We start from the raw sequence: 56,677 nt of genomic DNA on the forward strand, positions 1-56,677 counted from the left end.
ACCACCACGCGGTACCCGCCCGCTCAAGCGGGCACGTGCACCGAAGCGACCCGGGAAGCGACGAGCCGCTCCCGCTCGGCGCGAGCCGCCCGCCTGCGCAGCCGCAGGATCTGACTGACCCCGACCGCCTGCAGGACGTACACCGCAGAGAAGGCCACCCGGTAGTTGTCCCCGGTGGCGTCGAGCAGCACGCCCACCGCCAGCAGCGTCGTCATCGAGGCCACGAACCCGCCCATGTTGACGATCCCGGAGCCGGTCCCCTGCCGCTCCGGCGGATTCGCCGGGCGCGCGAAGTCGAACCCGATCATCGACGCGGGCCCGCACGCCCCCAGCACCACGCACATCACCACGAGCAGCCACATGGGCGCCTGCCCCGGCCAGACGATCGGCGCCGCCCACAGCAGCGCCGTCGCCCCGACCGTCCCGAGCGCCAACGGCAGCCGCGCCGTGTGGTGCCGCGCCACGATCTGCCCGTAGACGAGCCCCACCACCATGTTGGCCAGCACCACGAGCGTCAGCAGTTCGCCCGCGGTCCCGCGCGAGAGCCCCTGCGCCTCGACGAGGAACGGCAGCCCCCACAGCAGCAGGAACACCATCGCCGGGAACTGCGTCGTGAAGTGCACCCACAGCCCGAGCCGCGTCCCCGGCTCCCGCCAGGCCGCCGCGATCTGCCCGCGCACATACGCGGCGCCCTTGTGCGTGACCGGCATCGGCGCCGGCTCGAACCCCTCGGGGTGGTCCTTGAGGAAGAGCAGCATCAGCACCAGGACCAGGACACCCGCGAGCGAGCTGCCCGCGAACGCGGCCTCCCAGCCGACGCCGTGCAGCAGGCGCGCGATGACCAGCGTGGAGATCAGGTTGCCCGCCATGCCGGCGAGCCCGGCGAGCTGCGCGACCATCGGCCCGCGCCGCGCGGGGAACCAGCGGGTGCCGAGCCGCAGCACGCTGATGAAGGTCATGGCGTCGCCGCAGCCGAGCAGCGCGCGCGAGGCGAGCGCCATCCCGTACGACGACGAGAACGCGAAGCCCAGCTGTCCGATGGTGAACAGGACCACGCCGAACGTCAGCACCTTCTTCGTGCCGAGCCGGTCGACCAGCAGGCCGACGGGTATCTGCATGCCCGCGTACACGAGCAGCTGGAGGATCGAGAAGGTGGACAGGGCGGACGCGTTGATGTGGAACCGCTCGACGGCGTCGAGCCCCGCCACGCCCAGCGACGTACGGAAGATCACGGCGACGAAGTAGACGGCGACGCCGATGGACCACACGGCGATCGCCCGGCGGCCGCCGGGCGGGTCACCGGGCAGGGACAGGGCGGCGGAGCCCGCTGACCCCGCTGACCCCGAGGAGGAGGCGGTACTCATCGCACGTCACCCCGCGCCAGGCTCTGGAACCAGCCCACGTGCCGCCGCACCACGTCGACCGCCCCCTCGGCGTCCCCGGAGCGCAGCGCGTCGAGGAGTTCGCCGTGCTCGGCGAGGGTCTTGGCGATGCGGTCCGGGTGGGAGTGCATCACGGCGACGCCCATCCTCAGCTGGCGGTCGCGCAGCTGGTCGTAGAGCCGGGAGAGGATCGCGTTGCCCCCGCTGCGGACGATCTCCGCGTGGAAGCAGCGGTCGGTGGCGGCGGCGTCCACGAACTCGCCGGCGGCGGCCTGTGTGCGCTGGGTCTCCAGAAGTTCCTCGAGCCGCTCGATGAGCCACGGCTGCGCGGGTACGGCCTTGCGCACCGCGTGCTCCTCGACGAGCAGCCGGGTCTCCACGACGTCCGCGATCTCCTGCGCCGAGACGGGCAGCACGAGGGCGCCCTTCTTCGGGTAGAGCCGCAGCAGCCCCTCGACCTCCAGCTTGAGCAGCGCCTCGCGCACCGGTGTGCGGGACACCCCGACGGCCTCGGCGAGCTCGCCTTCGGTGAGCAACGTCCCGCCCTCATAACGGCGTTCGAGCACGCCGCGCTTCACATGGTCGTAGACGCGGACGGCGGCGGGCGGGGGCTTTTCGGTGGCACGGTTCGCGGTGACGGTCGAGGACATGCGCACATCATAGATACAACACGTACGCAAGCCTGGCCGCGTCCACCATGCGGGATGCACACCGTCACGTACGCGTCACCCGTTGCCACCTGTTGTCACTCGTGCGAGTTTTTCCCGGCCCTTGTACAACCCCCCATTCGTTTCAGGTGTCTCATCAGTGTGCGCGTCCCGCCCAAGGGGCGGCGCATTAGGGGCACTTGGAGCGTTCAACTTGAAGAATCGCATAACGGGCATCGCTGTTCTCGTCGCGGGAACCGTGCTCACCAGCGGAGCGCTGACCACCTCCGCCCAGGCCGCCACGGCGCCCGCCGTACCCAAGATCGCCGCGGCCGGTGGGTTCGTGATGAACAACGGGACGGGCAAGTCCCTGTTCACCAAGGCCGCGGACACCCGCCGGTCCACGGGCTCCACCACCAAGATCATGACGGCCAAGGTGGTGCTGGCCACGGCGAATTTGAACCTGAATTCCAAGGTCACGGTTCAGAAGGCCTACAGCGACTACATCGTGAAGAACAACGCCTCGTCGGCCCGGCTCATCGTCGGCGACAAGGTCACCGTGCGTCAGCTCCTCTACGGGCTGATGCTGCCGTCGGGCTGCGACGCGGCGTACGCACTCGCGGACAAGTTCGGCTCGGGCTCGACGCGGGCCGCCCGCGTGAAGTCCTTCCTCGGCAAGATGAACAAGGCCGCCACCGACCTGGGTCTGAAGAACACCCACTTCGACTCGTTCGACGGCATCGGCAACGGCAAGAACTACTCGACGCCGCGTGACCTCACCAAGATCGCGTCGTCGGCGATGAAGAACTCCACGTTCCGCACGGTCGTCAAGACGAAGTCGACCAAGCAGAAGGTCACGACGAAGACCGGCGGTTACCGCTACATGTCGTGGTCCAACACCAACACGCTGCTCGGTTCGTACTCGGGCGCCATCGGTGTGAAGACCGGCTCGGGCCCGGAGGCCGGCTACTGCCTGGTCTTCGCGGCGACGAGGAGCGGCAAGACGGTCATCGGCACGGTCCTGAAGTCGACGTCGGTCAACGCCCGCACGTCCGACGCGAAGAAGGTCATGGACTACGGCTTCAAGAAGTAGCCACGGTCCAGTACACGGAGTCGGGAGCGGGCGGCGCCTTGGGAATCCACGAGGCGCGGTCCGCTTCCGTGCTCCAGTCCGGGACGTCCTCGTAGTAGATCGTGAGCGCCCAGAACCGCTCGTCCTCGTGGAGGATGATGTCGTCCTCGTCGGACAGGTCCTGGCCGTGCCACTGCCGGTTGATCCGCGCGACGGCCTCCGCCCGCGAGATCCCCAGCTCCTCGACCATGTACTCGACGACGAACTCCAGGAGCTCATCCGTCTCGGCGCAGGTGGGCATGGTGTACGTACTCATGATCGACTCTCTCGCTCCGGCTCTCACAGCAATGACGCGTCGAGCAACGGCCCCGTATTACCGAAGAAGACGGTCTGGTCACCGGACCAGACGGGCGCCCTGCCCCGCTTGAAGGCCGGCGGGTTCCTGAGCATCGGCCCCTCCACGACATCGTACGCAGGCGCTTCCGTGCCGCTGCCGGAGCGGTACTTGCGCACGAATTCGCTCAGCTCGGGATCCGACTCCGTGAACGACCTGCGGTTCAGCGCGTTGAACTCGTCCTCGGGGACCTGGAAGTGCAGCACCGCCCCGTCGTTGGGGAACCGCTTGTTCGCCCAGTCCTCGGCCTGCTGCCGGCTGCGCGTCGTGTAGAAACCGTTGCCGAAGTCCATGGGACGCGGCTTGAAGGACGGGTCGACGCCGTGGGTCCTGATCGCCTGCTCACCGGCCTTGTTCGTGGCGTGGTACAGGTCCACACAGGGTGCCAGGCCCAGCGGGTCGGCCATGGCCTGCGGGTTGGGGACGTAGGCGAGCGGGTTCGGGGCGGGGTCGAGACCGAGCGGGTCGGGGCTGATGTAGCGGGCGGTCTCGGGGTCGTAGTGACGGAAGCAGTTGTAGTGCAGGCCCGTCTCGGCGTCGGCGTACTGGCCGGGATGGCGCAGGGGCGTGTAGGCGGTGGCGTCGGAGTTGTAGGCGGTGGCGCCCCAGATCGTGCCGCGGGTGTGCCAGGCGAGGTCGCCCTGCGCGTCGACGAGTTCGGTCGGGGCGCCGATGAGGTCGGTGACGATGGCGAAGAAGCGGGCGTCGACCTCGTCCTGGTCCCCGCCCGGGTCCGCGTCCCGCGTCCCGGCCCTGCGTTCGTACTGCGCGAGCGGCCGGTGACCGTCGTACTCCCAGGTGAGGATCGCGCCGCCGGCCGGCTGCTGCTCCTCGGCGAGGCGGGAGCCGTCCCAGCTGAAGCGGGTCTCCTCGACCCGGGTGACCCCGTCGTCGGCGAGGCGGTACTTGGCGGTGCGGCGCCCGATGGCGTCGTAGGCGTAGTGCCAGGTGACACCGGCGGGGGTGGTGCAGGAGGTGAGGCGGTCCTCGGCGTCCCAGCGGTAGCGCCAGACGTCCGCGGCCCGGGACAGGCGCTTCTTGCGGCGCTCGACCAGCCGGCCCGCCGCGTCGTAGCGGTACGAGACGCGTCCCGCGCTGAGGACCCGGGTCCCGTCGAAGGTGCGCGTCCCCGCCGCGTCGGGATCGACGGGGGTGCCGGTCCACTCCGCGCGCGTCTGGTTCCCGGCGACGTCGTACGCGTACGTTTCCCGCCGGACGGAGCTGAACCCGTGGCCGGTGACGGTCAGCGGACGGCCGACGGGGTCCAGTTCGTAGTCGGTGGTGCGGCCCGTGGCCCGGTCGGCGACCGACGAGGGGAACCCGTCGGCCCGGTAGCCGAACTCCCGCTGCCGCGGCGCCCCTTGGGGAGTGGTCAGCGCCTGGCCGGTCAGCCTGCCCACCTCGTCCCACGCGAAGTCGAGCGTGACGAGGTCGCCGAGGGTACGGCGGATCTCCCGGCCCAGCGGATCGTGGCCGAAGGCCAGGCTGTGCGCGCCGTCCACGTGCAGGCCCGCCACATTCCCGAGCTCGTCCCAGCGGGTCTCGGTGTCGGCGCCGGTCGGGGTGGTGCGCCCGATACGCCGGCCGAGGGCGTCGTAGCGGTAGGCCGAGGTGCGGCCGTCGACCGTCTCGGCGGTCAGCCGGCCGACGCTGTCGTAGGCGCGGCTCAGCCGTGAGCCGGGCGAGACGGCCCCGGTCAGCCGGCCCACCGCGTCATAGCTGTACTCGGTGCGCTCCCCGCCCACGTCCTTGACGGCGAGACGCCCTGCCGCGTCGAAGGCGTACCTGATCGTCTCGCCCGCGGCGTTCGTCCGCGAGACGGGCCGGCCCGCCGCGTCGTAGGAGTAACGGGTCGTGCGACCGTCGAAGTCGGTCTCGGCGAGCGTCCGACCGACCTCGTCATACGTGTAACCCCACGTCAGGCCGGTGGAGTCGGCGACCTCGACGAGGCGCTGCTCGGTGTCGTACCGGTAGCGGTGCTCGGCGCCGTCCGGGGCGACGCGCCCGGCCACCAGGTCGAACGGGCCGTGCCGCAGCCGGGTGCGGCCGCCGAGGGCGTCGGTGTACCCGGTGAGATTGCCCTCGCCGTCGTACGTCCAGGACTCGGCGGTGCCGTCGGCCGCGGTGCGCCGCAGCAGGCGCCCCTCGGCGTCCCACTCCAGGGCGGTCGTCGCGCCGAGCGGATCGGTGATCCCGGCCGTGCGGCCGAACGCGTCGCGCCGGTACGTGGTGCGGGTGCCGTGGGTGTCCTCCAGGGCCAGGGGCAGTCCGGCCGCGTCGGCGTCGACGCGCAGGGTGTCCCCGAGCGCGTTGACGACGGTGGCGACCGCGCCGGTGGCGTGGTGGGTGAAGCGGTGGACGGCGCCGTCCGCGGCCGTGTGCGAGGTGCGGTTGCCGCGCTCGTCGAAGGTCTGCCGCTGGACGGCCCCCAGCGGGTCCGTCACCTCGACGGGCTGGTGGAGCTCGTTGTAGGCGACGCGCATCTCCGCGCCGTCGGGGGTGACGGCCCGCACGAGGTCGCCGGCGTCGTCCCACTCCCAGCGATGGGTGTGTCCCAGCGGGTCGGTGCGGGACAGCAGGTGATCGCGCCGGTCCCACCGCTGCACGGTCGTCGCGCCGAGCGGATCGGTGACGGCGATGATCTGCCCGTACCGGTTGGCGCGGTAGACGGTTCGCCGGCCGAGGGAGTCCGTGTACGTGGCGGTGGTCTCGCCGGATTCCTCCGGTTCGCCGTACGCGATACGGGAGTCGAGGATGCCGTCGGTGCCGCGGGTGCCCGTGACGCGGCCCAGCGCGTCGTACTCGTAGGCGAAGGACGTGTCGTTGGCGTCCTGCCAGCCGGTGACGCGGTGCGCGTCGTCGTAGGTGAAGCGGGTCGCGGCGTCGGCCGCGTTGCGCACCTCTGTCAGATCGCCCGCTTCGTCGTGCCCGAAGGCGCGCAGCCGGGCGGGGCCGTCGTCGAGGAGGGCGAACAGGCCGGTGATCCGGCCCCTTTCGGCGTCCGACTCGATGTGCAGGCGCTGCCCGCCGGAGTGGCTCACGCCGACCGGGACGTCGTCCTCGCCGCGGTCGATGCCGATGCTGTTGCCGTTGCGGTCCTCGACGGCCGCCAGCCACCAGGTCCCCCGGCTCTCGCCCTCGACTGATGACGGCTCGAAGTACCTGGTCAGGCCGGTGTGCGGGTCCTGGATCGTCAGGACGTAGGAGGCGCCGCGGCTGACGTAGGTCAGGGGCAGCGGAGTGCCCGCGGCGGGCTGGACACGGTCGCCGGGCAGATCCGGGCGGCGGGCGTATACGAGGACCGAGCCGTCCTCGCGGTACCACCACAGGCCGCCGAACTCCTCGCTCTCCGCCAGGTGTTCGTCCAGGGTCGAGGCCCAGGACGGGCCGAAGAAACGCCCTGCCGTGTAGCCGCTGAGGTGGGTGCGGCGCAGGGTCAGCGGCAGGACGCCGGGCAGGTCCACGTCGGTCTGCGCGAGGAGCATCTGGCCGCTGGCCATGTCGATCGGGTCGCCGCGGGTCTCCCGCTTGTCGAGGCCGTGCGACTGCTTGGCGAGGTCGGCGTCGTTCAGCTTGAGGCCGTCGTTCTCCGGCTTCCTGGGGTCCCGGCCGCCCTTGCCGTCGCCGTTCCCGTCGGCCCTGCCCTTGCCCTTGCCGTCTCCGTTGCCCCGGCCGTTCCCGTTCCCGTTGCCCCGGCCGCCACCGTCCCCGTTCTTGTCCGTGCTGATGGCGCGGACCTTGTCGCGGACGTCGTGGTCCTTGCCCTTGTGCAGCCGCGAGGTGGCCTTCGCCCGCTCCGGCACGGTCTCCGTGACGTGCTTGGCGACCTTGCCGAGCGCCTTCTCCGAGCCCTTGAGCGCGCCGTCCAGCACGCTGTCGAAGGTCTCCGTGAACGGGTCGCGGCCCTTGCTCCTGCCGAAAGCGCCCCGGGCCCGGCCCAGTGAGCCGGACGCGGCCGTGTGCAGATCGCGGCCGTGCCGCGAGACCTTGCCCGCGCCGTCCTCGAACTCGATGTGGTCGATCCTGGTCTGCTTCTGCGGGCCGCCGCCTCCGGAGCCGCCCGAGCCGCCGGACGAGGCCAGCTGCATCCCGCCGTGCCCGCCGGATCCACCGCCGCTGCCGTCGCCGGACGGCATGGAGAACGCGCCGTCGGCCAGGTCCAGGACCATGTCCTCGACCATCGCCTCCAGCTTGGCGTTGATCGGCTGGGTGATCTGCGCGAGGACCTCGTCGACGATCCGGTCCACGGCCTCGTCGACCAGCCGCTTGATGATGACCCGCACCGCGGTCATCTCGCCCGCGACGGCGAGCATGGACAGACCGGCCGTGAGCACGGCGGTCGCGACCGCGGCGGCGATCGTCGCGGCCAGGACACCGAGTTCGATCTCGGCCTTGGTCTTCATCCCGAAGATGATGTCGGCGAGCACGTCGCAGGCGTCCGCCAACAGCCGGGCGAGCTCGGGGAGCTTCTCCAGGTGACCGGTCCGCACCTGGTCCCAGTGTTTCTCGAACGCGTCGACGGCCCAGCCGTCGGAGGAGGACAGGATCCGGGTGACCGCCTTGTGCGCGTCACCGCCGTGGCTCTCGAACTGCTCCGCGAACTCCCGCATGGCCGTGGCCATTTCGCGGTAGTCGTCCTCGTCCACATTCGGGAAGCTGATGCCTACGACTTCGAGGAGCTCGTCCAGCCACCCCGGGATCGTGTACCCCACCGCTCCGACCCCCATCGGCGCAAACGCCGCTCAAGACCCACTGATTTCATGCTGCACCTATCCTGTCGCACACATGCGACCGGCAGTTGCGCATGCAATGGAGCACATGTGAAAGGGCCGCCGCACTTTCGTGTGCGGCGGCCCTCGACCACGGGGTCCTGTTGACGGTCTCCGGGGAGAAACAGGAAGAAACAGGAAGAAAGGAGCGGCTCAGCTCCAGGTGATCAGGCGCTTGGGCCGCTCCAGCACGGCCGCCACATCCGCCAGCACCTTGGACCCGAGTTCCCCGTCCACAAGGCGGTGGTCGAAGGAGAGTGCCAGGGTCGTCACCTGCCGCGGCTTCACCTTGCCCTTGTGGACCCAGGGCTGCAGCTTGATGGCCCCGACGGCGAGGATCGCCGACTCACCCGGGTTCAGGATCGGCGTACCGGTGTCGATGCCGAAGACGCCGACGTTCGTGATGGTGACCGTGCCGCCCTGCATCGCGCCGGGAGACGTCCGGCCCTCCCGCGCGGTGGACACCAGCTCGCCCAGTGACGTCGCCAGTTCGGGCAGCGTCTTGGCGTGGGCGTCCTTGATGTTCGGCACGATCAGGCCGCGCGGGGTCGCCGCCGCGATGCCCAGATTCACGTAGTGCTTCTGGACGATCTCCTGATTGGCCTCGTCCCAGGCCGCGTTGACCTCGGGGTTGCGCTTGATCGCGACGAGCAGCGCCTTGGAGATGAGCAGCAGCGGATTGACCCGCAGCCCCTGCATGTCCTTGTCGGCCTTCAGCTCCTCGACGAGCTTCATCGTGCGCGTCACGTCGACCGTCACGAACTCCGTGACGTGCGGCGCCGTGAACGCGGAGCCGATCATCGCCTGGGCCGTCGCCTTGCGGACGCCCTTCACCGGGATCCGGGTCTCGCGGACACCGTCGTACGACGCCGCGGGCGCCACCGGCACGGGAGCCGGCACGGGGGCGGGGGCCTGCGCCGGCACCTCGGGCGCGGGCGCCACCGCCGCGTGCACGTCCTCCCGCGAGATGATCCCGTCGGGGTGCGACGGAATCACCGTGGCGAGGTCGACGCCGAGGTCCCGGGCGAGCTTGCGCACGGGCGGCTTGGCCAGCGGCCGCTGCCGGACGGCCGGGGCCGCCGTCCCGTTGGCCGCCGGGGCCTCGGCGCCCTTGCGGGCCCGCCGCTTCGTCGACGTCTCGGCGACGCCGTACCCGACGAGCACGGGCTGACGCGCCTGCGGCTCGGCAGGCCCGGCCTCGGTCTCGGCCTCGGGCGCCGTCCCGACCACGGGCTCGGACGCGGGCGCGTCCGGCTCGCCGGAGGCCACGGTCACCGAAATGATCACCTGGCCGACATCGACGGTCGTGCCCTCGGGGAACCGCAGCTCCTTGACCACACCGTCGAACGGGATCGGCAGCTCGACGGCCGCCTTCGCCGTCTCCACCTCGCACACGACCTGGCCGTCCTCGACGGTGTCGCCGGGCTGCACGTACCACTTGAGGATCTCGGCCTCGGTCAGGCCCTCGCCCACGTCGGGCATCTTGAATTCGCGCGCCATGACTCTCAGCCTCCTCAGTACGCCAGCGAACGGTCGACGGCGTCGAGCACCCGGTCCAGACCCGGCAGGTACTCGTCCTCCAGCCGCGCCGGCGGATACGGCGCGTGGTACCCGCCGACCCGCAGCACGGGCGCCTCCAGGTGGTAGAAGCACCGCTCGGTGATCCGCGCGGCGATCTCGGCGCCGGACCCGAGGAAGACGGACGCCTCGTGCGCGACGACCAGATGCCGCGTCTTCTCCACCGACTTCTGCACGGCGTCGAAGTCCATCGGCGAGATCGAGCGCAGGTCGAGGACCTCCAGGGACTTGCCCTCCTCCGCGGCGGCGGCCGCGGCCTCCAGGCAGACCTTCACCATCGGCCCGTACGCGACGAGCGTCAGATCCGTGCCCTCCCGCGCCACGACGGCCTTGTGCAGGTCGCCGGGGACGGCGTCCGTGTCCACTTCGCCCTTGTCCCAGTAGCGTCGCTTCGGCTCGAAGAAGATCACCGGGTCGTCGCTCTGGATGGCCTGCTGCAGCATCCAGTAGGCGTCCGAGGAGTTCGAAGGAGAGACCACCTTCAGCCCCGGCACGTGCGCGAACAGCGCCTCGGGCGACTCGCTGTGGTGCTCGACCGCGCCGATGCCGCCGCCGTACGGGATGCGGATGACGACCGGCGTCTTGATCTTGCCGAGCGCGCGGGCGTGCATCTTCGCGAGCTGCGTGACAATCTGGTCGTACGCGGGGAAGACGAAGCCGTCGAACTGGATCTCCACGACCGGCCGGTAGCCGCGCAGCGCCAGGCCGATCGCGGTGCCGACGATGCCGGACTCGGCGAGCGGGGTGTCGATGACCCGCTCCTCGCCGAAGTCCTTCTGCAGACCGTCGGTCACCCGGAAGACACCGCCGAGCACGCCGACGTCCTCGCCCATGACGAGGACCTTCGGGTCGTTCTCCAACGCCGTGCGCAGCGACTCGTTGATCGCCTTGGCGATCGGAAGTTTCTGTACCGCCATGACTCAGGCCTCCCCAGCCGCTTCGTCCGCGAACGACGCCTGGTAGGCGACGAACTGCGCGCGCTCCTCGTCGACGAGTGCGTGCCCGTCCGCATACACGTTCTCGAAGATCGCCAAATGGCCCGGGTTCGGCATGGCCCGTACGACTTCGCGCACTCGTTTGCCCAACGCCTCGCTCTCGGCGTCGAGTTCCGCGAAAAATCCCTCATCCGTGTCGGTTTGGGACTCCAGGTAGGTGCGCAGGCGAAGGATCGGGTCCTTCGCCTCCCACGCGACGCGCTCCTCGTCGGCCCGGTACTTCGACGGGTCGTCGGAGGTGGTGTGCGCGCCCATCCGGTACGTGAACGCCTCGACCAGGGTCGGGCCCTCGCCGTTGCGCGCCCGCTCCAGGGCCCACCGGGTCACGGCGAGACAGGCCAGCACGTCGTTGCCGTCCACGCGGACGCCGGGGAAACCGAAGCCCTGCGCGCGCTGGTACAGCGGCACGCGCATCTGGCGCTCGGTCGGCTCGGAGATCGCCCACTGGTTGTTCTGGCAGAAGAACACCACCGGCGCGTTGTACACGGCGCCGAAGTTGAAGGACTCCAGGACGTCGCCCTGGCTGGAGGCGCCGTCGCCGAAGTACGCGATGACCGCCGAGTCGGCGCCGTCCTTCGCGATCCCCATCGCGTAGCCCGTCGCGTGCAGCGTCTGCGAGCCGATGACGATCGTGTACAGGTGGAAGTTGTTGCTGTTCGGGTCCCAGCCGCCGTGGTTCACGCCGCGGAACATGCCGAGCAGGTTCGTCGGGTCGACCCCGCGGCACCAGGCGACGCCGTGCTCGCGGTAGGTCGGGAAGACGTAGTCGTCCTCACGGGTGGCCCGGCCCGAGCCGATCTGGGCGGCCTCCTGGCCGAGCAGCGACGCCCACAGGCCCAGCTCGCCCTGGCGCTGCAGAGCGGTGGCCTCGGCGTCGAAGCGGCGGGTGAGAACCATGTCGCGGTACAGGGCGCGCAGCTCGTCGTCGGTGATGCCGTCGACGTAGGAGTCGTATACAGCGTTTTCCGGGGTCTTGACGCGCTTGCCCTCGGGGCTCAGCAGCTGGACCAGCTCCGGCTGCGCCGGCGCGGCCGCCCTGCCGGGGGACTTCTTCGCAGACTTCTTCGCAGCGGTCCGCTTGCGCGGCGGCTGTGCCTTCTGCGCTGCGGCAGTGCTGTCAGCACTGTCTACGGTCACGTGTGCTCCTCCGTCGGTCCGGCCCCCGGGATTGCCGGATGACCAGTCGGCTCGGCTCGCCTGATCCGTCCACGCACGGGGTGGGTGCGGTGGAGCCGGGTCAGGCGTGACTAGAAAGAACGAAAACAACCTGTGCTCCGGCAAGCACCCTTCACCCAGCACGTTACCCAGTGGGTCACACATCTGCGAAACCCCATCTGACCTGCGATTTTGCTTGGATTTCCAACTAACTCGTTCATTGGATTTCCTAGTACACGCAAGAACGATGAAGCGCCGCAGGTCACAGCTGTGTGGCTGATCCCTGGTCACAGCCTGGCAGGGGGCCGGAACACCGGCACGTTATCCCGGTCACCCAGGGCACGGGAAGAGTTGATGTGTGAGACTGAATCCGTGCGCGAAGACGGAAAAATTACGGTATTTCTCCTCGACGACCACGAAGTAGTGCGCCGCGGAGTCCACGAGCTGCTTTCGATGGAGGACGACATCGAGGTGGTCGGCGAGGCCGGGACGGCCGCCGACGCCCTGGTGCGCATCCCCGCGACCAGGCCCGACGTCGCCGTGCTCGACGTGCGCCTGCCGGACGGCAGCGGCGTCGAGGTGTGCCGTGAGATCCGCTCCCAGGACGATTCCATCCAGTGCCTGATGCTGACCTCGTTCGCGGACGACGAGGCCCTCTTCGACGCGATCATGGCCGGCGCCTCCGGCTACGTGCTGAAGGCGATCCGGGGCAACGAGCTGCTCACGGCCGTACGGGACGTGGCGGCGGGCCGCTCGCTGCTCGACCCGGTGGCCACCGCCCGGGTCCTGGAGCGGCTGCGCGACGGCGGCCGCAGCAAGGACGACGACCGGCTCGCGGGCCTCACCGACCAGGAGCGCAAGATCCTCGACCTGATCGGCGAGGGCCTGACCAACCGCGTGATCGGCGAGCGCCTCCACCTGGCCGAGAAGACGATCAAGAACTATGTCTCCAGCCTGCTGTCCAAGCTCGGCATGGAGCGCCGCTCGCAGGCCGCGGCCTACGTGGCGCGGATGCAGGCCGAGAAACAGAAGCAGCACTGACCTCGGCCCCGAGCGTTCACCCGGGTGCCCGCTGACAAGGGACTTACGTCCCCTTCCCTGGGGGCGGGGTCCCCTTTCCCGGCGCCCTGTCGGCATCGCACAGTGGTGACATGGCTTCCGAGACGCAGCAGTCGCAGGATCCCGAGCGCGGCTTCGAGCTGCTCGCCCGTGTGAACCACGGCCGGGTGGCGACCAGCATGCGCGCCCTGCCCTTCCTCGCCTCCGCCCGCCACATCGTGGTCAACGAACGGCTCCTGCTGCGGCTGCACGGCGGCTACGGCTACCACTTGGCCTGCGTCGGCAGTGTGGTCGCGTACGGGGCGGACAACCTGGGCGACCCCGGCCCCGGGGCCCCCGGGGACGACACCCAGTGGTCGGTGCAGTGCGTCGGCACCTGCGAGCAGGTCGAACCGACCACCGCCGAACTCGAACTCTTCGGGCCCGCCCCGCACTTCGCGGACGACGAACTCTTCGATCCGGTGTATCTGCGCGTGGACCCGCAGTTCGTGACGGTGCACGAACTGCGGGGCGGCTCGGCACAGCGCGCGCCCCGCGCGCGCGTGCGGCGCCGCTAGGGCCTGTCCTCACACTCCCCTCGTCGCCCGGAGGGCGGGCAGAGGGGAGTTCGAAGACAGACCCCAGGGCCTGTCGCCGGTCAGTTTCCCCCGCCGGCGCCGGCCACGACCCCGGTGCCCTCGGTGTCGCCACCGCCGTTGTCACCGCCGCCGTCCGGCGGCGAGGGCGAGGCAGGCGTGGTCACCGGGTCGGACGCCGTGGGGGTGTCCTCGCCGGTCGGCTCGTCCGTCGGCTCGTCGGTCGGCTGGTCCGTCGCCGACTGCGTCGGCGTCTGGTTGCCCCGCGTCTCCGTGTACGACGGCGTGTAGTCGCCCTGACCGCCCGTGCTGTCGCCCGGCTGCTGCGTCTCGTCCTCGGACGCGCTCTCCTCGGACGACTTGCTCGGCTTGTCCTTCGTCTCGGACTGGGTGGCGGTCGGGGACTGCTTGGTGCCGCCCCCGCCCCCGCCGCCGTTGCTCGCGTTGAGCGCCAGGGCGACGCCCGCCGCGATCGCGATCACCGCGAGCACCGCGAAGATCCACAGCTTGCCGCGGCCGCGACCGCCGCCGTTCCCCTGGCCGTCGAAGCCGCCGTCGTCGCCCGGCGGACGCAGCAGCGGCTGCGCGGCCGTGCCGTGGTCCCCGGGGTGCGGAAGCGCTGTGGTCCCGGCCAGCCCCATCGCCGGGGTGCTGCCGCCCGCGTGCATGGCGGCGGTGACCGGTCCGGTGTTCCAGGTGCCGGTGTGGCCGCCCTGCTCGTACAGCATCGTCAGGCCGTACTGGACGAGCCCGCGCATCTCCTCGGCCGTCTGGAACCGGTCGTCCGGGTCCTTGGCCAGCGAGCGCATGACGAGGCCGTCCAGCTCCGGCGGCGTCGCGTCCGAGACCTCGGAGGGCGGCACCGGGGTGTCCTGGACGTGCTGGTAGACGACGGACAGCGGCGTCTCACCGGTGAACGGGGGCCGCAGCGCGAGGAGTTCGTACAGCAGACAGCCGGTCGCGTACAGGTCGGAGCGGTGGTCGACGGCCTTGCCGAGCGCCTGCTCCGGCGACAGGTACTGGGGCGTACCCATGACCATGCCGGTCTGCGTCATCGTGGACTGCGCGCCGTGCAGGGCGCGCGCGATGCCGAAGTCCATCACCTTCACCGCACCGGCGTGGGTGATGATCACGTTCGCGGGCTTGATGTCACGGTGCACGATGCCGTGCTGATGCGAGTAGGCGAGCGCCTCCAGCACACCGGAGACGATGATCAGGGCCTGCTCGGGGCCCGGCGCCTCGGCGTTCAGCAGGAGGTCGCGGATGGTGCGGCCCTCGACGAGCTCCATGACGATGTACGGAACGGTGCTGCCGTTCACGTAGTCCTCGCCCGAGTCGTAGACCGCGACGACGGCGTGGTGGTTCAGGCCGGCGACGGACTGTGCCTCGCGCGTGAAGCGGGCCTTGGAGACCGGGTCCTCGGCGAGGTCGGAGCGGAGCAGCTTGACGGCGACGGTGCGCCCGAGGCGGACGTCCTCGGCCGCGAACACCTCGGCCATGCCACCCCGGCCGAGTCTGTGCGTCAGCCGGTACCGGCCGTCCCCGACGAGCCCGCCGTTGCCCCACAACTCCGGCGCATCTGACATACCGCCGCCAGTCGCCTCGGGGTCGGACGGGCCCTGAGCGCGCTGCTGCTGTGCCATCAGTCCTCGCCGTCGTTTCTGTCCGTGCTGTCGGATCGCCGCGCCGCTGTCGGATCGCTGCGTCGGAGTACGCGCGGTTGTGAAAGTACGGTCTCCGTCGGGCCACGCTACAGGCTTCGACCGCGGCCCAGTTCCGAGATGGACCGGACATCAAACCCGTTGCCGTGCGGACCTTGCAAATCGTGCGCGCAATTTCCGTACCCGGTCCATGACCATTTCCGGTAACGCTTGCGCGACGCTTCTTGCCCGTACGGTCACGGAACGGGCATCGAGCTTGACGTGCCCGCGCCCTCGGGCAGACTTGGCCGGGAATAGCTGGAGTCGATCACCGGCCGCGCCGACGCGGGGCGCTATGGGGGACGTGGAAGATGAGCGAAGACGGCGGCGCCGGAGGCCGGTACGCGGGTCGGTCCGTGGCCGGCGGGCGGTACCAACTGCGTGACCTGCTCGGCCAGGGCGGCATGGCCTCCGTGCACCTCGCGCACGACACCCGGCTCGACCGCGCCGTCGCCATCAAGACTTTGCACACGGAACTCGGGCGGGAGGACGCGTTCCGCCAGCGCTTCCAGCGCGAGGCCATGTCCGTGGCCAAGCTCACGCACACGAACATCGTCTCGGTCTTCGACTCCGGCGAGGACGACCTCGACGGCATCATCACTCCGTACATCGTCATGGAGTACGTCGAGGGGCTCCCGCTCGGCTCCGTCCTCGACCAGGACATGCGTCAGTACGGCGCCATGCCCGCCGACAAGGCCCTGAAGATCACCGCCGATGTGCTCGCGGCGCTGGAGATCAGCCACGAGATGGGCCTGGTGCACCGCGACATCAAGCCGGGCAACGTGATGATGACGAAGCGCAACGTCGTCAAGGTCATGGACTTCGGCATCGCCCGCGCCATGCAGTCCGGCGTCACGTCGATGACGCAGACCGGCATGGTCGTCGGCACCCCGCAGTACCTGTCGCCCGAACAGGCCCTCGGCCGCGGCGTGGACGCCCGCTCGGACCTGTACTCGGTCGGCATCATGCTCTTCCAACTGGTCACCGGGCGGCTGCCGTTCGAGGCGGACTCGCCGCTGGCCATCGCGTACGCGCACGTCCAGGAGGAGCCGGTGGCTCCGTCCTCGATCAACCGCGCGCTGCCGCCCGCCATCGACGCCCTCGTCGCCCGCGCGCTGAAGAAGAACCCGAACGAGCGTTTCCCGAGCGCGGAGGCGATGCGCGACGAGTGCCTGCGCGTGGCCCAGTCGCTCGCCGCCGGCCCGTCGGTGGCGCCCAGCATCGTGCCGGGCGCCCAGACGTCGAGCGGCGCGGGCGTCGGCTCCGCCGTCTTCCCGCCGGTCGACCAGAACGGGATGCCGACGCCGGGCCCGGTCCAGACGCCGTACCAGCCGACGCCGCAGCCGAGCCCCTACGGGCCGCCGACGCCGCAGCCCGGATACGGCTACCCGCAGCAGAACATGCAGAGCGGTTACCAGACGCCGCCGCCCGTCTCCCCGTACGCGACGCAGGGCCAGCAGACGCCGTCGCCGTACCACCTCTCGCACCAGCCGGCGACGACCACGCAGGGCCCGGGCGGCGGTGGCCGCAACAAGGCGGTGATCATCGGCTCGATCGTCGTCGCGCTCGTCGCCGTCGGCGGCCTGATCACGGCCCTGACGCTGAACAGCAATGGCGACGAGAAGGGCGGCTCCGACAAGCCGTCCGCCTCCGCGGTCGCCGGGCACAAGGGGCCCGACCTGACGAAGACCGTCGAGACCGACGAGTGCGTCGAGCCGGAGATCGGCAACGACGACGAGGAAAAGATCAAGGTCCCGGACTTCTATCTCAAGAACATCGATTCCGTGAAGGCCTGTTTCCGGGCCGCGGGCTGGATCGCCACGCAGAACCCCATCGACGAGAACACGTACGGCGAGGGCTCGGTCATGAACCAGAGCCCCGCCGCGGGCACCGAGATCGACCCGGACAACGTGAACATCCAGCTGCAGGTCTCGACCGGCAACCCGTAATCCGGCTGACCGGCCCCGCGCCGCCGCACCGCACAGAAGGGCCCGGCCCGCGCTTTCCGCGCGGGCCGGGCCCTTCTTTCCGGTGCTCAGCTGAAAGTCACGTCGACAAGTCCGTCCACAGGCACGGGCCGCCCACAGGTACGGGCCGTCTACAGGTACGGGCCGCCCGAGCGGCCCACGGTCCTCGGGTCCTCGTCCTCGTCGTCGCCGCCGACACCCGGCGGCAGCGCGCGGCGCATCTGCTCCAGCTGGGCGCGGGCCGCCATCTGCTGGGCGAACAGCGTCGTCTGGATCCCGTGGAAGAGGCCTTCCAGCCAGCCCACCAACTGGGCCTGCGCGATACGCAGTTCGGCGTCGCTCGGGATGGTGTCCTCGGTGAAGGGCAGGGAGATCCGCTCCAGCTCCTCGACGAGCTCGGGCGCGAGACCGTCCTCGAGTTCCTTGACCGAGCTGGCGTGGATCTCCTTGAGCCGCTGCCGGCTCGCCTCGTCCAGGGGAGCCGCGCGCACTTCTTCGAGCAGCTGCTTGATCATGCTGCCGATGCGCATCACCTTGGCGGGCTGTTCCACCATCTCCGTCACCGGGACCTCGCGGGATTCGTCGTCTCCGCCGCCGCCCAGAGCCATTCCGTCCTGGCCCACGACCAGGATCTGGGGGTTCTCCGGCGACCGTTCGTTCCTCGGCATCTCCATGCCGCCATTCTCTCGTACGGACCTGTCACACCTCGGTGGTGCCCCCGTTGCGGGTTGATCCACCGTGCTGGGGGCGGGTCGAAATCCGACGTGCCCGTTTTATTGTCCTATGTGACGCTTATCGCAGGCATCTGGCGGAAGCGGATGGAAGCGAGGGGGGACGGGCAATGCAGCGGCTTCGGTGGGCGGCCGGGCTGGTGGTGAGCGCACTCGCGCTCTTCCTGATCCCGCCGGTGGCCTACGCCGCCGAACCCTCGCCGCACGGTTCGCTCGCCGGCAGCCGGGCGGGCGTGGGCCGGACACCGCCGGGGCGGCCGCTGCCCGCCCCCACCTTCGAGGAGGCCGTGCTGCCACCGCCGCCCGCGCGCCCCGAGCCGCCCGTCTCCGCGACGCCGGTCCCGTCGTCCCCCCGCCCCGAGCGGCCCGCCACCGCGCGCCGGACCGAGGCCGCGCGCGGAACGGGGACCCTGGTGAACGTGGTGCCGCTGGGGGCGGGACTGCTGCTGACCGGCCTCGGGATCGGCTTCCTGGCGCTACGGCTGCGCCGGTAGGGCCCTGCTGCCGAGCCCTACCGGCGGGCTGCGCCGCTGCCGGACTCGACTACCGGGTGAGCAGGACCTTGCCGATGTGGCCGCTCTCCTCCAGGACCCGGTGGCCCTGCGCCGCGTCGCTCATCGGCAGTTCCTGGTCCACGATCGGCCGCACGTGCCCGCCCTCGATCAGCGGCCACACGTGCTCCCGCACCGCCGCGACGACCGCCGCCTTCTCCGCGAGCGGGCGGGCCCGCAGCGTGGTGGCGGTGATGGCGCCGCGCTTGCCGAGCAACGTACCGATGTTCAGCTCGCCCTTGACGCCGCCCTGCATGCCGATGATGGCGAGGCGGCCGTTGACGGCGAGGGCGTCGACGTTGCGGTTCAGGTATTTGGCGCCCATGTTGTCGAGGATGACGTCCGCGCCGGCCCCGTCCGTGGCCGCCTTGATCCCCTCCACGAAGTCCTGCTCGCGGTAGTTGATCAGGATGTCCGCGCCCAGCTCGGCACAGAAGTCGAGCTTCTCCTTGGTGCCCGCGGTGACGGCGACCTTGGCGCCGACGGACTTCGCGAGCTGGATCGCCATGGTGCCGATGCCACTGGAGCCGCCGTGCACGAGGAACGTCTCGCCCGGACGCAGATGGGCGATCATGAAGACGTTGGACCAGACGGTGCAGGTCACCTCGGGCAGCGCGGAGGCCTTCGCCAGATCGACGCCCTTCGGCACCGGCATCAGCTGCCCGGCCGGGACGGCGACCTTCTCGGCGTACCCGCCGCCCACCAGGAGCGCGCACACCTCGTCACCGACGGACCAGCCCGCCACACCGGGGCCGACCTCGGCGATCCGGCCCGCGCACTCCAGACCGGGGTAGGGAGAGCTGCCGGGCGGCGGGGTGTAGAAACCCTGGCGCTGCAGCAGATCGGCACGGTTGACGGCGCTGGAGACCACCTCGACCAGGACCTCGCCCTCGCTGAGCACGGGGTCGGGGACCTCCGTCCAGACGAGCGCCTCGGGTCCACCGGGTTCCGGGATCGTGATCGCATACATGGCCGCGAGGCTACTCCCGTACGCCCGCGGAACCCGGCTCAGTCCTGCGGCAGCGGTTTCGAGTCCGGGGCGACGTGCGTCGTCGGCGTGACCCGCACGATCGTGATGAGCCGGTCGGTCAGCTGGAGGCCCCCGATGGCCTTGTCGTCGTAGCCGAGCACGCGATGTCCGCGTACGACACTGACGACCAGGTCCTCCGTCTCCTTCGGCTTGAGGCCGACCTCGGCCTTTATCACCGGGCGCTCCACCAGATCGAGGCCGCTGCCCTTCTGGATGAGGTCCTCCAGGACCATGCCCGCGTGCGGGCTGAGGACCGAGAGCCCGAGCAGCCGGCCCGCCGCGCTGGCGCTGGTGATCACGGCGTCGGCGCCGGACTGGCGCAGCAGCTGCGCGTTCTCCTCCTCGCGCACGGCGGCGACGATCTTCGCGCTGCGGTTCAGCTGCCGCGCGGTGAGCGTCACCAGGACCGCCGTGTCGTCGCGCTGGGTGGCAATGATGATCTTCCGGGCCCGCTGCACCTCGGCCCGCCACAGGACGTCGCTACGGGTCGCGTCGCCCATGACTCCCGCGTAACCGAGGCTGTTCGCCGCCTCGATGACCTTGCTGCTGGGGTCGACCACGACGACCTGCTCGGGCTTCAGGCCGGTCGCGCAGACGGTCTCCACCGCGCTGCGGCCCTTGGTGCCGAAGCCGATGACGACAGTGTGGTCACGCAAGTTGGACCTCCAGCGGTTCAGGCGCCATTCCTCCCGGGTCCGTTCGGTGAGGACTTCGAGCGTGGTGCCGACCAGGATGATCAGGAACAACACACGCAGCGGCGTGATGAGGAAGATGTTGGTGAGCCGCGCCCCGTCGCTGACCGGCGTGATGTCGCCGTAGCCCGTGGTGGAGAGGGTGACGGTCGCGTAGTAGAAGGCATCGAGGAGATCGACACTGCCGTCGGAGTTGTCGTTGTAGCCGGTGCGGTCGAACCAGACGAGGAGCGCGGTCAGGACGAGTACCGCCAGAGCCATCAGGACCCGGCGGGCGACCTGGAGCAGCGGACGCTGGACGATCCGCCGGGGCAGCTTCACCCGGTAGGTCGTCGTCTTCTCGTCCGCTTGGCGCGCCATGGCGTCATGGCCGGCCAGTTTCACGTGAAACACCCTTCGTCGCCCGGGGAGTTGCCCGGCACGTTCCTCACGGGGTCAACCCCCACGGGGTCGGTCCCCACGGGGTCGGCGCCCATGTCGGTCCTCGGCGCCTGCCCCATGGTGTCCTGTGGGGCCTGACCCGCGTTCGGCCGGGGTGCCTGTTCGGGGCGGCTCTGCGGTGCGCTTCCCGTTGCTTTCAAGGGGGAGTTGAGTGTTCCGAGGGAGCCACCGGTCGCCGGACCCCAGGACCAGGGCAGGTCGAGGATCTCGACCTCCTGCCCCTCCTGGGCGCCGCCGGGCGGCACGACCGCGAGCCCGTCGGCGGCGGCGATGCCACGCAGCATCGCCGGGCCGTTGTAGCGCAGCGGCACCGCCCAGTCGTGCCCGCTGTCGCTGTCCTGGCGCAGTACGACGGGGACGAGCCGGGTGTCGTACGGATGGCCCTGCACGGCGCTGTGCAGCGGAGCACCGTACGGCTCCTCGTCCCTGGCCCGGCCCGCCAGCGCCCGCAGCAGCGGCTCGGCGAGCGTGAGCAGCCCGGAGACGGCGGCCAGCGGATTGCCGGGCAGACCGACGAGGTGGCGCCCGTCCTTGATGCGGGCGAGCAGCATCGGATGGCCGGGGCGCACCGCGACACCGTCCACGAGCAGCTCGGCGTCGAGGGCGCGCAGCGTGGGGTGGACGTGGTCGACGGGGCCCGACGCGGTGCCGCCGGTGGTCACGACGAGGTCCGCCTTGGACCCCCGGACGGCTTTGAGCAGCGCCTTCGCGTCGTCCCCGATCCTGCGGACGGCGGTCACCTCGACGCCCAGCGCGCGCAGCCAGTGCGGCAGCATCGGGCCGAGCGCGTCACGGATGAGGCCGTCGCGGGGGAGACCGGAGGTCAGCAACTCATCGCCCAGGACCAGGACTTCGGCCCGGGGGCGGGGCACGGCGACCAGCTCGTCGTAGCCGGCCGCGGCCGCGAGACCGAGCACCGCCGGGGTGATCAGGCCGCCGGCGGGCAGCAGCAGATCGCCCGCGCGGCACTCCTGGCCACGCGGCCGGATGTCCTGGCCGTGCGCGACCGCGCGCAGCGGATGCAACTGGCCCTTGTCGTCGGTGTGCCCGTGCTCGCTGCGGATCACGGCGGTGGTGTCGGACGGGATGCGCGCGCCGGTCGCGATCGTCGCGGCCTCACCGTCGGCCAGCGGTGCGGGCAGCGCGTGCCCGGCCAGGATCCCCTTGTCCCGTACGGCCCAGGGGCCCGGCCCCGCCACGACCCAGCCGTCCATCGCGGACGTGTCGAAGGACGGCAGATCGGTGAGCGCCGTCAGCGGTGCGGCGAGTACGAGACCGAGGGCCCGGTCGAGGGGGACCCGGGCGGCGCCCCGGGGGAGCGCGTGGGTTTCCGCTCGGCCGCCGGTCAACAGGCCTTCGGGGAAGGGGAGTTCCGCGTCCATGACGGGCTCGGGGGCATCGGCGGTCTGGGCCCGGTGCCGCGCGGCACGGCGGCCCGCCTCCTGGGCGGCGCGACGGGCCGCGGGCCAGGCCGTCGCCCGGTGCCGCTCCGTGTCCGGGGCGGGGGCCCGGGACGCGGGGGTCTGCCGCGGGGCGGGCGCGGGGGCGCCGCCGCTGCCGGTCCGGGGGCCGCCCCGGTTGTCGTTGGCCAGGGCGAGCGCCTCCTCGACGTCGCCGTCCAGGGGGTCGGCCTGCGCCGCCCGCCCGTCGGGGCCGCTCATTGCGCGTCTCGTCCCGTGTCCGGCGCGGCGTCGCGCGGTGCGGTGTCACCTGGGGTGGCGGCGCCCTGCGCTGTGTCCCCCGGGGTGGCGTCGCCGGGCTCGGCGCCGCCCGGTTTCGGCTCGGCGTCGGCCTCCTGCGCCCACCTGTTGGCGAGCGCGGCGGCCTTCGCCGCGGCGGCGGCGACCGCTTCGGGGCCGCCGCCCGCCTGCGCCGCCGCGTATCCGACGAGGAACGTCGTCAGAGGCGCCGCGGGGCGGGCGACCCCGTGCGCGGCGTCGCGGGCGAGATCGAGGAGTACACCGGTGTCGACGTCCAGGTCGAGACCCAGTTCGTCCTTGGCTGCGGAGATCCATTCATCCAACACGTGCCCATGCTCCCTGATCCGTGACCTGGCAACGGCGATGTCGTCCCAGGTGTCGCAGTCGAAGGACGCGACGGGGTCGGTGATGCGGACGAGGTCCAGGTTCCTGACGAGCAGCCGCAGCGGTAGGCCGGTGAGCGCCCCGTGCTCGGTGCGCAGGGCGGTCAGCACCCGGCGCAGAGCGGTCCCCCGGTACACGGCGACCAGCGGCTGATCGCGTCCGTCGCCGTCGGTGAGCAGCGCGCCCTCGGTGTCCGGTGCGCCGAGCGCGTCGAGCAGCAGGCGGACGGTGCGCTCCCCCAGGAACGGCAGATCGGCGGAGAGCACGACTATGCGCTCCGCCTCTGCGGGTCCCTCGCTCGCCGCCGGCGGGTCGATGGCGCTGATCCCCGCGTCCAGCGCGGCGAGCGGTCCGCCGCCCGGTGGCTCCTCGCGTGCCCAGGCGACAGGACGCGCGGTGGGCCGCGGCTCGGCGACCACGACCGTGGCGCGGGCCCCGGCGCAGGCGGCGAGGACCCGGTCGAGCAGCGCGCGGCCGCCGACCCGCACGCCGGGTTTGTCGGCACCGCCGAGCCGCCGCGCGGCGCCCCCGGCGAGGACGACGGCGTCGTACGCGGGAGCGTCGTGGCGGGGCCCGGCGGCTGCGGTCATGCCCCGAGTATGGGCGTACGGTCGATCATTGCCACCCCCGCGGCGCGGGGCCAGGGGTGTCGGATCCTGTGATCAGAGCGTGCGCAACAGCACCGCCGGCCGCTCCACGCAGTCCGCGACATAGCGCAGGAAGCCGCCCGCCGTGCCGCCGTCGCACACCCGGTGGTCGAAGGTGAGCGAGAGCTGGACGACCTGGCGGACCGCCAGCTCCCCCTCGTGCACCCAGGGCTTGGGGGTGATGCGGCCGACGCCGAGCATGGCCGCCTCGGGGTGGTTGATGATCGGCGTGGATCCGTCGACCCCGAACACCCCGTAGTTGTTCAACGTGAAGGTGCCTCCGGTGAGTTCCCCGGGTGTCAGCGTCCCCGTCCGCGCCGCCTCGGTGAGCCGCCCGAACTCGGCGCTCAGCGACTCGGCTCCCCGCGCCTGGGCGTCCCTGACGACCGGCACGACGAGCCCGCGCTCGGTCTGCGCGGCGAAACCGAGGTGCACCTCGTCGAGCCGCACGATCTCGCGGCGCTCCATGTCGACCGTGGCGTTCAGTTCCGGGTAGCGGGCGAGGGCCGCCGTGCAGATGCGGGCGAGCAGCGCGAGGACGGAGATCTTCGGCCCGGCGGACGGGCCCGTCGCGGAATTCATCGCCACGCGCGCGTGCATGAGTTCCGTGGCGTCGGCGTCCACCCAGCAGGTCGCGTCGGGTATCTCACGGCGGCTGCGGGACAGCTTGTCGGCGACGGCGCCGCGGATACCGCGCAGGGGGGTGCGGTGGCCCGGCAGGGCGGTCTCGACGGCGGGGGTTTCGACGGTGGGGGCCTTGGCGGCGGAGGCCTCGGCCGTCGGCACGGCTGCTTCGGCGCGCGCCTCCAAGGCACGCGCCTTCACGGCACGCTCCACATCCGCCCGCAGAATGAGCCCGTCGGCTCCTGAGCCGGTCAACTCCCGCAAGTCGAGCCCGTGTTCCCGCGCGAGCTTGCGAACGAGCGGGGAGACAACGGGCACGGGCCCGAGCCCGACGACCGGCGGTGTCGCGGCCTGGGGACGCGCGGGGCTCGTGGGCGCCGGACTCGTGGGCGCCACGGGCGCACCCGCACCCGTACTCACACCCGCCCCGCGCGTAGCCACCCGCTCGCCCCCGCCGTGCCCGCCGAGCCCGCTGCGGACGCGCCTGCGGCGGGCCGGTGGCGCTGCCGTCCCGTACCCCACCAGCACGTTCCCCGAGCCCTCGGACCGCTCCGGGCCGGTGTCGCCCGGCGTGGGCTCCGTGGCGTCGACGGCCACGGTCAACAGGGGTGAACCGACGGGGAGTTCGGTGCCCTCGTCTCCGAAGCGGGCCGTGACGACACCGCCGTAGGGGCACGGCACCTCGACCAGCGCCTTGGCGGTCTCCACCTCGACGACGGGCTGGTCGACGGCGACCACGTCACCGACCGAGACCAGCCACCGCACGATCTCCGCCTCGGTGAGCCCCTCGCCGAGGTCGGGCAGCTTGAACTCCAGAACCTGCGCCATCAGCCCGATCCCCTCACTGGTCCCATTGGAGCCGCGCGACCGCGTCCAACACCCGGTCCACACCAGGCAGATGATGCCGCTCCAGCATCGGCGGCGGGTACGGAATGTCGAACCCCGCCACGCGCAGCACCGGCGCCTCCAGATGGTGGAAGCAGCGCTCGCTCACGCGCGCGGCGATCTCCCCGCCGGGCCCGCCGAAGCCGCCCGACTCGTGCACGACGACCGCGCGCCCGGTGCGGCGCACGGACGCGGTGACCGTCGCGTCGTCGAACGGCACCAGCGAGCGCAGATCGACCACTTCGAGGTCCCAGCCCTCCGCGCGGGCCGCCTCGGCGGCCTCCAGGCAGACGGGCACGGACGGTCCGTACGTGATGAGCGTGGCACTGGTCCCGGGGCGGCGGATCACTGCCGTACCTATGGGCTCAACGTCCGCCGGCTGCTCGGGGTTCCAGGAATCCTTCGCCCAGTAGAGCCGCTTGGGCTCCAGGAACACCACCGGGTCGTCGGACGCGATCGACTGCCGCAGCAGCCCGTACGCGTCCGCGACGGTGGCGGGCGTGACGACCGTCAGGCCGGGGGTCGCCATGTAGTACGCCTCGGAGGAGTCGCTGTGGTGCTCGACGCCGCCGATGCCGCCCCCGTAGGGCACCCGCACGGTGATGGGCAGCGGCATGGCACCGCGCGTGCGGTTGCGCATCCGCGCGACGTGCGAGATCAACTGCTCGAAGGCCGGGTACGCGAACGCGTCGAACTGCATCTCCACGACGGGCCGCAACCCGTACATCGCCATGCCGACGGCGGTGCCGAGGATGCCGGCCTCCGCGAGCGGCGTGTCCGTGCAGCGGTCCTCGCCGAACTCCTTGGCGAGCCCGTCGGTGACGCGGAAGACACCGCCGAGCGTGCCCACGTCCTCGCCCATGACGTGCACGGACGGGTCCTCGGCCATGGAGTCGCGCAGCGCGCGCCCGAGGGCCTGCGCCATGGTGGCCGGTTTCGTGGCCTTCTTGTCGGCGACGGTGGTCATGCCCGGCCCCCTTCGGACGCCTCCGCCTCGGCTTCGAGCTCGGCCCGCAACTGCTCGGCCTGCTCGCGCAACTGGGAGGTCTGTTCTGCGTAGACGTCGGTGAACAGGTCCATCGGGTCGAGCGCCGGGTCCTGGTTCATGCGCTCGCGCAAGCCGGCCGCCATCGTCTCGGCGTCGTCGCGCACGGCCTGGATGCCGGCCTCGTCGATCAGGCCGCGTTCCGTCAGCTCCCGCTCCAGGAGCAGGACCGGGTCGTGCCCGCGCCACGCCTCGACCTCGGCGTCGCCGCGGTAGCGGGTCGCGTCGTCGGCGTTCGTATGGGCGTCCATCCGGTAGGTGATGGCCTCGACCAGCGTCGGGCCGTGGCCCTCGCGCGCGCGGGCCACGGCCTCGGAGAGCACCTCGTGCATCGCCACCGCGTCATTTCCGTCGACCAGGCGGCCCGGCATCCCGTATCCGACGGCCTTGTGGGCCAGGGACGGCGCCGCGGTCTGCTTGGCCAGCGGTACGGAGATGGCGTACCCGTTGTTCTGTACGAGGAAGACGACTGGCGCCCGCCACACGGCCGCGAAGTTCAGCGCCTCATGGAAGTCGCCCTCGCTCGTCCCGCCGTCTCCGACCATGGCGAGCGCCACGACGTCGTCACCCTTGAGGCGTGCGGCGTGTGCGAGGCCCACGGCGTGCGGCAACTGGGTCGCGAGCGGGGTGCACAGGGGCGCGATGCGGTGCTCGCGCGGGTCGTACCCGGTGTGCCGGTCGCCGCGCAGCAGCGTCAGGGCCTGGACGGGGTCCAGGCCCCGGGCCACGGCGGCGAGGGTGTCGCGGTAGCTGGGGAAGAGCCAGTCGCGCTCTTGGAGGACGAGCGCCGCGGCGACCTCGGCGGCCTCCTGGCCGGTGGTGGAGGGGTAGACGGCGAGGCGGCCCTGCTTGGTCAGGGCGGTCGCCTGCGCGTTGTACCGGCGGCCGCGCACCACTTCCGCGTACAGCCGGCGCAACAGCCCCGGGTCGGCCTGCGCGGCCGCACCGGTGCCCAGGACCCGGTAGGGCTCCGCGTCGGGCAGCAGCGGCGCGGGGTCCGTGCGGGGCTGCCAGGCGGGCGGCGGCGTGGGTGCGCCGGCGCGATGGGCGCCCCGCTGCTCCGTGACCGTCATGACGGCACCTCCTCGGGGGAGCGGCTTGAAGGGCGCGTCGGGTGTGATGCGCCTCACCTACCGATTGTTCGGTCGTCGGCACATTTTGGCTACAGGCACCTCCAGGCTGTGGACAAACGGTTCTCCACAGCCTGTGATGAACGCAGTACGTCCATGGTAGGGAGGCGGGGGCAGATGGCATCTGAACAAATGGCCGACGGCTCTGGTGGCCGGAATTCCCACGGCCCCGATCCCTCGGCCCGGCCGCTGGACGCCATCGACCGCGACATCCTGCAGATGCTGCAGAAGGACGGCCGGGCGTCGATACGGTCCGTCGCCGAGCGCGTCCATGTCTCCCGGGCGAACGCCTACGCCCGCATCAACCGCCTCATCGATGACGGCGTGATCCGCGGTTTCGGGGCCCGCGTCAACCACGAGAGAGCCGGCCAGGGCGCATCCGCGTACGTCACCCTCAAGATCGTCCAGAACTCCTGGCGCACGGTCCGCGACCAGTTGCGCCAGATGCCGGAGGCCTCGCACATCGCGCTGGTCAGCGGCGGCTTCGACGTCCTGATCCTGGTGCACACGCAGGACAACCGCGCGCTGCGCGAGCTGGTCCTCACCAAGCTGCAGGCCATCCCCGAAGTGCTCAGCACAAGGACGTTGCTGGTCTTCGAGGAGGAGGACCTGGAGCCGGACAGCCCCTGACAGCCCCTTCGGGCGGGTCCGCCAGGAGGCCATCAGCTCCTCAGGCTTCAGCCCTTCCTACGCTTCGACCCACTGTGCGCTTCAGCCCTCTTTGCGCAGCCCGCCGAAGACCAACTCCACGACGGCGTCGGCCACTTCGCGGTCTCCCAGGCCGCCCCCGTCGGGGCGGTACCACTCCACGACGGAGTTGATCATCCCGAAGACGAGCCGCGTGGCGAGGCGCACCGGTATGTCGCCCCGTACGTCCCCGTCGGCGGCGGCCGCCTTCAGCAGCGCGGCGACCTGGTGGTCGAAGTCTCTGCGCCGCTCCATGGCCCAGCGCTCGGTGTCGGTGTTCCCGCGCACGCGCAACAGGAGCGTCACGTAGGGGAGTTCGCCGGTCAGCACCTCGACCATGCGCCGGGTGACGTACTCCAGGCGCTCCACGGCACGTCCCACGCGCGCGGGTTCCTCGCCGAGGATCCCGAAGAGGCCGTCGAGCGCGCGGTTCACGGCACGGCGCAGCAGTTCCTCCTTGCTCGACACGTGGTGGTAGATCGAGGACTTGGAGATGCCGGCCGCCTTGGAGAGGTGCTCCATGGACGTGCCGTCGTAGCCGCGCTCGTTGAACACCGCGACCGCGACCGCGAGCAGGGTGTCGGGCGTGTAGGTGTCGCGTCGTGCGCCGGTGTCACGTCGTGCGGTGGTCATGCGGAGCCCTCCCGCTTCTCAGGGGCGTACGAATGGCGGTAGAGGGCCAGGGACGGCACGTAGCGGCCCGAGGGGTCGCGCAGGTGCAGGTCGTCGAGGAGGGCGTACGCCCAGTTCTTGCCGAGCTTGCGGCTCCACTCGATGGGCCCCAGCGGGTAGTTGACGCCTAGCCGCATCGCGGTGTCGACATCCTCCTCGGTGGCCACGCCCTTGGCGACGGCGTCGTGTGCCAGGTCGATGATGCGGGCCACCGTCCGGGCGACGATCATGCCGGGCACGTCACCGATGACGCTGACGTCCTTGCCGAGCGCCTGGAAGAGACCGATGGCCTCCCCCAGGGTGCGCTGGTTCGCGTCCTGGGCGGTGGCGAGCGCGACACGGGTGGCGCTGCGGTAGTCGAGCGCGAGGTCGAAGTAGACGACGTCCCGGTACTCGATGGACGTCTGCCCGTCCGCGAGGGCTAGTTGTCCGCCGCTGGGCAGCACCAGGCGGGTGCCGTTGTCCTCGTCCTCCTCGCGCACCTCGATGCCCGCCTCGCGGATGAGGCCGAGCAGCTCGCGCGCGGGGCCGAGGTCGCCTTCCGCGACTACATAGGCGGGTTGGTCCGCGGGCGCGGCGGTGTGCGGTTCGGGCCGCTCCTCGTCGTCCCCGTACGCGTACCAGCCCTGGCCGGCCTTACGGCCGAGGTGTCCTGCCTCGACCAGGCGGCGCTGGGCCAGCGAGGGCCGGAACTTCACATCCTGGAAGAAGCCCTCCCACACGGAGCGCGTCACGGCCTCGTTGACGTCCTGGCCGATGAGGTCGGTCAGCTCGAAGGCGCCCATCTTGAAGCCGCCGCTCTCGCGCAGCACGGCGTCGATGGTGGCCGGGTCGGCGCCCTGGTCCTCGTAGACGGTGAACGCCTCCGCGTAGAAGGGGCGCGCGATGCGATTGACCAGGAAGCCGGGGGTGTCGGCGCAGGCCACCGGGGTTTTGCCCCAGGCGCGGGCGGTCTCGTACGCGCGCGTGGCCGCCGTGACGTCGGTGGCGGAGCCGGAGACGACCTCCACCAGGGGCAGCAGCGGAGCAGGGTTGAAGAAGTGCAGGCCCACGAAGCGGCCGGGCAGCCGTAGGGCCCCGCCGATCGCCGTCACGGACAGGGACGAGGTGTTCGTGGCCAGCAGACAGTCGTCCGCGACGATCTCCTCCAGGTCGCGCAACAGCTGTTGTTTGACCTCCAGTTGCTCCAGGACGGCCTCGATGACGAGGGCGGCGTCCGCGAGCTCGTCGAGCGTCTGCGCGGGTGCGAGGCGCGCGCCGGCGGCCGCGCGCTCCTCGGCGCTCATCCGCCCCTTCTCGACAAGCCGGTCGAGCCGCGCGGCGATCGACTCCGCGGCCGCCCCCGCCCGCCCGGGTACGGCGTCGTACAGCCGGACGGGGTGCCCCGCGACCAGGGCGACCTGGGCGATGCCCTGGCCCATGGTGCCGGTGCCGACCACGCCCACGAGGCGGTCATCTGCTGTCATGCGCGCGATCCTTCCGCATGCAGCCGCGTTTCAGGGCGCCGGGGCCCATCGGGCCGGTTTTCCACAGGTTCCACGCACCCTCTTGTCCCGACCGATCGTTCGGTTACTCTAACTCTCACGGTTATTCCCTGCCCAGTCCCGCCCCCAGTCCCGCCCAGCTCACCGGCTCGACGAGGAGCCGCAGCCCAGGAGGAGTTGGTCCGCCATGGCCGCCGCCGAACGCACCGCGCACGATTTGATCGCCAAGCACCGGCCGACCCTCGACCAGGCGCTGGAAGCGATCCGCACGCGCGCGTACTGGTCCCCGCACCCCGAGCACCCCAAGGCCTACGGGGAGCACGGGAGCCTGAGCGCCGCCGAGGGCAAGGCCGCCTTCGACGCCCTGCTCGGCACCCGGCTCGACCTCGGCCAGGCGGACACGGACGACTTCGTGGGCGGTGAAGTCTCCCCGTACGGGATCGACTTGGGGGTCACCTACCCGCACGCCGACATCGAGACGCTGCTGCCGGCCATGCGTGCGGGCATGCGCGCATGGCGCGAGGCGGGCGCCGAGGTGCGCGCGGCGGTGTGCCTGGAGATCCTGGCCCGGATCAGCGCGCGCACGCACGAGTTCGCGCACGCCGTCATGCACACCAGCGGCCAGGCCTTCATGATGGCGTTCCAGGCGGGCGGCCCGCACGCACAGGACCGCGGCCTCGAAGCGGTGGCGTACGCGTACGCGGAGCAGGTCCGCACGCCGGACGCGGCCCAGTGGACCAAGCCGCAGGGCAAGCGCGACCCCTTGGTCCTGGACAAGGAGTTCACCCCGGTCGCCCGGGGCATCGCGCTGCTGATCGGCTGCAACACGTTCCCCACGTGGAACGGGTATCCGGGCCTCTTCGCCTCCCTGGCGACGGGCAACCCAGTCCTGGTGAAGCCCCACCCGCGCGCGGTGCTCCCCCTCGCGCTCACCGTGCAGGTGGCCCGGGACGTGCTGGCCGAGGCGGGTTTCGCACCCGACCTGGTGGCGCTGGCGGCCGAGCGGGACGGCGAGGGCATCGCCAAGACGCTCGCCGTACGACCCGAGATCAAGATCATCGACTACACCGGTTCGACGGCCTTCGGCGACTGGCTGGAGGCCCACGCCCGCCAGGCGCAGGTCTACACGGAGAAGGCCGGCGTCAACACCGTCGTGATCGACGGAACCGGCGACTACAAGGGCATGCTGGCGAACCTGGCGTTCTCCCTGTCCCTGTACAGCGGCCAGATGTGCACGACTCCGCAGAACCTGCTGGTGCCGCGCGAGGGCATCACCACCGATCAGGGACCCAAGTCCTACGACGAGGTCGTCGCCGACCTCGCACGGTCCGTCGACGGCCTGCTCGGCGACGACGCCCGGGCCAACGGGCTGCTGGGCGCCCTGGTGAACCCGGACGTGAAGTCCCGCCTGGAGGCCGCCCCCGGCCTCGGTGACGTCGCGCTGCCCTCCAGGGAGGTCGGCAACCCTGAGTTCCCGGACGCCGTCGTGCGCACCCCCGTGATCGTCAAGCTGGACGGCGCCCGGAAGTACTGGGAGGGGCCCGATGCCGAGGCCGCCTACATGAGCGAGTGCTTCGGCCCGGTTTCCTTCGCCGTCGCCGTCGACTCCACGCAGGACGCGGTGGAGCTGCTGCGGCGCACGGTGCGCGAGAAGGGTGCGATGACCGTCGGCGCGTACACCACCTCCGAAGAGGTGGCCGGAGCCGTCGAGGAGGTCTGCCTGGAGGAGTGCGCCCAGCTCTCGCTCAACCTCACGGGCGGCGTGTACGTGAACCAGACGGCGGCGTTCTCCGACTTCCACGGCTCCGGTGGCAACCCGGCGGCGAACGCGGCCCTGTGCGACGGCGCCTTCGTGGCGAACCGCTTCCGGGTGGTGGAGGTACGCCGGGAAGCCGTCTGAGAGCCAGGTCGAGAGGCCCCTACGGCGCGTTCGTGCTGTGCGCGCTCCAGTGGAAGAGCGTCATGCCGACGCTGGTGGCCAGGTTGTAGCTGGAGACCTGGGGCCGCATCGGCAGGGCCACCAACTGGTCGGCGCGCTCGCGCAGTTCGGGCGACAGGCCGCTGCGCTCGGACCCGAAGGCGAGCAGCGCGTCGTCGGGCAGCTTCAGGCCGCGGATGTCCGCGCCCTCGGGGTCGAGCGCGTACAGGGGTCCGCCGGGCAGTTCGTCGACCGCGAGCCGCTCCACGGCGGTCGCGAAGTGCAGCCCGGCCCCGCCCCGTACGACGGTCGGGTGCCAGGGGTCGAGGCTGCCGATCGTGACGACTCCGGTGGCGCCGTACCCGGCGGCCAGGCGGATGACGGCGCCCGCGTTGCCGAGGTTGCGCGGATTGTCGAGGACCACGACAGGTGTAGTGCGTCCTGTGCCCTTGAGGACCGCCAGGTTGTCGGCGTGGACAGGGCGTCCGGCGAGGGCGGCGACGCCGGTCGGGTGCAGCCGCGGTACGAGAGCCCGCAGCACGTCCTGCTCCACTTCCACGAGGAGCGCGTCCAGGTCCGCCACGACATCGGGGGCGAGGTCGGCGGCCAGGGCGAGCGCGGCCGCACGGTCCACGGCGAGCGCGACGGGCACATCGGCGCCGAAGCGTACGGCGTGCTTGAGGGCGTGGAAACCGTCCAGCAGCACCGCCGCGTCGGCCCGGCGCCGCCAGTCCCGCACGGCGCCCTCGGACCTCTTGTCCGGACCGCCGGCCGCGCCGCTGTCCGTGCTCGTCCCGCTCATGGCAGGAAGCCTACGTGCGTGCCGTGGGCGTCCGCGCCGCCGGCAGTTCGACGTCCTGCGCCGTACGCGGGCCGGGCACCTCCGTGCCCCGTGAACCGGCGAGAACGCGGCCACGCGCGCGTGACACCCAGCCGCCGACGCGAAGCAGGAAGGACGTCGGCAGGAACACCGCGTCCGCGGCGATCATCGCGAGCGAGAAGAACGGCAGCCCGAGCGCGACGGCGATGACCGCGTGCTCCAGGATCATGAACACCAACAGGACGTTCTTCGCACGCCGGTTGAAGACCGTGAACGGGAAGGCGACCTGTACGGCGACCGTCCCGTACGTCACCAGCAGCACCATCGGCCCGAACGCGGTCAGCAGGTCGCCGAGGGCGGGCCACGGCGAGAAGTAGTCCAGGTGCAGCGGGTAGTAGACCGCGGTGCCGTCCTGCCAGCGGCTGCCCTGGATCTTGTACCAGCCCGCGGTCGCGTAGATCAGACACGCCTCGACCATGATCACGAGCAGTGCCGCGTTGTGCACGACGTTCGCGACGACGTCGCACAGCAGACGTGGATCACCGGGCTCGGCCCGTCGGCCGACGTACCACCACACTCCCTGGGCGGCCCACAGCCCCCAGAAGACCGTCAGCCAGCCACCGCTCGCATCGCCCGTGAACGTGACCGCCGCGAGCGCGAGACCCAGGACCCACCACAGGACGATCCCGCCACGGCCCTCGGACGTCGGCGCCCCGGGGCTCTTTCGCGCGGCACGCGCGCGTGCCGCGCGCCGCGCGTCCAGCGACCACACCTGCCCGCAGCGGGTGAAGACCAGGTAGATCGACATGAGATGGATGACGTTGTCGCCGCCGTCCCCCACGAAGACGCTGCGGTTCTGCAGCGACAGCACGCCGATCATGAACAGCACCGACATGGCGCGGCTGTGCCAGCCCAGCATCAGCAGCACGGACGCCAGCACGGCCACCACGTAGACGAACTCGAACCATGCCTGGCCGTCGGACCACATCAGTACGGTGAAGGCGTGGTTGTCCGTGATGAGCTGCTGCGCCAGGTCCCAGCTCCACGGCCCGTCCGGCCCGTAGAGCTCCTGCCGGTGCGGGAACTCGCGCAGCAGGAACAACAGCCAGGTCCCGGCGAACCCGATGCGGATCACGGCACTCTGGTAGCGGCCGAGCGGGGCCGCGGTGAGCCGCTGGAGACCGGTGCTCACCGTCTTCTCGATTCGGCCCGACAGATGGCTCGCCCGCTCTTCGACACGGCTCATCGGGCACCGCCCTGCGTGCCCGCGAACCGCAGATGCGTGCCGCTGTCGAGTGAGGCGTCCCGCGACGTCACCGTCCACCAGGGCACCTGCCGGTAGACCGGCTTCTGACTCACCTTCTCGACACTCCACTTCGGAGGCTCGACCACGGTCGACTGCGAGCGGACCTGGACGCGCTCGACGACGTCCCCCTTGCCGGCCACGTCGAGCCGGTCGAGGCGCAGGACGAGGACGCGGCGCAGGTACTGCTCGGAGAGCGTCCCGCGCAGGCCCGTCGGCCGGTTCCGGGCGTCGTGCGTGGACATGTAGATGTCCCAGGCGCGGCGCAGTTCGTTCTGCTGGGTGTGGCTGGGCACCAGGTTCCCGTCGATGTCCGCGCCGTCCCGCGCGGACAGGTCGTACCAGCGGGTGGTGCGCTGCTCCCCACCGGCCGTGCGGACCTCGGCCCGGGCCTGGACCGCGACGTTCTGCTGGAGCGGGTTGGGGGCGAACAGCTTCCAGTTCTGCTCGAACTCCGGGTAGATCCAGGCCTCGACCGCAGCGCTGTGCTGCTTGGACACGGTGTTCGGCGGCGCAACGTGCAGGAACACCATGAGTATGTGGATACCCGCGACGAAAGCGACGCCCGAGAGGGCCAGCGCGGCGACCACCTGATAGCCGGGGGAGAGCGCCGCGATCCCCTGACGCCCGGGCGGCCCGGCCCCATCGGACGACTCGGGCACGTCGGGCGACTCCGGCACGTGGGACTCCGGCACATGAGACGGCCCGCCCGCGTCGGACGGCAGAGCGTCCGGCGGGCCCGGTGGTGCGGGAGTCGCCCTCTGTGGCGTGCGCCGCGCGGCCTCGTCCGCGGCGCCTGCTTCCGTCTCCATCGGTGCTCCCCGTTTCCCGGTCCCGTAGTTCCCCTGGCCCGTCTCGCTCGGCCGCCCGAGGGCGAACCGATTCCGCACCGACCCGCCGGGGCGGGTGCGACGCACCGGAACGGTACTGGGGAGAGGCCGCTCAGCACAGCTTGCCCGAGGTTATCCACAGGCTCGGCGGCTCAGGGTTGACACCCTACGGCGCCACGTCCCACCATTGAATCCGACGAACCGAACGATCGGTCGGGAGCCAGTGCGGGCCCGGACGGCATCGGGCACCCAAGGTCGAGGGGGACCGGGAATGGCGACAGCAGCCCCGCACCACCAGGCAGCCGGCACGGAAGCGGACCGCGCGGCCGGATTCCAGGCCGCGTTCGACGCGGCCGTGGCGGCCGACGAGCGCATCGAGCCCCGCGACTGGATGCCCGACGCCTATCGCGCGACGCTGGTGCGCCAGATAGCGCAGCACGCCCACTCCGAGATCATCGGCATGCAGCCGGAAGCCAACTGGATCACGCGCGCACCCTCGCTACGCCGCAAAGCGATCCTCATGGCCAAGGTGCAGGACGAGGCGGGCCACGGGCTGTACCTCTACAGCGCGGCGGAGACCCTCGGCACGGGCCGCGACGAACTGCTCGACAAGCTCCACAGCGGCCGCCAGAAGTACTCCTCGATCTTCAACTACCCGACGCTCACCTGGGCCGACGTAGGGGCGATCGGCTGGCTGGTGGACGGCGCGGCGATCACCAACCAGGTGCCGCTGTGCCGCTGCTCCTACGGTCCCTACGCCCGCGCGATGGTCCGTGTCTGCAAGGAGGAGTCCTTCCACCAGCGGCAGGGGTACGAGCTGCTGCTCGCCCTCAGCCGGGGCACCGACGCCCAGCACGCGATGGCGCAGGACGCCGTGGACCGCTGGTGGTGGCCGTCCCTGATGATGTTCGGCCCGCCCGACGACGAGTCCGCGCACTCGGCACAGTCCATGGAGTGGAAGATCAAACGCCACTCGAACGACGAGCTGCGCCAGCGCTTCGTCGACATCTGCGTACCGCAGGCCGCATCCCTCGGACTGACGCTCCCCGACCCGGAGTTGAAGTGGAACGAGGAGCGGGGGCAGCACGACTTCGGCCCGATCGACTGGCCGGAGTTCCACGAGGTCCTCAAGGGCAACGGGCCGTGCAACGAACAGCGCATCACCCAGCGCAGGCGCGCCCACGACGAGGGCGCCTGGGTCCGCGAGGCCGCCGCGGCACACGCGGCCAAGCACGCCACCACAGCGACTTCAGAAGGCAGGGCGGCATGAGCGGGACCCCGACCCCGAAAGCGGGCGCCGGCGCCCCGGACTGGCCCCTGTGGGAGGTCTTCGTGCGCTCCCGCCGCGGCCTGTCCCACACCCACGCGGGCAGCCTGCACGCACCGGACGCCGAGCTGGCCCTGCGCAACGCGCGGGATCTGTACACGCGCCGCGGCGAGGGCGTCTCCCTGTGGGTCGTGCCGTCCACGGCGATCACCGCCTCCTCCCCGGACGAGAAGGACCCCTTCTTCGAGCCGGCCGCCGACAAGCCGTACCGGCACCCGACGTTCTACGAGATCCCGGACGGGGTGAAGCACCTGTGACCGCCGCCCGCGAAGCGCTCGGCCCCACCGCCAGCGCGGCGCTCGCCCTCGGTGACGACGCCCTCGTGCTCTCGCACCGGCTCGGAGAGTGGGCGGGCCACGCCCCGGTCCTGGAGGAGGAGGTCGCCCTGGCGAACATCGCCCTCGACCTGCTCGGCCAGGCCCGCCTCCTACTGGGCATGGTCGGCGACGAGGACGAACTGGCGTACCTGCGCGAGGAGCGCGCCTTCCGCAACCTCCAGCTGGTCGAGCAGCCGAACGGCGACTTCGCCCACACCATCGCCCGCCAGCTCTGCTTCTCCGCCTACCAGCAGCTCATGTACGGGCAACTTGCCGAGGGAGACGGTCCGTTCGCCCCCCTCGCCGCGAAAGCCGTCAAAGAGGTCGCCTACCACCAGGACCACGCCCGGCAGTGGACACTGCGCCTCGGCGACGGCACCGAGGAAAGTCACGGGCGCATGCAGCGAGCGGTCGACGCACTGTGGCGCTACACCGGCGAGATGTTCCAGCCCGTCCCCGGCCTCGACATCGACTGGCAGGAGACGCAGACCGTCTGGACGGCGACCGTGACCGGCGTACTGCGCCAGGCCACCCTCAGCGTCCCCGACGGCCCGGATACCGGAGCCTGGCGCGCCGGCGCCGGACGCCAGGGCCTGCACACCGAGCCGTTCGGCCGGATGCTCGCCGAGATGCAGCACCTGCACCGCAGCCACCCGGGGGCGTCATGGTGACCCTCGCCCACGACCAGGAGACACCCCTCGAAGCCGAGTTGCGCCGACTCGCCGGCTCCGTGCCCGACCCCGAGCTGCCCGTGCTGACCCTGGAGGAACTGGGCGTACTGCGCGCCGTGCACACCCGGGGACCCGGCCGCGTCGAGGTCGACCTGAGCCCCACCTACACCGGGTGCCCAGCGATCGAGGCCATGGCGAGCGACATCGAGCGCGTCCTGCACGAGCACGGCATCCCCGACGTCACCGTTCACACCGTGCTGGCGCCCGCCTGGACCACGGACGACATCACCCCCGAAGGCCGCCGCAAGCTCGCGGAATTCGGCATAGCGCCACCCCGCAGCACACGCACGCTCGCCGACCCCGCCGCCGGTCCGGTCACCATCGCCCTCGGCCCGACCCGGCACCTACCCGGCCCGGCACAGGACACCGCGCCCCTCGCCTGCCCGCACTGCGGCGCGACCGACACCGAACTGCTCAGCCGTTTCTCCTCCACGGCCTGCAAGGCGCTGCGCCGCTGCCTGTCCTGCCGCGAACCCTTCGACCACTTCAAGGAGTTGTGATGGCAGGAGCTGCCAGGGCTCGTTTCCACCGGCTCCGCGTCACAGCCGTCGACCGGCTCACCGACGACTCCGTGGCCCTCACCTTCACCGTCCCCACCGAACTGCGCGAGCAATTCCGGCACGCGCCGGGACAGCACCTCGCCCTGCGCCGCACCGGGGACGGCGCGGAGATCCGTCGTACGTACTCGATCTGCTCCACCGTCCCGGCCGACGAGGCACCCCGGTCGCTACGGGTGGGGGTGCGCCTCGTCGACGGCGGCGCCTTCTCGACGTACGCGCACAAGGAGATCGCCGTCGGCGACGAACTGGAGGTGATGACCCCGGCCGGGCGCTTCACCCTCGACCCGGCACCCGGGCACTACGCCGCGGTGGTCGGCGGCAGCGGCATCACCCCGGTCCTGTCCATCGCCGGCACACTCCTGGAGCGAGTGCCACAGGCCCGGTTCTGCCTGATCCGCAGCGACCGCACCACCTCCTCCACGATGTTCCTGGAGGAGGTCGCGGACCTGAAGGACCGCTACCCCGACCGGTTCCAGCTGGTCACCGTGCTCTCCCGGGAGGAACAGCAGGCAGGACTGGCCTCGGGCCGGCTCGACCAGGACCGGATCGCGGCGCTGCTGCCCGCCCTGCTCCCGGTGGACACGGTGGCGGGATGGTTCCTGTGCGGACCGTACGGCCTGGTGCAGGGCGCCGAGAGAGCCCTGCGCGGCCTGGGCGTGCGGCGCGAGCGCATCCACGAAGAGATCTTCCACGTGGACGACGGCCCCGCGCCGATCCGCGCGGCGGCGACTCCCGCGCACAGCACAGTGACCGCGCAGCTCGACGGCCGCTCGGGCACCTGGCCGGTCGAGGACGGCGAATCCCTCCTGGAAGCGGTGCTCCGCAACCGGCCGGACGCGCCCTACGCCTGCAAGGGAGGCGTGTGCGGGACCTGCCGCGCCTTCCTCGTCTCGGGATCCATCCGGATGGACCGCAACTTCGCACTGGAGCCCGAGGAGACCGAGGCGGGCTATGTGCTGGCCTGTCAGTCCCATCCGGCCACGGAGAAGGTGGAGTTGGACTTCGACCGCTGAGGGCCCGCCCTCCAATCCCGGCTGCCGCGCGCCCGGCGACGGCCGTCGCGGCATCCGGCCTGTTCCCTTCTCGTAGAACCTGTTCTATCTTGACGGCCCGTCAGATACCGGCGTCGTGCCCGGCCCGCCCGGCCGGGGCCGGACCCGGCCGGAACGGGCCCCAGGAACCGCAGGCTCAGAGGAACCGAACGGGAGGACAGCCGGTGGACTTCACCTTCTCCGAGGAGCAGCAGGCGGCCGTCGAGGCGGCGAAGGCGGTGTTCACACCGGTCGCCCCCGACGGCGTGCCCAGCCCCGCGCTGACCGCCGGCGCCGTGGCCGACGACTTCGACCGCACCCTGTGGGCGAAGGCCGCCGACGCCGATCTGCTGAGCCTGCTGATCGCGCCGGAGCACGGCGGCGCGGGCCTGGACGCCATCGCTCTCTGCCTCGTGCTGCGCGAGGCGGCGAAGGTCCTGGCCCGGGTACCGCTGCTCGAACACAGCGCGGCCGCCGCGACCGTAGGGGCCTATGGCGGCGAGGAGTTGAAGCGGGAGATACTGCCCGGCGCGGGGCGCGGCGAGCTCGTCCTGACCGTCGCCTCCGCCGGCCGCACCGGACACGAGGCCGCCGACCTCGCGGTCACGGCCCGGCGCGATCCCGACGCGGCCGACGGCGGCTGGCAACTGGACGGCACCCAGACAGCGGTTCCCTGGGCGCTGAACGCGGACCGGATCATCGTGCCCGCCCACACCCCCGCGGGCGACACCGTGCTCGCCCTGCTGCCGGGACCGGCCACGGACCTACCGGGCCGCACCCTCGCCGAACAGTTCTCCACGACCGGGGAGCGCCTGGCCGAACTCCGCCTGGACGGCGCCCGCGTCACACCCCACGACGTCATCACGGACCCCGCCGCCTGGCCCCGGCTGCACGACCTGCTCGCCACCGGCACCTGCGCGCTCGCCCTCGGCCTGGGGGAGGGCGTACTGAAAATGACCAGCGACTACGCGAGCAAGCGCGAACAGTTCGGGCATCCCATCGCCACGTTCCAGGCGGTCGCCGTGCAGGCCGCCGACCGCTACATCGACCTGCGCGCGATGGAAGCCACCCTGTGGCAGGCCGCCTGGCGACTGAGCAGCGGCGCCACCGGGCCGCTCCCCGTCACCGGCGACGTGGCGGTCGCCAAGACCTGGGCGTCCGACGGCGTACGACGCATCGTGCAGACCGCCCAGCACCTGCACGGCGGCTTCGGCGCGGACACGGACTACCCGCTGCACCGCTACCACGCCTGGGCGAAACACCTGGAACTCTCGCTCGGCCCGGCCGCCGCCCACGAAGAGATACTCGGCGACCTCCTCGCCGCCCACCAGCTGGGCTGACCCGCGAAAAAACCGCTCAGAGCACGGAGCCCGGCTGCCCGTTGTCGTCCACGACGGGCCGGCCGGCCGCCTCCCACGCCTGCATGCCACCGGCCACGTTCACCGCGTCGACACCCTGCTGCAGCAGATACTGCGTCACCTGAGCGGAACGCCCGCCGACCCGACAGACCACGCTGACCCGGCCGTCCTGCGGCGCCGCCTCGGTCAACTCACCGAAGCGGGCGACGAATTCACTCATCGGGATGTGCAGCGCACCCGCGGCGTGACCCGCCTGCCACTCGTCGTCCTCACGGACGTCGAGGAGGAAGTCGTCCGCCTTGAGCTCGTCGACACCGACCGTGGGCACACCAGAACCGAAAACCATGCCCCCGACGCTACCCGACCGCCCCACGCCCCGGCCGCCCACCTGAGGTCGGGCCGCTCACCTGAGATCAGGACGCGGTCAGCCGCTCCAGCTCGGACTCCCGCTCCGCCACCTGCGCGAGCAGCTGCTCGGCAATGTCGTCGAGCAGCGCGTCCGGGTCCTCCGGCGCCATCCGCAGCATCGCGCCGATCGCGCTCTCCTCCAGCTCCTGCGCCACCGAGGCCAGCAGCTCCTTGCGCCGCGCAAGCCACTCCAGGCGCGCGTACAGCTCCTCGCTCGGCGTCGGCTCCCGCTCGGGCGGCACCGGACCCGCCGCCCACTCCTCGGCCAGTTCACTCAACAGGGCCTCGTCACCGCGCCCGTACGCCGCGTTCACCCGCGCGATGAACTCGTCGCGCCGGCCCCGCTCCTCCTCGTCCTGCGCGAGGTCCGGGTGCGCCTTGCGGACCAGCTCCCGGTAGAGCTTGCGGGCCTCGTCGCTGGGCCGTACCCGCTGCGGCGGCCGCACCGACTGATCGGTCAGCATCGCGGCGGCCTCCGGGAACAGCCCGTCCCCGTCCATCCACCCGTGGAACAGCTCCTCGACACCCGGCATCGGCATCACCCGCGCCCGCGCCTCGTCGGCCTTGCGCCGGTCCTCCGGGTCACCGGAACGCGTCGCGGTTGCCTCCGCGATCAGCGCCTCCAGCTCGTCGAGCCGCGTGTACATCGGCCCGAGCTTCTGGTGGTGCAGCCGCGAAAAGTTCTCCACCTCGACCCGGAACGTCTCCACCGCGATCTCGAACTCGATCAGCGCCTGCTCGGCAGCGCGCACCGCCCGCTCAAGGCGCGCCTCGGGCCGCTCCCGAGACTGCTCCTCCGGTTGCTCTGCCACATCGGTCTCCGGGGTCGTCACCCGTCCAGCCTAGGGCACGCGCTCCCCACCCCCTCGGACCGAAGCGAACCCGGTTCTCCCCACCCGGGGCCGCGCCCCGCCCGGGGCCGCGCCCCAGGTCCCGCAGTCCGACCCCGTCCCCCGGCCTCGGGCCTGTCTTCAAACTCCCTTCTGCCCGGCGACGCCCGGCACGCACTCTCGCCGCACCGGGCGCAAAGCCGAGTACGCCCTGTACGAGACCCTGCACCCGGCCCGCCGACAGCACGCACCGAACACCGCCGGGCCGCCCTCCGGGCGACGAGGGGAGTTTGCAGACAGGTCCTAGACCCCGGCCTCCGCCGCGACCCGTCCCTCCCGCACAGCCCGCACCAGCTCCCCGTGATCGGCCTCGGTCCGGTCCGCGTAGGCCACCGCGAACGACGCGACGGCCTCGTCCAGCTCCTCGTTCTTGCCGCAGTACCCGGCGATCAGCCGCGGGTCGGCGCTGTGGGCGTGGGCGCGGGCGAGCAGCGCGCCGGTCATCCGCGCGTAGTCGTCCACCTGGTCGGCGGCGAGCGCGGCCGGGTCGACACTGCCCTTACGGTTCCTGAACTGGCGCACCTGGAAGGGCCGTTCGCCCACCGTGGTCCAGCCGAGGAGGTTGTCGCTGACGACCTGCATCCGCTTCTGCCCGAGCACCACGCGCCGCCCCTCGTGCTCGACGGCCGCCGCCTCGAAGCCGACAGCGGGCAGATGCGGCAGCAGCGCGGACGGCCGCGCCTCCTTCACCTGCAGGACGAGCGGCTCGCCCCGATGGTCGAGCAGCAGCACCACGTACGACCGGGTTCCCACGCTGCCGGTGCCGACGACACGGAACGCCACGTCGTGGATCGCGTACCGCGCGAGCAGGGGCAGCCGGTCCGGCGAGAGGGATTCCAGATACGCGCCGAGCGAGGCGGCGACGGCCTCGGCCTCCGCGTCGGGTATGCCCCGCAGGACCGGCGGCGCGTCCACGAACCGCCGCCCGCCGTCCGCGTCCACCTCCGTGGACCTGGCTGCGAAACGCCCGCTGGTGTTGTGCCGCGCCTTCTCGGAGACCCGCTCCAGGGTGCCGAGCAGGTCATGGGCGTCGGTGTGCGAGACGAGTTCCTCGTCCGCGATGGCGTTCCACGCGTCGAGCGCCGGCAGTTTGGCGAGCAGCCGCATCGTGCGCCGGTAGGCACCCGCCGCGTCGTGCGCCGCCCCCCGGCAGATGTCCTCGTCCGCCCCGGCCTCCCGGCCGGCGAGCACGAGCGAGGCGGCGAGCCGTTTGAGGTCCCATTCCCAGGGGCCGTGCACGGTCTCGTCGAAGTCGTTCAGGTCGATGACGAGGCCGCCGCGCGCATCTCCGTACAGCCCGAAGTTGGCGGCATGGGCGTCGCCGCATATCTGGGCGCCGATGCCGGTCAACGGTGTGCGCACCAGATCGTGTGCCATCAGGCCCGCGGATCCGCGCAGGAAGGCGAAGGGCGTCGCGGTCATGCGTCCGACCCGCAGCGGGGTCAGCTCGGCGATACGGCCCTGGTTGGACTGGTCCACCGCCCCGACAGCATCCGGCCGGTCCGCGCTCACCTCGAACCCGGCGTGCGAGGACCGCGGCACCTGCGTCCGCAGCGCCTTGCCGGTCGCCTTCGGCGAGGGACCCGAGCCGTCGGCACCGGTCCGCACCGCGAACCCGGCCGCCTGCGGCAACCGCCGCGCTCCCTGCACCCCGCCCCGGCGCGGCACGGTCACCACCGCGCCACCGGCTCCGAGTTCTTCCACGCGTTCGCCCATGCCGATCGCCTCCCCCGTCCCGTACGGGACCGCGTACGCACCCACCGCTGTGACTCGTCACGACGGTACCGCCGCCCGGAAAACCCCGTCAGAGCCTGTGGAAAACCGCCCGCCTGTGGAAAACCTCGTACGCAGACCTTGGGCACAGGCCACCCCGCCTACGTCCGGAACTCCGCCGGACACGTCCCGCCCTCGGCCCCCAGGTACTTCTCGGACCACGCCCCGAGCTCCGCCAGCGCGGGCTCCAGCGCCGAACCCGCCGTCGTGAGCCGGTACGAGACGCGCAGCGGTGGCCCCTCGTCGACCCGGCGCACGACGAGCCCGGCCGTACCCAGCTCGGTGAGCCGGTCGGAGAGCATGCGTTCACTGATCCCGGGGATGGCCCTGCGCAGATCCGAGAAGTGCACCGGCCCCTGCAACAGGACGGCCACGATCAGCCCGGTCCAGCGCTTGCCCAGCAGCCCGAAGACGCGCGTCATCCCGATGTCGACCCCGGTGCACCCCTGAGGTTGCCGGCCGACACCGGCCCCGGATCCCGCGCCTGCGCCCGTACCCGGGCACCCCGCAACGCCCGCCCCGTTCGTCTCTTCCCCGTCGCCCGCCATACGTCCAGGGTACTGCGCTCACGTACGGGGATGAAGAAAAGTAAGTCCCTGTGCTATTAATAGTTACGTACTGAACTACACCCCGACCTCAGCGGGAGACACACCATGGCCACGCTGCTGCACCTCGACTCGTCCGTCTTCTCCGGCCCCGCCTCGGCCTCGCGCACCGTCACGGACGCGTTCCGCCAGGCCTGGCAGGAGCAGCACCCCGAGGGCACGGTCGTCTACCGCGACCTGTCGGCGGACCCGGTGCCCCACATCTCCGCCGACGCCCACGTCGCCGGTTTCATCGATCCGGCCTCGCACTCGCCCGAGCAGGCCGCCGCCTTCGCCGCGCGCGTGCAGCTCATAGAGGAGCTGGAGCAGGCGGACGCCATCCTGATCGGCGCCCCGATGTACAACTTCGCGATCCCGTCGACGCTGAAGGCGTGGCTGGACAACGTGATCCTGTTCGGCCGCACCGCCGGCGTCGAGACCCCGTCCGCGAAGGGCACCCCGGTCACCGTCGTCGCCAGCCGCGGCGGCTCCTACGCGCCGGGCACCCCGCGCGAGGCCATGGAGTACGTGCAGAACTACCTGGAGGCCGTCCTGCGCGACGCCCTCGGCCTGGACCTCGACTTCATCGTCCCGGAGCTGACCATGGCCCCGAGCAACCCGGCCATGGCCGAACTGGTCCCGCTCTACGAGGCCTCCCGCGCGCAGGCGCTCGAGTCCGCCGCCGCGAAGGGCAAGGAGCTCGCCGCACGCCTCGCCGCGTGAAGGTGACATAACCCACAGGGCGTCGCAGGCCACCGGCCGCGGCGCCCTTCGCGCCCCCTGTCCGGCAAGCCCACCGGGCAACGGGGCAACGCAAAAGCCCCGCAGGTCCGAAGACCTGCGGGGCTTTCAGCTGTGCGCGAGGGGGGAGTTGAACCCCCACGCCCTTTCGGGCACTGGAACCTGAATCCAGCGCGTCTGCCTATTCCGCCACCCGCGCATTGGGTGTGTCCTCCGGCCCTTCGCCCTTTCGGGGTGAGCGCCTTCCGACATCCAGAAGATTAGCACGCTGCAGAGGGTGGATTCACATCCGTTTCCGTGGGCCCCCGGCGGGCACGAGACACGGCGAACCGCGCCGGACCACGCCGTACTCCGGCCACTTCGGCCGGGCTCACGAGGAGTCCGGCCTCTCCACAGCCGCGTACGGGACACTGTCTTGAGGCCACCTCTACGATCCCTCATAGAAGGGCTGTGAGCGTCGACACTCATCGACCGGGCGGACAGGGGGAACCAGCCGATTTCCCGACGCGTGGATACGATCAGTAAGCAGTACCGAGAAGGCGGCCCGGAAGACAGCACGAGCGACCACGGCAGCCAAGGCAACATCGGCAAGCAGGGCGGCTACGAAGGAGGAGGTGCCCCATGGGAGTCCTGAAGAAGTTCGAGCAGCGGCTCGAGGGTCTGGTCAACGGCACCTTCGCCAAGGTCTTCAAGTCCGAGGTGCAACCCGTCGAGATCGCGGGCGCACTGCAGCGCGAGTGCGACAACAACGCGACGATCTGGAACCGCGAGCGGACCGTCGTCCCCAATGACTTCATCGTGGAGCTGAGCGCGCCGGACTACGAGCGCCTGAGCCCCTACTCCGGACAGCTCGGCGACGAGCTGTCCGGCATGGTGCGCGACTACGCGAAGCAGCAGCGCTACTCCTTCATGGGCCCCATCAAGGTGCACCTGGAGAAGGCGGAGGACCTGGACACGGGTCTGTACCGCGTACGCAGCCGCACTCTCGCGTCGTCCACCAGTCAGGCCCAGCCCGAGCGCCCCGCCGCGGCCCGCCCCAACCAGACGCCCGGTGGCTACGGCAGCCCGCAGCAGCACGCCGCTCCGCCGATGCCGGCCGCGCCGCCACCCGGCCGCCCGGCGGCACCGGCACCGGCCCAGGGCCCGGCAGCAGCGGCCCAGCGCCCCGGCGCGGGCCCGCCGCCCGGCACCCGCGTACGCCACTGGATCGAGATCAACGGCAGCCGCCACCAGATCTCCCGGCCGACCCTCGTGCTCGGCCGCTCCACCGAGGCGGACGTACGGATTGACGACCCCGGCGTCTCGCGCCGGCACTGCGAGATCCGGACCGGCACGCCCTCGACGATCCAGGATCTCGGGTCCACCAACGGCATCGTGGTGGACGGACAGCACACCACCCGCGCTACGCTCCGCGACGGCTCGCGGATCGTCGTGGGCCAAACCACCATCGTTTATCGGCAAGCCGAAGGGTGAAGCGGGGGCAATGTCAGAGCTGACCCTGACGGTCATGCGGCTGGGTTTCCTGGCCGTACTGTGGCTGTTCGTGATCGTGGCCGTCCAGGTCATCCGCAGCGACCTGTTCGGAACGCGCGTCACACAGCGCGGCGCGCGCCGCGACAACGCGCGCCCACAACAACAAACGGCACGGCAGCCCGCCGCGCCACCACCGCCCCAGCGCCAGCAGCAGGGCGGCGGTCGGCAGCGCCGTGGCGCCCCCTCCAAGCTGGTCGTCTCCGAAGGCACCCTCACCGGTACGACGGTGGCGCTGCAGGGGCAGACGATCACGCTCGGCCGCGCGCACGACAGCACGATCGTGCTGGACGACGACTACGCGTCCAGCAGGCACGCCAGGATCTATCCGGACCGGGACGGCCAGTGGATCGTCGAGGACCTCGGGTCCACCAACGGCACGTACCTGGACCGGACCCGTCTCACGACTCCCACGCCGGTCCCGTTGGGCGCACCGATCCGCATCGGCAAAACCGTCATCGAGCTGCGGAAGTAGTGCTACATCATGAATGAGCGCGAGCGGAGCGAGCGAGCCGACGCGGCGGTCCACGAACAGGACACCGGCGCGCTCCCGACCGGAGGGTGGGCACCGTGCGGATGTACCCGGAGTCAGAATCAACGGGGCAGGTGCGCATGAGTCTGTCACTGCGTTTCGCCGCCGGATCGCACAAGGGCATGATCCGCGAGGGCAACGAGGACTCCGGTTACGCCGGTCCACGGCTCCTCGCGATCGCCGACGGCATGGGGGGCCAGGCCGCCGGCGAGGTGGCCTCCTCCGAGGTGATCTCCACCATCGTCGCGCTCGACGACGACGTGCCGGGTTCGGACATCCTGACCTCGCTCGGCACCGCCGTGCAGCGGGCCAACGACCAGCTCCGCATGATGGTCGAGGAGGACCCCCAGCTCGAAGGCATGGGGACCACCCTCACCGCCCTCCTGTGGACCGGACAGCGGCTCGGTCTCGTACACGTCGGCGACTCGCGCGCGTACCTGCTGCGCGACGGCGTGCTCACGCAGATCACCCAGGACCACACGTGGGTGCAGCGCCTCGTCGACGAGGGCCGCATCACCGAGGAGGAAGCCACCACGCACCCGCAGCGCTCGCTGCTGATGCGCGCGCTGGGCAGCGGCGACCACGTCGAGCCCGACCTCTCCATCCGTGAGGTGCGGGCCGGCGACCGGTACCTGATCTGCTCCGACGGCCTGTCCGGCGTCGTCTCGCACCAGACGATGGAGGAGACGCTCGCCAGCTACCAGGGCCCCCAGGAGACGGTCCAGGACCTGATCCAGCTGGCCCTGCGCGGCGGCGGCCCCGACAACGTCACGGTGATCGTCGCCGACGTCCTCGACATCGACAGCGGCGACACCCTCGCCGGCCAGATGTCCGACGCCCCGGTCATCGTGGGCGCGGTCGCCGAGAACCAGCACCAGTTGCACGACGGCGGCGCCATGGAGACCCCCGCGGGCCGCGCCTCCAACCTGGGCCGCCCGGTACCCGGCCAGGCCGGCGGCAGTGGCGGCGGTGGCGAGTTCGGCCCGCCCGGCAGCGGCGACACCGACGGCTACGCACCCGAGGGGGGCTTCGGCGCGTACTCCGACGAGGACTTCGTCAAGCCGCGCCGCGGCCGCAGGTGGCTCAAGAGATCGGTCTACATCGTGCTCGCGCTCGCCGTCATCGGCGGCGGCCTCTACGGCGGTTACCGCTGGACGCAGACCCAGTACTTCGTCGGTTCGAACGACGAGCACGTGGCGCTCTACCGCGGCATCAACCAGGACCTCGCCTGGGTGAGTCTGTCCAAGGTCGAGAAGGACCACCCGGAGATCGAGCTCAAGTACCTGCCTCCGTACCAGAAGAAGCAGGTCGACGCGACGATCGCCGAAGGTGATCTGGCAGCAGCCCAGGACAAGATCGTCGAGCTGTCCGCGCAGGCCGGCGCCTGCAAGAAGCAGGCCGAGCGGCAGCAGGCCGAGAACAAGAACAACGCGAAGACCGGCGAGGGCGAAGCCGGCGGCACCACCAGCGGCGGCACCGCGACCAAGACGTCGTACCGCGCCGAGACACCCACGCCCAACCCGTCGAACTCGCCGTCCGGCAAGACGAAGTCACCGTCATCTCCCACGCCCACCCCTGGCCCCACTCTTTCCGAGGAAGAGCAGCAGCTGGCCAAGGCGTGCGCACAGCAGTAGAAGCCGTTGGGGGCCACAGCACGCCATGAGTAGTAGTTCCACGACCCATACGTCGACCATCGGCGCGATCGGCGCACCCAGCCGCCGCAACACCGAGCTGGCGCTCCTCGCGTTCGCCGTGGTCATCCCCGTCTTCGCCTACGCCAACGTGGGCCTCGCCATCGACGGCGAGCTCCCCGCAGGCCTGCTCGGCTACGGCCTCGGCCTCGGCCTGCTCGCCGGCGTCGCCCACATCGTCGTACGCAAGTTCGCGGCGTACGCGGACCCGCTGCTGCTGCCGCTGGCGACGCTCCTCAACGGCCTCGGTCTCGTCATCATCTGGCGGCTCGACCAGTCGGAACGGCTGCAGCGCCTCGGCAAATTGGCATACGGGGCATTCAGCCCATCGGCGCCCAAACAGCTCATGTACTCGGCCATCGGCATCGCCCTGTTCGTCGGCGTACTGATGCTGCTCAAGGACCACCGCATCCTGCAGCGCTACACGTACATCTCGATGGTCGGCTCCATCATCCTGCTGCTGCTCCCGCTCGTGCCCGGCCTCGGCATGAACGTCTTCGGCGCCAAGATCTGGATCCACATCGGCGGCTTCTCCATCCAGCCCGGCGAGTTCGCCAAGATCGTCATCGCGATCTTCTTCGCCGGCTACCTGATGGTGAAGCGGGACGCGCTGGCCCTCGCCAGCCGCCGCTTCATGGGCCTGTACCTCCCCCGCGGACGCGACCTCGGCCCGATCATCGTCGTCTGGGCGATGTCGATCCTGATCCTCGTCTTCGAGACCGACCTCGGAACATCGCTGCTGTTCTTCGGCATGTTCGTCGTCATGCTGTACGTCGCCACCGAGCGCACCAGCTGGATCGTCTTCGGCCTGCTGATGTCCGCCGTCGGCGCGGTCACCGTCGCCACCTTCGAACCCCACGTCCAGGAGCGCGTCGACGCCTGGCTGAACCCGTTCTCCGACGCGGTCATCCAGTCCACCGGCTCCGACCAGATCGCCCAGTCCCTGATGGCGTTCGGCTCCGGCGGCGTCCTCGGCACCGGCCTCGGCCAGGGCAACTCCGACCTGATCGGCTTCGCCGCCAACTCCGACTTCGTCCTCGCCACCTACGGCGAGGAAATGGGCCTGGCCGGCGTCATGGCCATCCTGCTCATCTACGGACTGATCGTCGAGCGCGGCGTACGCACCGCCCTCGCCGCCCGCGACCCCTTCGGCAAGCTGCTCGCGGTCGGCCTCGCCGGCGCCTTCGCCATCCAGGTGTTCGTCGTCGCCGGCGGCGTCATGGGCCTCATCCCGCTGACCGGTATGACCATGCCGTTCCTCGCCTACGGCGGCTCCTCCGTCATCGCGAACTGGGCACTCATCGGCATCCTCATCCGCATCAGCGACACCGCCCGCCGCCCGGCGCCCTCGCCCGCACCCAGTCCCGACGCCGAGATGACCCAGGTGGTCCGACCGTGAACAAGCCCCTGCGCCGCATCGCGATCTTCTGCGGTCTGCTCGTCCTCGCCCTGCTGATCCGCGACAACTGGATCCAGTACGTCCAGGCCGACTCCCTGCAGACCAACGAGAAGAACCGCCGCGTCACCATCGAGCGCTACGCCCAGCCGCGCGGCGACATCATCGTCGACGGCAAGCCCGTCACCGGCTCCAAGGCGACCTCCGGCACCGACCTGAAGTACAAGCGGACCTGGAAGGACGGGCCCATGTGGTCGCCCGTCACCGGCTACGCCTCACAGATCGTCGGCGCCACCCAGATCGAGTCCATCGAGGACGGCATCCTCACCGGCAACGACGACCGGCTCTTCTTCCGCCGCACCCTCGACATGATCACCGGCAAGAAGAAGGAGGGCGGCAACGTCACCACCACCCTCAACGCCGCCGCGCAGAAGGCCGCCTACGACGGCCTGAAGACCCGCGGCAAGGGTGCCGTCGCCGCCATCGAACCCTCCACCGGCAAGATCCTCGCGCTCGCCTCCACGCCGTCCTACGACCCCTCGATCTTCGCCGGCAACTCCACCAAGGACAGCGAGACGTTCCAAAAGCTCGACAAGGACAAGGACAAGCCGCTCCTCAACCGGGCGCTGCGCGAGACGTACCCGCCGGGCTCCACGTTCAAGCTGGTCACGGCCGCGGCCGCCCTGGAGAGCGGTAAGTACGACCCGGACAAGGCGACCGAGACCCCGTTGCCGTGGACGATGCCGGGCACCACGCAGCCGTTGCCGAACGAGGGCAACATCCCTTGTGAGAACGCGACGCTGCGGGTCGCCCTGAAGGTGTCCTGCAACACCGTCTTCGGCAAGATCGGCGCCGACCTCGGCACCGACGAGATGGTCAAGGAGGCCGAGAAGTTCGGCTTCAACGAGCAGCAGTTCGTCCCGGTCCGCTCCAACGCGTCGAACTTCGACGCCAAGATGGACTTGTCGTCGACGGCCCTGTCCTCCATCGGCCAGTACAACACCGCCGCCACCCCGCTCCAGATGGCCATGGTCGCCTCCGCGATCGCGAACGACGGCAAGCTCATGCAGCCCTACATGGTCGACGAGCTCCAGGCCCCGAACCTCGACACCATCGAGAAGACGGAGCCCAAGGAGATGAGCCGCCCGCTCTCCTCGGAGAACGCTACGAAGCTCCAGTCGATGATGGAGACGGTCGTCAACGACCCGGGCGGCACCGGCGGCAACGCCAAGATCGACATGAACGGCGTCACCGTCGGTGGCAAGACCGGTACCGCCCAGCACGGCGTCGACAACAGCGAGAAGCCGTACGCCTGGTTCGTCTCGTACGCCAAGACGGACTCCGGGTCGCCGGTCGCCGTGGCCGTGGTCGTCGAGGACGGCAGCGCCGACCGCCAGGACATCTCCGGTGGCGGCCTCGCCGCCCCGATCGCGAAGAGCGTGATGGAAGCGGTCATCGGCAAGAAGGGGTGACCCACGTGACAGGGGCCACCGCGAGGTTCACGCCTCCTTGTGAGCCCGGTCACCCGTTCTTCACATAGACGCACGTGGCGATACCGGTCCTGTCACGGGTCACGGTGGTGGCCAGGTCACGTCGGGCAAGCCGGGTACGGTATGCCCGGACAGCACACCGCCCGACCCCGCACGGGACGGTCGGGACCGACGGAGAGGGCTGGTAGGTAACCATGGAAGAGCCGCGTCGCCTCGGCGGCCGGTACGAGCTGGGCCAGGTGCTCGGCCGTGGTGGCATGGCGGAGGTCTACCTCGCGCATGACACCCGGCTCGGCCGCACCGTGGCGGTGAAGACGCTGCGGGTGGACCTCGCGCGCGACCCGTCGTTCCAGGCCCGGTTCCGCCGGGAGGCCCAGTCGGCCGCCTCGCTCAACCATCCCGCGATCGTGGCGGTGTACGACACGGGCGAGGACTACGTCGACCAGGTCTCCATCCCGTACATCGTGATGGAGTACGTCGACGGCTCCACCCTGCGCGAACTCCTGCACAGCGGCCGCAAGCTGCTGCCGGAGCGCGCCATGGAGATGACCGTCGGCATCCTCCAGGCCCTGGAGTACTCGCACCGGGCAGGCATCGTCCACCGCGACATCAAGCCGGCCAACGTCATGCTGACCCGCACCGGCCAGGTGAAGGTCATGGACTTCGGCATCGCCCGCGCCATGGGCGACTCCGGCATGACGATGACGCAGACCGCGGCCGTCATCGGCACCGCCCAGTACCTCTCCCCCGAGCAGGCCAAGGGCGAACAGGTCGACGCCCGCTCCGACCTGTACTCGACGGGCTGCCTGCTCTACGAACTCCTCACCGTCCGGCCGCCGTTCGTCGGCGACTCCCCGGTCGCGGTCGCGTACCAGCACGTACGCGAAGAGGCCCAGGCACCGAGCGTCTTCGACCCCGAGATCACGCCCGAGATGGACGCGATCGTCCTCAAGGCCCTCACCAAGGACCCGGACTACCGCTACCAGTCGGCCGACGAGATGCGTGCCGACATCGAAGCCTGTCTCGACGGCCAGCCCGTCGCCGCCACCGCCGCCATGGGCGCGGTCGGCTACGGCAGCCAGTCCGGTGACTACGGGGACCAGCAGACCGCGATGCTGCGCCCGCAGAACGGCTCGGCACCCACGTCGATGCTGCCCCCGGTCAACCCCGACGACGGCGGCTACGGCTACGACGACCGCCCCGACCGCCGCAAGCAGGGCAAGAACCGCACGTCGACGATCCTGCTGGTGCTCGCGGGCGTCCTCGTCCTGGTCGGAGCGATCCTGATCGGGAAGTACGTGTCCAGCGGCGGCAATTCGGACGACGGCAAGATCGACGTGCCGAGCCTCGTGGGCAAGACGTTCCAGGACGCCCAGCAAAAGGCCGAGAACGTCGACCTCAAGGTCGTCCGCGGCGACAGCATGGCCTGTGACGACCAGCCCGCCAAGCACGTCTGCGAGCAGGACCCGAAGGACGGCCAGATCGCCAAGAACGACACGATCACCGTCCGCATGTCGACCGGGGCGCCGAAGGTCGCCATCCCGGACGTCAAGGGCCTGTCCTACGACGAAGCCGTGTCGACGCTGAACGACAAGGGCTTCACCAACATCAAGAAGGAAACCAAGGAGTCCGACCGGACCGCCGGCAAGGTCATCGACCAGGACCCCGAAGGCGACACCAAGATCGAAAAGGGCTCCGCGATCACCCTGACGGTCGCCACGGAGAAGGAGACCTCCCGGGTCCCCGACGTCTCCAGCGGCAAGAACCTCACCTGCGAGCAGGCCACCTCCCAGCTCGAGGCCAACAACCTCAAGGCCAGCTGCACCGAGGAGGAGAACGCCGACGTCGAGGCCGGCAAGGTCTTCTCCCAGAACCTCACCGCGGGCACCGAGGCCGACCCGGGCTCCACGGTCCAGCTGAAGGTGGCGAAGGCAGCCCAACAGGTACAGGTTCCTGCGGACGTCGCGGGCAAGAAGCTCAAGGACGCGCAACAGCAACTGACCGGCCTGGGCCTGAAGGTGCAGGTCTCCGGCTCCTCCGACGAGAACGCCACGGTCGTCACGAGCCAGCCGACTCCCGGCAGCACTGTGAAGCCGGGCGACACCGTCACCCTGCTCACCACACCGCCGGGCAACGGCAACAACGGCGGCGGTGACAACGGCGGCTTCATCGGAGGCGGCTTCGGCAACGACAACTGACCCGCCAACCCGCCACAAGACAGGGCCCCGGCAGCGCAAGACGGCTGCCGGGGCCCTGTCTTGCGCTCCCCACACGCGCCCCGTATGACGCTATGGGGATTTCATTGATCTTGAGGGTCTTGATATCGAACAAGAATAACCGAGGAGGGGATGGCCCATAGTGCCCCGAATAAACCTCACGGAAGAAGCCAAAATTAACTCCCGCAAAAAATACGCAGCCCCTGGGCCCATCACCGCTCACCATTTTAGGCGCCAGCCTTATCGCGGCCCCTTCAGCTTCTGCAGCCACCGCGTACAACAGAGCTTGCGGCTCCGGATACAGCGTCGTGAAATCCCGCAGCATATCGACCCTGTGAACAGTGGTGGAATCGGTGAACCACACCACTTGTGCCGGACCTGTCTACGTTTCCGGATCAGGCTCCTGCATGGACCGGACCGGCCTCATCGTGAAGAACAACCTCGCCTACGTCGGCGAAGCCAAGGCCACGAACTGCGGATACGGCAAGCAAGGAGCAGGGAGCCCCGCCGAGGCGTTCGGACGAGCGCGGCACCAGCGTTGCGCACGGTCAGAAGGCCCTAGTTCACCGAGTGGACACCAACGATCACGCTTGATCTGCACGCTGGTCCTGGAAGCGCCTCCCACGCGAGTTGCATTCGGCGGCTTCGGCGGATTCGGCGGCCGCGAACAGCGCGGAAGTATGGTGCCTCAGATCCCATGGCCTGACCCAATAACGAAGGGCCCGAAGCCGTAAAGGAAAGTTCCGGCTTCGGGCCCCATTTATCGTAGTGCCGATCAAAGCGAGCTCTACTGCCGCAGTTCCTTCGGCGGTGTCCTGTCACTGTCGACCTTCTCGACCCGCTCCAGTTCGCCCCACACCACATACCGGTACCGCGACGTATAAACCGGCGTGCACGTCGTCAGCGTGATGTAGTGACCGGCCTTCTTCTTCCCCGACTCCTTGGGGATCTTCCCCAAGACGTCCACGTTGTACTTCGAGGTCTCCGGAAGAATGTCGTAGACCTTGTAGACGTACCACTTGTCCTTGGACTCGTAGACGATCGCGTCGCCCTTTTTGATCTTGTCGATGTTGTGGAACTTGGCACCGTGCCCGTCCCGGTGCGCGGCCAGCGAGAAGTTCCCCTCCTTGCCGCTGGTCGGCAGTGCCGCCTTCACGGGATCCGTGTAGTAGCCGGCGACACCGTCGTTGAGGACCTTGGACGACGTGCCCTTCTCGACCAGGACCTCGCCCTTGCTCATCGACGGCACATGCAGGAAGCCGATGCCGTCCTTGGTGTCCAGAGCACCCGGACCGGTGGCCTGGGACCAATGGTCGCGGACCTTGTCCCCCTGCTTGTGCGCGGCGCGGTCGGCCACCACATTCGTCCACCACAGCGAGTAGACGACGAACAGGCCGAGCAGCACGCCCGCGGTGATGAGCAGCTCACCGAAAACACTGACAGCCATCGCGATACGCCCGCGCCGCGGCGGAGGAGAAGCGGCCTTCGTGTCCGCCTCTTCCTCGTGGTCGGTCGTCGCTCCCACTGCCTGTTGCCCCGTCCCTGTGCCGATGTGCCCCATGCCGCTGCCGGCTCAGCCGACGAGCGCGTCCGGCTTGCCCTTGCTGCGCGGCCGCTCCTCGACCATCTTGCCCCAGACGATCATTCGATACGTACTGGTGAATTCCGGAGTGCAGGTCGTCAGCGTGATGTAGCGGCCCGCCTTCGTGAACCCGGAACCCGCGGGGATCGGATTGATCACCGCCGTGTTCGACGGAGGCGTCTGCGGCAGCGCACTCGCCATCTTGTACACGTAGTACTTGTCCTGCGTCTCGACCACGATCGGATCGCCCGGCTGAAGACGGTTGATGTACCGGAACGGCTCGCCGTGCGTGTTGCGATGCCCCGCGAGCGCGAAGTTTCCCGTCTTCGCGTCCGGCATCGCGGTGGGAATGCTGTCCTCGCCGTAGTGCCCGACCATGCCCTTGTCGAGCACCTTCGTCTTGCTGATGCCCTCCGCGATCGGCACGACGACATCCAGCTTCGGTATGTAGAGAATCGCGAAGCCCTGCCCGGGCTCGAACGTACCCGGCTTGCCCTTGCCACTCGCCCAGTCGTCCTCGAGATGGTGCCGGGCGTTACCCGCGAGGCTGTGAGCCCGTATGTTCGACCACCACAGCTGGTAGGTCACGAACAGCAGCATCAACACCCCGATGCTGATGAAGACTTCACCGACCGCACGGCTCACGACGACCCCGGCCGTGGGCTTGGCCGCCCGCGCCGCCCGCCGCGCCTCCACCCGCGTGAGCGGCTTGCCGTCGTCCTCCGCGGAGGCCTCCTGCGGCTCTGCCGCACGCCGTCTGCCGCCACCGCCCTTCTTGGCGGCCTTCCTGCGCGCGGCCCGCCCACCGGTGACGACAGGCGCCCCTGACGCCGTCCCCGGCTCCCGCTCCGCCACTGGGTCGGGCTCGGGCTCGGCCCCGGCTCCCGCTATTCGCCGGGTGTCCGCAGTCCGCAGAGCGACAGTCTCGTCATCCCGTACGGTCCGGGCCACGGGCTCCTGCGCCGCCGCGTGGGCCCCGCCGTACCAGTCCTGCGCATACCCCTCGGGGTCGTACCACTCCGGCTCCGGCTCCAGCCGCCCCTGCTCCGGCCTCCCAGACCCCGCCTCCGCCTCCTGCTGCGCGTCCTCCGCCCGGAACCACGGCGACGGATGCTGCCCCGGCAGAGGGTCGTTCAGCGGGTCGTCGAGGCGCCCGACGGCCTCCTCGAACCCGCCGGCACCGGCCTGCTCGGGGCGCAGCGCGGTCACGCCGAGGCCCTGCCCACGACCGGCGCGAGCCCGGCCGACCGGCCCACCGCCTCCTTGTCACCGCACTCGGCGAGCCAGTTCGCGAGCATCAGATGTCCGTGCTCGGTGAGGACGGACTCCGGATGGAACTGGACGCCCTCGACGGACAGTTCACGATGGCGCAGTCCCATCACGATGCCGTCCTCGGTCCGCGCGGTCACCTCGAGCTCGTCCGGAACGGTGCCGGGCTCCGCGGCCAGCGAGTGGTACCGCGTCGCCGTGAACGGGTCCGGCAGGCCCGCGAAGACGCCCCTGCCCCCATGCCGTACGAGCGATGTCTTGCCGTGCAGCAGCTCCGGCGCCCGGCCCACCACACCGCCGTACGCCACCTGCATCGACTGCATACCGAGGCAGACGCCGAAGACGGGCACCCCGGTCGCCGCGCAGTGCCGCACCATCTCGATG

General features: G+C 70.8%; 48 protein-coding genes and 1 tRNA gene (1 of these 49 cut by a window edge). 20 read left to right on the top strand and 29 right to left on the bottom strand.

Features of this window, described 5'->3' with window-relative positions; genetic code table 11:
- Positions 1 to 23 precede the first annotated feature (23 nt).
- Positions 24 to 1,364 carry an MFS transporter gene (locus AB0J02_RS06570; protein WP_363192455.1) on the bottom strand — a complete coding sequence of 447 codons (1,341 nt, stop codon included), beginning with the start codon at positions 1,362 to 1,364 and terminating at the stop codon, positions 24 to 26.
- The gene (locus tag AB0J02_RS06575) at positions 1,361 to 2,032 is read right to left on the bottom strand and encodes a GntR family transcriptional regulator (RefSeq protein WP_363192456.1); all 672 of its coding nucleotides are present in this window, start codon (positions 2,030 to 2,032) and stop codon (positions 1,361 to 1,363) included. The genes AB0J02_RS06570 and AB0J02_RS06575 overlap by 4 nt, the downstream gene beginning before the upstream one ends.
- Positions 2,033 to 2,264: 232 nt before the next feature.
- Between AB0J02_RS06575 and AB0J02_RS06580 the strand changes: the two genes are divergently transcribed.
- Positions 2,265 to 3,122, top strand: coding sequence for a D-alanyl-D-alanine carboxypeptidase (locus AB0J02_RS06580; RefSeq protein WP_363192622.1), 858 nt, complete (start codon positions 2,265 to 2,267; stop codon positions 3,120 to 3,122).
- Here the strand turns inward: AB0J02_RS06580 and AB0J02_RS06585 are convergent.
- The 5 genes from AB0J02_RS06585 to pdhA (AB0J02_RS06605) form a co-directional block, all read right to left on the bottom strand.
- A complete protein-coding gene (locus tag AB0J02_RS06585) occupies positions 3,112 to 3,417 on the bottom strand; it encodes a hypothetical protein (RefSeq protein WP_363192457.1) in 306 nt (101 codons plus the stop codon). The genes AB0J02_RS06580 and AB0J02_RS06585 overlap by 11 nt on opposite strands.
- Before the next feature lie 23 nt (positions 3,418 to 3,440).
- Complete coding sequence (locus tag AB0J02_RS06590; RefSeq protein WP_363192458.1) at positions 3,441 to 8,207, bottom strand: DUF6531 domain-containing protein; 4,767 nt, start codon at positions 8,205 to 8,207, stop codon at positions 3,441 to 3,443.
- Between the two features lie 210 nt (positions 8,208 to 8,417).
- The gene (locus AB0J02_RS06595; protein WP_363192459.1) at positions 8,418 to 9,764 is read right to left on the bottom strand and encodes a dihydrolipoamide acetyltransferase family protein; all 1,347 of its coding nucleotides are present in this window, start codon (positions 9,762 to 9,764) and stop codon (positions 8,418 to 8,420) included.
- Positions 9,765 to 9,778: 14 nt separating this feature from the next.
- Positions 9,779 to 10,759, bottom strand: coding sequence for an alpha-ketoacid dehydrogenase subunit beta (locus AB0J02_RS06600; protein ID WP_363192460.1), 981 nt, complete (start codon positions 10,757 to 10,759; stop codon positions 9,779 to 9,781).
- Between the two features lie 3 nt (positions 10,760 to 10,762).
- Positions 10,763 to 11,974 (bottom strand): pyruvate dehydrogenase (acetyl-transferring) E1 component subunit alpha, encoded by a 1,212-nt coding sequence (gene pdhA, locus AB0J02_RS06605; protein WP_363192461.1) that lies wholly within the window; start codon positions 11,972 to 11,974, stop codon positions 10,763 to 10,765.
- Between the two features lie 390 nt (positions 11,975 to 12,364).
- Here pdhA (AB0J02_RS06605) and AB0J02_RS06610 point away from each other — a divergent pair, with 390 nt between their 5' ends.
- Together AB0J02_RS06610 and AB0J02_RS06615 are read left to right on the top strand one after the other, a co-directional pair.
- Complete coding sequence (locus tag AB0J02_RS06610; protein ID WP_363192462.1) at positions 12,365 to 13,033, top strand: response regulator transcription factor; 669 nt, start codon at positions 12,365 to 12,367, stop codon at positions 13,031 to 13,033.
- Between the two features lie 110 nt (positions 13,034 to 13,143).
- The gene (locus tag AB0J02_RS06615) at positions 13,144 to 13,608 is read left to right on the top strand and encodes a pyridoxamine 5'-phosphate oxidase family protein (protein ID WP_363192463.1); all 465 of its coding nucleotides are present in this window, start codon (positions 13,144 to 13,146) and stop codon (positions 13,606 to 13,608) included.
- Positions 13,609 to 13,688: 80 nt separating this feature from the next.
- Here the strand turns inward: AB0J02_RS06615 and AB0J02_RS06620 are convergent, their stop codons facing one another.
- Positions 13,689 to 15,269 carry a protein kinase gene (locus AB0J02_RS06620; RefSeq protein ID WP_363192464.1) on the bottom strand — a complete coding sequence of 527 codons (1,581 nt, stop codon included), beginning with the start codon at positions 15,267 to 15,269 and terminating at the stop codon, positions 13,689 to 13,691.
- A 368-nt stretch (positions 15,270 to 15,637) separates the two neighbouring features.
- Between AB0J02_RS06620 and AB0J02_RS06625 the strand changes: the two genes are divergently transcribed.
- Positions 15,638 to 17,275 carry a protein kinase gene (locus AB0J02_RS06625; protein ID WP_363192465.1) on the top strand — a complete coding sequence of 546 codons (1,638 nt, stop codon included), beginning with the start codon at positions 15,638 to 15,640 and terminating at the stop codon, positions 17,273 to 17,275.
- 149 nt (positions 17,276 to 17,424) lie between these two features.
- On the opposite strand, the gene AB0J02_RS06630 is transcribed toward AB0J02_RS06625, so the two are convergent.
- On the bottom strand, positions 17,425 to 17,967 hold the full coding sequence (locus tag AB0J02_RS06630) for a bacterial proteasome activator family protein (protein ID WP_363192466.1): 543 nt from the start codon (positions 17,965 to 17,967) through the stop codon (positions 17,425 to 17,427).
- 167 nt (positions 17,968 to 18,134) lie between these two features.
- On the opposite strand from AB0J02_RS06630, the gene AB0J02_RS06635 reads away from it, so the two are divergent.
- Entirely contained in the window at positions 18,135 to 18,518 is a 384-nt protein-coding gene (locus AB0J02_RS06635) for a hypothetical protein (protein WP_363192467.1), read from the top strand.
- Between the two features lie 49 nt (positions 18,519 to 18,567).
- Here the strand turns inward: AB0J02_RS06635 and AB0J02_RS06640 are convergent, their stop codons facing one another.
- The 7 genes from AB0J02_RS06640 to pdhA (AB0J02_RS06670) form a co-directional block, all read right to left on the bottom strand.
- On the bottom strand, positions 18,568 to 19,545 hold the full coding sequence (locus tag AB0J02_RS06640) for an NAD(P)H-quinone oxidoreductase (RefSeq protein WP_363192468.1): 978 nt from the start codon (positions 19,543 to 19,545) through the stop codon (positions 18,568 to 18,570).
- Positions 19,546 to 19,583: 38 nt separating this feature from the next.
- A complete protein-coding gene (locus AB0J02_RS06645) occupies positions 19,584 to 20,681 on the bottom strand; it encodes a potassium channel family protein (protein WP_363192469.1) in 1,098 nt (365 codons plus the stop codon).
- Positions 20,678 to 22,399 (bottom strand): molybdopterin molybdotransferase MoeA, encoded by a 1,722-nt coding sequence (locus tag AB0J02_RS06650; RefSeq protein WP_363192470.1) that lies wholly within the window; start codon positions 22,397 to 22,399, stop codon positions 20,678 to 20,680. The genes AB0J02_RS06645 and AB0J02_RS06650 overlap by 4 nt, the downstream gene beginning before the upstream one ends.
- Positions 22,396 to 23,412: a DUF6457 domain-containing protein gene (locus AB0J02_RS06655; protein ID WP_363192471.1), complete on the bottom strand. Its 1,017-nt coding sequence runs from the start codon at positions 23,410 to 23,412 to the stop codon at positions 22,396 to 22,398. The genes AB0J02_RS06650 and AB0J02_RS06655 overlap by 4 nt, the downstream gene beginning before the upstream one ends.
- Before the next feature lie 72 nt (positions 23,413 to 23,484).
- Positions 23,485 to 24,921, bottom strand: a complete 1,437-nt coding sequence (locus tag AB0J02_RS06660; protein WP_363192472.1) for a dihydrolipoamide acetyltransferase family protein — start codon at positions 24,919 to 24,921, stop codon at positions 23,485 to 23,487.
- Positions 24,922 to 24,934: 13 nt separating this feature from the next.
- The gene (locus tag AB0J02_RS06665; RefSeq protein WP_363192473.1) at positions 24,935 to 25,945 is read right to left on the bottom strand and encodes an alpha-ketoacid dehydrogenase subunit beta; all 1,011 of its coding nucleotides are present in this window, start codon (positions 25,943 to 25,945) and stop codon (positions 24,935 to 24,937) included.
- Positions 25,942 to 27,096 carry a pyruvate dehydrogenase (acetyl-transferring) E1 component subunit alpha gene (pdhA, locus tag AB0J02_RS06670; protein WP_363192474.1) on the bottom strand — a complete coding sequence of 385 codons (1,155 nt, stop codon included), beginning with the start codon at positions 27,094 to 27,096 and terminating at the stop codon, positions 25,942 to 25,944. The genes AB0J02_RS06665 and pdhA (AB0J02_RS06670) overlap by 4 nt, the downstream gene beginning before the upstream one ends.
- Before the next feature lie 189 nt (positions 27,097 to 27,285).
- Here pdhA (AB0J02_RS06670) and AB0J02_RS06675 point away from each other — a divergent pair, with 189 nt between their 5' ends.
- Entirely contained in the window at positions 27,286 to 27,783 is a 498-nt protein-coding gene (locus AB0J02_RS06675; RefSeq protein ID WP_363192623.1) for an Lrp/AsnC family transcriptional regulator, read from the top strand.
- 81 nt (positions 27,784 to 27,864) lie between these two features.
- Here the strand turns inward: AB0J02_RS06675 and AB0J02_RS06680 are convergent, their stop codons facing one another.
- Positions 27,865 to 28,473: a TetR/AcrR family transcriptional regulator gene (locus tag AB0J02_RS06680; protein ID WP_363192475.1), complete on the bottom strand. Its 609-nt coding sequence runs from the start codon at positions 28,471 to 28,473 to the stop codon at positions 27,865 to 27,867.
- Complete coding sequence (locus tag AB0J02_RS06685; protein WP_363192476.1) at positions 28,470 to 29,978, bottom strand: 3-hydroxyacyl-CoA dehydrogenase; 1,509 nt, start codon at positions 29,976 to 29,978, stop codon at positions 28,470 to 28,472. Before AB0J02_RS06685 ends, AB0J02_RS06680 begins: the two co-directional genes overlap by 4 nt.
- Before the next feature lie 205 nt (positions 29,979 to 30,183).
- Between AB0J02_RS06685 and paaN the strand changes: the two genes are divergently transcribed.
- Positions 30,184 to 31,896, top strand: coding sequence for a phenylacetic acid degradation protein PaaN (gene paaN / locus AB0J02_RS06690; RefSeq protein ID WP_363192477.1), 1,713 nt, complete (start codon positions 30,184 to 30,186; stop codon positions 31,894 to 31,896).
- 19 nt (positions 31,897 to 31,915) lie between these two features.
- Here paaN and AB0J02_RS06695 read toward each other — a convergent pair whose 3' ends face one another.
- The 3 genes from AB0J02_RS06695 to AB0J02_RS06705 are packed head-to-tail and all read right to left on the bottom strand — an operon-like array spanning position 31,916 to position 34,849.
- The gene (locus tag AB0J02_RS06695) at positions 31,916 to 32,716 is read right to left on the bottom strand and encodes a TrmH family RNA methyltransferase (protein ID WP_363192478.1); all 801 of its coding nucleotides are present in this window, start codon (positions 32,714 to 32,716) and stop codon (positions 31,916 to 31,918) included.
- Positions 32,717 to 32,726: 10 nt separating this feature from the next.
- Positions 32,727 to 33,980 carry an HTTM domain-containing protein gene (locus AB0J02_RS06700; RefSeq protein ID WP_363192479.1) on the bottom strand — a complete coding sequence of 418 codons (1,254 nt, stop codon included), beginning with the start codon at positions 33,978 to 33,980 and terminating at the stop codon, positions 32,727 to 32,729.
- Positions 33,977 to 34,849, bottom strand: a complete 873-nt coding sequence (locus AB0J02_RS06705) for a DUF5819 family protein (protein WP_363192480.1) — start codon at positions 34,847 to 34,849, stop codon at positions 33,977 to 33,979. Before AB0J02_RS06705 ends, AB0J02_RS06700 begins: the two co-directional genes overlap by 4 nt.
- Positions 34,850 to 35,138: 289 nt before the next feature.
- Here AB0J02_RS06705 and paaA point away from each other — a divergent pair, with 289 nt between their 5' ends.
- From paaA to AB0J02_RS06735, 6 genes are all read left to right on the top strand, one after another.
- The gene (paaA, locus tag AB0J02_RS06710; RefSeq protein WP_363192481.1) at positions 35,139 to 36,137 is read left to right on the top strand and encodes a 1,2-phenylacetyl-CoA epoxidase subunit PaaA; all 999 of its coding nucleotides are present in this window, start codon (positions 35,139 to 35,141) and stop codon (positions 36,135 to 36,137) included.
- Positions 36,134 to 36,451 carry a 1,2-phenylacetyl-CoA epoxidase subunit PaaB gene (gene paaB / locus AB0J02_RS06715; protein ID WP_363192482.1) on the top strand — a complete coding sequence of 106 codons (318 nt, stop codon included), beginning with the start codon at positions 36,134 to 36,136 and terminating at the stop codon, positions 36,449 to 36,451. Before paaA ends, paaB begins: the two co-directional genes overlap by 4 nt.
- Positions 36,448 to 37,182, top strand: a complete 735-nt coding sequence (paaC, locus tag AB0J02_RS06720) for a 1,2-phenylacetyl-CoA epoxidase subunit PaaC (protein ID WP_363192483.1) — start codon at positions 36,448 to 36,450, stop codon at positions 37,180 to 37,182. Before paaB ends, paaC begins: the two co-directional genes overlap by 4 nt.
- Positions 37,176 to 37,742, top strand: coding sequence for a 1,2-phenylacetyl-CoA epoxidase subunit PaaD (gene paaD, locus AB0J02_RS06725; RefSeq protein ID WP_363192484.1), 567 nt, complete (start codon positions 37,176 to 37,178; stop codon positions 37,740 to 37,742). Before paaC ends, paaD begins: the two co-directional genes overlap by 7 nt.
- On the top strand, positions 37,742 to 38,815 hold the full coding sequence (paaE, locus tag AB0J02_RS06730; RefSeq protein ID WP_363192485.1) for a 1,2-phenylacetyl-CoA epoxidase subunit PaaE: 1,074 nt from the start codon (positions 37,742 to 37,744) through the stop codon (positions 38,813 to 38,815). Before paaD ends, paaE begins: the two co-directional genes overlap by 1 nt.
- Positions 38,816 to 39,018: 203 nt before the next feature.
- Positions 39,019 to 40,173 carry an acyl-CoA dehydrogenase family protein gene (locus AB0J02_RS06735; protein ID WP_363192486.1) on the top strand — a complete coding sequence of 385 codons (1,155 nt, stop codon included), beginning with the start codon at positions 39,019 to 39,021 and terminating at the stop codon, positions 40,171 to 40,173.
- A gap of 16 nt (positions 40,174 to 40,189) precedes the next feature.
- Here the strand turns inward: AB0J02_RS06735 and AB0J02_RS06740 are convergent, their stop codons facing one another.
- From AB0J02_RS06740 to AB0J02_RS06755, 4 genes are all read right to left on the bottom strand, one after another.
- Positions 40,190 to 40,537 carry a rhodanese-like domain-containing protein gene (locus AB0J02_RS06740; protein ID WP_363192487.1) on the bottom strand — a complete coding sequence of 116 codons (348 nt, stop codon included), beginning with the start codon at positions 40,535 to 40,537 and terminating at the stop codon, positions 40,190 to 40,192.
- 67 nt (positions 40,538 to 40,604) lie between these two features.
- The gene (locus AB0J02_RS06745; protein ID WP_363192488.1) at positions 40,605 to 41,432 is read right to left on the bottom strand and encodes a hypothetical protein; all 828 of its coding nucleotides are present in this window, start codon (positions 41,430 to 41,432) and stop codon (positions 40,605 to 40,607) included.
- 300 nt (positions 41,433 to 41,732) lie between these two features.
- Positions 41,733 to 43,205 carry a DUF2252 domain-containing protein gene (locus tag AB0J02_RS06750; protein WP_363192489.1) on the bottom strand — a complete coding sequence of 491 codons (1,473 nt, stop codon included), beginning with the start codon at positions 43,203 to 43,205 and terminating at the stop codon, positions 41,733 to 41,735.
- A 158-nt stretch (positions 43,206 to 43,363) separates the two neighbouring features.
- Entirely contained in the window at positions 43,364 to 43,684 is a 321-nt protein-coding gene (locus tag AB0J02_RS06755; protein WP_363192490.1) for a helix-turn-helix domain-containing protein, read from the bottom strand.
- Positions 43,685 to 43,915: 231 nt separating this feature from the next.
- On the opposite strand from AB0J02_RS06755, the gene AB0J02_RS06760 reads away from it, so the two are divergent.
- Positions 43,916 to 44,569: an NAD(P)H-dependent oxidoreductase gene (locus AB0J02_RS06760; protein ID WP_363192491.1), complete on the top strand. Its 654-nt coding sequence runs from the start codon at positions 43,916 to 43,918 to the stop codon at positions 44,567 to 44,569.
- A 133-nt stretch (positions 44,570 to 44,702) separates the two neighbouring features.
- On the opposite strand, the gene AB0J02_RS06765 is transcribed toward AB0J02_RS06760, so the two are convergent.
- Positions 44,703 to 44,786 (bottom strand) — tRNA-Leu (locus AB0J02_RS06765).
- A 422-nt stretch (positions 44,787 to 45,208) separates the two neighbouring features.
- Between AB0J02_RS06765 and AB0J02_RS06770 the strand changes: the two genes are divergently transcribed.
- From AB0J02_RS06770 to pknB, 6 genes are all read left to right on the top strand, one after another.
- On the top strand, positions 45,209 to 46,060 hold the full coding sequence (locus tag AB0J02_RS06770) for a DUF3662 and FHA domain-containing protein (protein ID WP_363192492.1): 852 nt from the start codon (positions 45,209 to 45,211) through the stop codon (positions 46,058 to 46,060).
- A 10-nt stretch (positions 46,061 to 46,070) separates the two neighbouring features.
- Positions 46,071 to 46,592 (top strand): FHA domain-containing protein, encoded by a 522-nt coding sequence (locus tag AB0J02_RS06775; protein WP_363192493.1) that lies wholly within the window; start codon positions 46,071 to 46,073, stop codon positions 46,590 to 46,592.
- A 137-nt stretch (positions 46,593 to 46,729) separates the two neighbouring features.
- Positions 46,730 to 48,283, top strand: coding sequence for a Stp1/IreP family PP2C-type Ser/Thr phosphatase (locus tag AB0J02_RS06780; protein ID WP_363192494.1), 1,554 nt, complete (start codon positions 46,730 to 46,732; stop codon positions 48,281 to 48,283).
- A gap of 25 nt (positions 48,284 to 48,308) precedes the next feature.
- Positions 48,309 to 49,739, top strand: a complete 1,431-nt coding sequence (locus AB0J02_RS06785) for an FtsW/RodA/SpoVE family cell cycle protein (RefSeq protein WP_363192495.1) — start codon at positions 48,309 to 48,311, stop codon at positions 49,737 to 49,739.
- Complete coding sequence (locus AB0J02_RS06790) at positions 49,736 to 51,208, top strand: penicillin-binding transpeptidase domain-containing protein (protein WP_363192496.1); 1,473 nt, start codon at positions 49,736 to 49,738, stop codon at positions 51,206 to 51,208. Before AB0J02_RS06785 ends, AB0J02_RS06790 begins: the two co-directional genes overlap by 4 nt.
- Before the next feature lie 212 nt (positions 51,209 to 51,420).
- Positions 51,421 to 53,424: a Stk1 family PASTA domain-containing Ser/Thr kinase gene (gene pknB / locus AB0J02_RS06795; RefSeq protein ID WP_363192497.1), complete on the top strand. Its 2,004-nt coding sequence runs from the start codon at positions 51,421 to 51,423 to the stop codon at positions 53,422 to 53,424.
- An 805-nt stretch (positions 53,425 to 54,229) separates the two neighbouring features.
- On the opposite strand, the gene AB0J02_RS06800 is transcribed toward pknB, so the two are convergent.
- From AB0J02_RS06800 to AB0J02_RS06810, 3 genes are all read right to left on the bottom strand, one after another.
- Entirely contained in the window at positions 54,230 to 54,889 is a 660-nt protein-coding gene (locus tag AB0J02_RS06800; RefSeq protein ID WP_363192498.1) for a class E sortase, read from the bottom strand.
- 126 nt (positions 54,890 to 55,015) lie between these two features.
- The gene (locus AB0J02_RS06805) at positions 55,016 to 56,233 is read right to left on the bottom strand and encodes a class E sortase (RefSeq protein WP_363192499.1); all 1,218 of its coding nucleotides are present in this window, start codon (positions 56,231 to 56,233) and stop codon (positions 55,016 to 55,018) included.
- A protein-coding gene (locus tag AB0J02_RS06810; RefSeq protein WP_363192500.1) for an aminodeoxychorismate/anthranilate synthase component II crosses the window boundary here: on the bottom strand, positions 56,230 to 56,677 show its 3' portion. It continues 218 nt past the right edge of the window; only the last 448 of its 666 coding nucleotides appear in the window; the start codon falls outside the window, past its right edge — the gene reads right to left on this strand; its stop codon occupies positions 56,230 to 56,232. The genes AB0J02_RS06805 and AB0J02_RS06810 overlap by 4 nt, the downstream gene beginning before the upstream one ends.

Source organism: Streptomyces sp. NPDC050264 (assembly GCF_040655895.1).
Lineage (GTDB): Bacteria > Actinomycetota > Actinomycetes > Streptomycetales > Streptomycetaceae > Streptomyces.

Bases quoted from the DNA above. Each gene is read 5' to 3' on its own strand.
- paaE (WP_363192485.1), top strand. From the start codon at position 37,742: ATGGCAGGAGCTGCCAGGGCTCGTTTCCACCGGCTCCGCGTCACAGCC.
- AB0J02_RS06620 (WP_363192464.1), bottom strand. From the start codon at position 15,269: ATGGCACAGCAGCAGCGCGCTCAGGGCCCGTCCGACCCCGAGGCGACT.
- AB0J02_RS06780 (WP_363192494.1), top strand. From the start codon at position 46,730: ATGAGTCTGTCACTGCGTTTCGCCGCCGGATCGCACAAGGGCATGATC.
- AB0J02_RS06750 (WP_363192489.1), bottom strand. From the start codon at position 43,205: ATGGGCGAACGCGTGGAAGAACTCGGAGCCGGTGGCGCGGTGGTGACC.
- AB0J02_RS06640 (WP_363192468.1), bottom strand. From the start codon at position 19,545: ATGTATGCGATCACGATCCCGGAACCCGGTGGACCCGAGGCGCTCGTC.
- AB0J02_RS06585 (WP_363192457.1), bottom strand. From the start codon at position 3,417: ATGAGTACGTACACCATGCCCACCTGCGCCGAGACGGATGAGCTCCTG.
- AB0J02_RS06600 (WP_363192460.1), bottom strand. From the start codon at position 10,759: ATGGCGGTACAGAAACTTCCGATCGCCAAGGCGATCAACGAGTCGCTG.
- paaB (WP_363192482.1), top strand. From the start codon at position 36,134: ATGAGCGGGACCCCGACCCCGAAAGCGGGCGCCGGCGCCCCGGACTGG.
- AB0J02_RS06685 (WP_363192476.1), bottom strand. From the start codon at position 29,978: ATGACAGCAGATGACCGCCTCGTGGGCGTGGTCGGCACCGGCACCATG.
- AB0J02_RS06705 (WP_363192480.1), bottom strand. From the start codon at position 34,849: ATGGAGACGGAAGCAGGCGCCGCGGACGAGGCCGCGCGGCGCACGCCA.
- AB0J02_RS06785 (WP_363192495.1), top strand. From the start codon at position 48,309: ATGAGTAGTAGTTCCACGACCCATACGTCGACCATCGGCGCGATCGGC.
- AB0J02_RS06770 (WP_363192492.1), top strand. From the start codon at position 45,209: ATGGGAGTCCTGAAGAAGTTCGAGCAGCGGCTCGAGGGTCTGGTCAAC.
- AB0J02_RS06570 (WP_363192455.1), bottom strand. From the start codon at position 1,364: ATGAGTACCGCCTCCTCCTCGGGGTCAGCGGGGTCAGCGGGCTCCGCC.
- pdhA (WP_363192474.1), bottom strand. From the start codon at position 27,096: ATGACGGTCACGGAGCAGCGGGGCGCCCATCGCGCCGGCGCACCCACG.
- AB0J02_RS06740 (WP_363192487.1), bottom strand. From the start codon at position 40,537: ATGGTTTTCGGTTCTGGTGTGCCCACGGTCGGTGTCGACGAGCTCAAG.
- paaN (WP_363192477.1), top strand. From the start codon at position 30,184: ATGGCCGCCGCCGAACGCACCGCGCACGATTTGATCGCCAAGCACCGG.
- AB0J02_RS06800 (WP_363192498.1), bottom strand. From the start codon at position 54,889: ATGGCTGTCAGTGTTTTCGGTGAGCTGCTCATCACCGCGGGCGTGCTG.
- AB0J02_RS06650 (WP_363192470.1), bottom strand. From the start codon at position 22,399: ATGAGCGGCCCCGACGGGCGGGCGGCGCAGGCCGACCCCCTGGACGGC.
- AB0J02_RS06675 (WP_363192623.1), top strand. From the start codon at position 27,286: ATGGCCGACGGCTCTGGTGGCCGGAATTCCCACGGCCCCGATCCCTCG.
- AB0J02_RS06655 (WP_363192471.1), bottom strand. From the start codon at position 23,412: ATGACCGCAGCCGCCGGGCCCCGCCACGACGCTCCCGCGTACGACGCC.
- AB0J02_RS06760 (WP_363192491.1), top strand. From the start codon at position 43,916: ATGGCCACGCTGCTGCACCTCGACTCGTCCGTCTTCTCCGGCCCCGCC.
- AB0J02_RS06665 (WP_363192473.1), bottom strand. From the start codon at position 25,945: ATGACCACCGTCGCCGACAAGAAGGCCACGAAACCGGCCACCATGGCG.
- AB0J02_RS06595 (WP_363192459.1), bottom strand. From the start codon at position 9,764: ATGGCGCGCGAATTCAAGATGCCCGACGTGGGCGAGGGCCTGACCGAG.
- AB0J02_RS06680 (WP_363192475.1), bottom strand. From the start codon at position 28,473: ATGACCACCGCACGACGTGACACCGGCGCACGACGCGACACCTACACG.
- AB0J02_RS06575 (WP_363192456.1), bottom strand. From the start codon at position 2,032: ATGTCCTCGACCGTCACCGCGAACCGTGCCACCGAAAAGCCCCCGCCC.
- AB0J02_RS06630 (WP_363192466.1), bottom strand. From the start codon at position 17,967: ATGGAGATGCCGAGGAACGAACGGTCGCCGGAGAACCCCCAGATCCTG.
- paaA (WP_363192481.1), top strand. From the start codon at position 35,139: ATGGCGACAGCAGCCCCGCACCACCAGGCAGCCGGCACGGAAGCGGAC.
- AB0J02_RS06755 (WP_363192490.1), bottom strand. From the start codon at position 43,684: ATGACGCGCGTCTTCGGGCTGCTGGGCAAGCGCTGGACCGGGCTGATC.
- pknB (WP_363192497.1), top strand. From the start codon at position 51,421: ATGGAAGAGCCGCGTCGCCTCGGCGGCCGGTACGAGCTGGGCCAGGTG.
- AB0J02_RS06700 (WP_363192479.1), bottom strand. From the start codon at position 33,980: ATGAGCCGTGTCGAAGAGCGGGCGAGCCATCTGTCGGGCCGAATCGAG.
- AB0J02_RS06660 (WP_363192472.1), bottom strand. From the start codon at position 24,921: ATGGCGCAGGTTCTGGAGTTCAAGCTGCCCGACCTCGGCGAGGGGCTC.
- AB0J02_RS06615 (WP_363192463.1), top strand. From the start codon at position 13,144: ATGGCTTCCGAGACGCAGCAGTCGCAGGATCCCGAGCGCGGCTTCGAG.
- AB0J02_RS06775 (WP_363192493.1), top strand. From the start codon at position 46,071: ATGTCAGAGCTGACCCTGACGGTCATGCGGCTGGGTTTCCTGGCCGTA.
- AB0J02_RS06625 (WP_363192465.1), top strand. From the start codon at position 15,638: ATGAGCGAAGACGGCGGCGCCGGAGGCCGGTACGCGGGTCGGTCCGTG.
- AB0J02_RS06695 (WP_363192478.1), bottom strand. From the start codon at position 32,716: ATGAGCGGGACGAGCACGGACAGCGGCGCGGCCGGCGGTCCGGACAAG.
- AB0J02_RS06635 (WP_363192467.1), top strand. From the start codon at position 18,135: ATGCAGCGGCTTCGGTGGGCGGCCGGGCTGGTGGTGAGCGCACTCGCG.
- paaD (WP_363192484.1), top strand. From the start codon at position 37,176: ATGGTGACCCTCGCCCACGACCAGGAGACACCCCTCGAAGCCGAGTTG.